This window comes from Meiothermus hypogaeus (genome assembly GCF_003574035.1).
GTDB classification, from domain to species: domain Bacteria; phylum Deinococcota; class Deinococci; order Deinococcales; family Thermaceae; genus Meiothermus; species Meiothermus hypogaeus.
The window spans coordinates 1-42,324 of the sequence record NZ_QWKY01000025.1 but is presented as its reverse complement, the minus strand read 5'-3'; the positions used below and the strand labels follow the sequence as shown (position 1 = coordinate 42,324).

The window sequence follows — 42,324 nt, the reverse complement described above, 5'->3', positions numbered from 1 at the left end:
GGGGGACAACATCACCTTCACGGTGGAGCTGATCAAGCCCATCGCCATGGAGGAAGGTCTGCGCTTCGCCATCCGTGAAGGCGGTCGCACCGTGGGCGCTGGTGTGGTGGCGAAGATTATCGAGTAAGGGAGGCCCTGAATGCCAAAGATTCGTATCAAACTTCGGGGCTTTGACCACAAGAGCTTGGATGCTTCGGCCGCCAAGATTGTGGAAACGGCCCGCCGTAGCGGTGCACAGGTGGCGGGCCCGGTGCCCCTGCCCACCCGCATCCGCCGCTTTACCGTGCTGCGGGGCCCCTTCAAACACAAGGACAGCCGCGAGCACTTCGAGCTGCGTACCCATAACCGCCTGGTAGACATCACCGACCCTACCCCCAAGACCATCGAGGGGTTGCGTAACCTCGACCTGCCCACCGGGGTCGAGATCGAACTCAAGATGGTAGGAGGCCGCTAATGAAGGGCATCCTTGGAACCAAAGTGGGCATGACCCAGGTCTGGAAGGGCGATAAAGCTGTTCCTGTGACGGTGATTCTGGCAGGCCCCTGTCCCGTAGTGCAGCGCAAAACCGTCGATAAGGATGGCTACGAGGCAGTTCAGCTGGGTTTCCAGAGTCAGAAGGCCCAGCGGGTCAACAAACCAGCCAAGGGGCATTTTGCCAGGGCGGGGGTTGAGCCGGTGAAGTTCCTGCGGGAGCTGCGGGGCTTCAATCCAGACGGTGATACCGTTACGGTGAGCATCTTCAACCCGGGGGAAGTGGTGGATGTGACCGGCACCTCTAAAGGCCACGGCTTTACCGGCGTAATGAAGAAGTGGAACTTTGCGGGGGGTAACGACTCGCACGGAGCCCACAAGATTCACCGCCACGGCGGCTCGATCGGTAACCGCAAGACGCCAGGCCGGGTTTTCAAGGGTAAGAAGATGGCCGGGCGCTGGGGTAACGAAAAAGTGACCATCCAGGGCCTCGAGGTCGTGGACGTGCTCGAGGGCGAGAACCTGATTCTGGTCAAGGGCTCGGTCCCGGGGGCCAACGGTAGCCTGGTGGTGGTGCGCCAGACCAGCAAAGTACCCGCCCTCAAGGCCGGAAAGGGAGGTAAGTGATGTATAACCTTCCGGTGCTCGGAAGCAACAAAACCGTGGAGGCAACGCTTCCTGAAAAGGTGAACAGCCACGTGCTCTACGAGGTGGTGCGCTGGCAACTGGCCTCGCGTCGCCGGGGTACCGCTGCTACCAAGACCCGTGGCATGGTGAACTTCACCACCAAAAAGATGTACGGCCAAAAGCACACCGGGCGGGCCCGCCACGGCGACTATGGTGCGCCCATCTTCGTGGGGGGTGGTACGGTTTTCGGCCCGCAACCCCGCGACTACAGCTACACCCTGCCCAAAAAAGTACGCAAGCTGGGGCTGGGTATGGCCCTGGCCGACCGCGCCAGGGAAGGCAAGCTCTTCCTGGCCGAAGACTTCAAGGGCGTCAACGGCAAAACCAAGGAGTTCGTGGCCTGGCTCAAAGCCCACAACCTCGAGGGCCACACCATCCTGCTGGTTACCAGCGACGAAAAGGTAGCCCGCGCAGCCCGCAACCTGCCCAGGGTACGGGTGCTGGCGCCCGAGGGACTCAACGTCTACGACATCATGCGCCAGGAAGCTCTGGTGATGGAGGCGAGTGCCTGGGAAGGCGTGCAGGCTCGAGTAAGCCGCAGCGAAAGGGGTGAAGCCTGATGAAAACGCCCCACGACGTAATCATTCAACCCGTCTTGTCCGAAAAAGCCTATGGCCGCTTCGCTGAGGGGATTTATACCTTCTGGGTGCACCCCAAAGCCAATAAGACCGAGATTGCCAATGCCGTAGAGGCCGCTTTTAAGGTCAAGGTGGTGCGGGTCAATACCCAGAACACCCTGGGCAAGGATAAGCGCTTGGGCCGTTTTGCCGGCAAGCGCCCCGACCGTAAGAAGGCCATCGTGACGGTGGCTGCTGGACAGAAGATCGAAGCCCTGGAAGGACTGATCTGATCGGTGGGTTCCGATCTTTTGAGGGCTTTAAGAAGGAGGTAGCGGGTAGAGGGTCAGGCGGCAAGAAAGGCTTTTCCTGTACCACTACCTACCACCCCGGATGCCTCGAGACCGAGCCAAACCTGTCTATCTCACAAACAGGGGCGGATGAAGGGGCAAAAAAATCCACTTGGCATCAGGACGACTCGGTTAGTCCGTATCAAGTGAGAGGAAGAGAAAATGGCAGTAAAGAAGTTCAGACCCTACACACCATCGCGCCGCTTCATGACGGTAGCGGACTTCTCCGATTTGACCAAAAAGCGTCCGGAGAAGAGCCTCACCGCCCCAATGAAAAAAACCGGGGGGCGCAACAACCAGGGCCGCACCACCAGCCGGTTTATTTCCGGGGGGCACAAGCAGCTCTACCGTATCATCGACTTCCGCCGCCGCGACAAGGTGGGTATTCCTGCGCGGGTAGCGGCCATCGAGTACGACCCCAACCGTACCGCCCGCATCGCCCTCCTGTTCTACCGCGATGGCGAGAAGCGCTACATCCTGGCACCCGACTCCCTGCGCGTGGACAGCACCGTCATCAGCGGGCCTGAAGCCGCCATCGCGGTAGGGAACGCCTTGCCCCTGCGCTTTATCCCGGTAGGTACGGTGATTCATGCGGTGGAGCTCGAGCCTGGCAAAGGGGCCAAGATGGCCCGCAGCGCGGGTACCAGCGTGCAGGTACAGGGCCGTGAAGGCGATTACGTGATCCTGCGGCTGCCCTCGGGCGAGCTGCGCAAGGTACACGGGGAGTGCTTTGCCACTATTGGGGTGGTTTCCAACAGCGATCACAAAAACATTGTGATAGGTAAGGCAGGTCGCAACCGCCACAAGGGCCGTAAGGGCCACGTGCGCGGTACGGTCATGAACCCGGTGGATCACCCGCACGGTGGTGGGGAAGGCCGGGCACCGCGGGGTCGCCCGCCGGTTTCGCCCTGGGGCCAGCAAGCTAAAGGTCTCAAGACCCGCAAGAAGAAGAAGCCCTCGAGCGCGCTTATCGTGTCTCGTCGCAAGTAGAGGTGCACTATGCCACGCAGTTTGAAAAAAGGAATTTTCGTGGAAAGCCACCTGCTGGAAAAAGTCGAGGCGATGAACGCCAAAGGCGAGAAGCGGGTGATCAAGACCTGGAGCCGTCGGAGCACCATCGTGCCAGAGATGATTGGCCACACCCTGGCGGTCTACAACGGCAAACAGCACGTACCGGTCTATGTGACCGAACAGATGGTCGGGCACAAGCTGGGCGAATTCTCGCCCACCCGCACCTACAGGGGTCATAGCCGTGAGGCCAAGACCGCTGCCAAGAAATAAGGGGTGAGTCATGGAAGCCAAACGTCGTTTGAGAAAGAGTGACCGCAAGGACATTCACAATGACCTCCGTGATGTTCATCACCCCGGCTCGGCGGGTCTAAAGCGCTATGCCAGGATGTCACTACGCCAGAAAAGCGAGGCCCTCAAGGCCGAGACGGCCCATACCTATGCCCTGGCCACTGCCCGGCACGTCCGTATGTCGCCACAAAAGGTGCGCCTGGTGGTAGACCTGATTCGTGGCAAGAAGCTGGAAGAAGCCCGCGCCATCCTCAAATACACCCCGCACCGCGCTTCGGAGATTGTGGCCAAGGTGCTCGAGTCGGCAGCCGCCAACGGCATGAACGATGACCGTAAGAACATGATCGAAGACCAGATCTTCGTCAAGGCGGCCTATGTGGACGAGGGCCCCGCCATCAAGCGGATGCTGCCCCGTGCCCGGGGGAGCGCCAACATGATCAAGAAGCGTACCAGCCACATCACCATCATCGTGGGGGAGAAAAATGGGTAACAAAATCAATCCCGTAGGCTTGCGCCTGGGTATCACCCGCGAGTTTGAGTCGCGCTGGTACGCAGGTAAGAAGACATATGCCAAGATCATTCAAGATGACCGCCTGATCCGCCACACCATCGAGAAAGAGCTGCGTCCTGCGGGCCTGGCGCGTATAGATATCGAACGTGCGGCTGACAACATTGCCATTACCGTTTATGCGGCCAAGCCCGGCGTGGTGATTGGTCGGGGCGGCGAAACCATCAAGCGCTTGCGCGAAACCTTGCAAAACAAGTTTCCCGGCAAAACCGTCGCTCTGAACGTGCAGGAAGTGGGCAACCCCAATCTGTCGGCACCCCTGGTCGCCCAGCGCGTGGCCGAACAGATCGAACGCCGCTTCGCTGTGCGCCGCAGCATAAAGCAAGCCGTGCAGCGGGTGCGCGAATCCGGGGCGCAGGGGGCCAAAATTGTGGTCTCGGGCCGTATTGGCGGCGCCGAACAGGCTCGTGTGGAGTGGGCTGCCGAGGGCCGGGTGCCTCTGCATACCTTGCGGGCTAATATCGACTATGGTACGGCCCGTGCCGAGACCACCTACGGTTCGCTCGGCGTCAAGGCCTATGTCTTCATGGGCGAAGTGATTGGCGGCAAGAAGGTCGTGCCGGGTGCCGCGCCCACGGCGCGTCCCGCAGCTCCCAAGCGTGACCGCGAGGACAGCAAGCCCCGTCGCCGCTCGGCGGTGCGTAAGGCTGGTGCTGGTGCCAAGGAAGGTGAGTAAAGCATGTTGATGCCCAAACGCATGAAATACCGCAAGGCCCACCGGGGCCGGATGCGGGGTACCGCCAAAGGGGGCGACTATGTGGCCTTTGGCGAGTGGGGCCTGGTAGCCATGGAGCCTACCTGGGTTACCAGCCAGCAGATCGAAGCAGCCCGTGTGGCGATGGTGCGCCACTTCCGCCGTGGGGGTAAGATTTTTATCCGTATCTTCCCTGACAAACCCTTTACCAAGAAGCCCCTGGAAGTCCGGATGGGTAAAGGAAAGGGGAACGTGGAGGGGTACGTGGCCGTGGTGAAGCCTGGTCGGGTGATGTTTGAAGTGTCCGGCGTGACTGAAGAGCAGGCCCGTGAAGCCCTTCGTCTGGCCGGACACAAACTGCCCATGCAAACTAAGGTGGTGAGACGCGATGCCTACGACGAAGCCCAGTGAGCTGCGCAAACTGCCGGTGTCGGAGTTGCAAAAGCGAATCCAGGACACCAAGAAAGAGCTGATGGAGCTGCGCTTTCAGTCCAGCATTGGGCAACTGGATAAAAACCATCGGGTAGCTGAAGCCAAGCGCGAGATTGCCCGCATGATGACCGTGCTGGGTGAGAAGGCCAGGGGGGTTGAGGGGGCGAACGAGGTTGAAGCCAAGCCCACCCAGGCCGGGAAGAGGACGGCTGCCAAGGCCAAAGCCCCCGCGCAAAAGCCCCGCGCCAAGAAAGCTTAAAAAAGGAGTCTACGATGCCCAAAAAAGTTCTAACCGGCGTGGTGGTAAGCGATAAGGCGCAGAAGACCGTTACGGTTCTGGTCGAGCGCCAGATGCAACACCCGCTGTACGGCAAGGTTATCAAGCAATCCAAAAAGTACCTCGCCCACGACGAAAACGACCAGTACAAACTCGGCGATATCGTTGAGATCAGGGAAGCTACCCCGATATCGAAAAACAAGAAATTTGTGGTGGTGGGGCGTCTCGAGGAAGGCCGTATGGACTTGGTCGAGCGCTACCTGCTGCGTAAGGAGCGTGGTAAAGCGTGATTCAGCAAGAAACCGTGCTGGAAGTCGCCGACAATACCGGCGCGCGCAAAATTGCCTGTATCCGGGTGATGGGCGGCCACTACCGCAAGTACGCTGGTGTGGGCGACGTGATCGTGGCTTCGGTGAAGGAAGCCATCCCCAGGGGCATGGTCAAGGAAGGGGATGTGGTCAAGGCGGTGGTGGTGCGGACGGCCAAGGAAATCCGTCGTCAGGACGGTTCTTCCATTCGTTTCGACACCAATGCTGCAGTCATCATCAACCCCCAGAACGAGCCCCGTGGAACCCGTGTGTTTGGCCCGGTGGCCCGCGAACTGCGCGAACGCGGGTTCATGAAGATCGTTTCGCTGGCCCCTGAGGTGCTCTGACCCATAGACAGGGTGGCGGGTTCTTGCCGTAGGCAAGTTGTTTCCGATACACGGGAGGCTTCCGGAGTCTCCTGTCCCGCGCCCAGCTTGTCTGGGTCAAAACCGACCCCCGACCCCGACAAGCCTCGAGTGAAGGATGCTTTTCAGGGCGATTTCTGGTAGACTGGCCATTTGGTGTCAAGGACTTGGCTGTCTTGGCCCTGGAGCAAAATCGGAGGAATAATGTCCAAGGTACACGTTAAAAAAGGGGACACTGTAGTGGTTCTTTCCGGCAAGGAAGGACTGCGCGGTGAAACCGGCAAAGTCAAGGCCGTCATGCCCAAGGAGGGTATGGTGGTGGTGGAGGGGCTGAACCTGATCAAGCGTGCGGTACGCCCCAACCCCCGCAACCCCCAGGGGGGCTTTATCGAGAGCGAAGCACCAATCCATGCTTCGAAGGTTATGCCGATTTGCCCGAGCTGCGAGAAGCCGACACGTATCCGCAAGAAGGTGCTACCCGACGGTACCAAGGCACGTGTCTGCGCCAAGTGCGATGGCGTGCTGGATACCAAATAAGGGGGTTGTGAATGCCTTTAGAAGTTGCCCTCAAGAAACGCTACGTCGAAGAGATTCGGCCCGAATTAATGAAGCGCTTTGGCTACGATAACATTATGGCGGTGCCACGCCTGGTCAAGGTTGTAGTTAACCAGGGGTTGGGTGAGGCCAAGGAAGATAGCCGGATTCTGGAAAAGGCGGGCAAAGAACTGGCCGTCATCACAGGTCAGCAGCCGGCCATCACCCGCGCGAAAAAATCCATCTCCAACTTCAAGCTGCGCCAGGGCATGCCCATCGGTCTGCGGGTCACCCTGCGGGGTGATCGGATGTGGATTTTTGTCGAGAAGCTGGTTAATATTGCCCTGCCCCGTATCCGCGATTTCCGTGGGGTCAATCCAGGCGCCTTCGATGGTCGTGGCAACTACAACCTGGGTCTGCGCGAGCAAGCCATCTTCCCCGAAATCACCTTTGATATGGTGGATGCGGTGCGTGGGATGGACATTGCAGTGGTCACCACAGCTAAGAACGATGAGGAAGCTAGGGCCCTGCTGGAACTCCTGGGGTTCCCGTTCCGGAAGTAAGTTTGAGCCCTTTTGCTACCTGCTTTAGAAAGGAGGTGAAACCATGGCCAAGAAATCCCAAGTCGAGAAGATGAAGCGCAAGCAAAAAACCATCGCCAAGTACGCGGCCAAGCGGGCGGCCCTCAAAGCCGCGGGTGATTACGCTGCTCTGGCCGAGCTGCCCCGCGATGCCAGCCCGACCCGCCACAAGAACCGCTGCGCAGTGACAGGCCGTTCCAAGGCTTTTATGCGTTACTTCGGCCTCTCGCGTCTTCAGTTCCGCGAAATGGCCCACAAGGGTCAGTTGCCGGGTGTCAAGAAAGCCAGCTGGTAAAGGTTGCTTTGTAGGTCGGTAAGCTTTTACCGATACCGCAAGGTCAATCCCAAGGGTGCCCTCTGTGGATGTTCTGAACTGGCTGGTTGGCCAACTTAGCCAAGACCGGGTTCCGCAAACCTCCAGACCAAACAGAGCTGCCCATGAAGAAGGAGATTTCGCAATGCTCAGTGATCCAATTGCCGATATGCTGACCCGGATTCGCAACGGAGTCCAGGTGTACAAGGAGAGCGTGGATGTGCCTGCTTCCAAGTTCAAGCAGCAAATCGCCAGCATCCTTGTCAAGGAAGGTTTCCTCAAAGGGGTGGAGCCGGTAGAGGTTGACGGCAAGCCCTACCTCCGCCTGACCCTCAAATACGGTCCCCGCCGTGAACAAGTGATCCAGCACATCCAGCGGGTGAGCCGCCCGGGCCGCCGGGTTTACGTAACTGCCGAGAATGTACCCAGTGTGCGCCGTGGCCTGGGGTTGGCGATTGTCTCGACTTCCAAAGGTCTGTTGCCCGACCGCGAAGCCCGTAAGCTGGGCGTGGGCGGCGAAGTGATTTGCGAGGTGTGGTAATCCCACCCCAATTTGAGCTGTCCCCGAGAGCAGCGTTATGGCCCCTGTTGCTCTGCCCAAAGCAGTAATCGCGCTCAAATCGGGGGCCCCATCAAGGAGAAAGACAACATGTCTCGAATTGGAAAACAACCCATCACCTTGCCCAAAGGCGTGACCGTAGAAGTGGCTACCGGGCTTGTCAAGGTCAAGGGTTCCAAGGGCGAACTGACCGTGCCGGTCCATACTGACCTGACCGTAAAGAACGAAAACGGTGTCATCACCGTGAGCCGTCCCTCAGATAGCCGTACGCACCGGAGCCTGCACGGCCTGACCCGCACCCTTATTGCCAATGCCATCCAGGGGGTTTCGGCAGGCTACGTGAAGGAAATGCTCATTAGTGGTACTGGCTATCGTGCGGCCATGCAGGGCAAGAACCTCGAGCTCACCGTGGGGCACAGCCACAAGGATATCGTCACCCCACCAGCCGGCATTACCTTTGAGGTGCCTGAACCCACCAAAATCCGAGTCGTGGGTATTGATAAGCAACTGGTGGGACAGGTGGCCGCGAATGTGCGGGCGGTTCGCCCCCCCGACGCTTACCACGCCAAGGGTATTCGTTACGCCGATGAGGTAGTCAAGACCAAGCCTGGTAAGACTGCAGGTAAATAGATTGATCCCGCTATCCATCTAGGGTGGGAGCGGGTGTCAGAGGAAGGAGAATCTGTGGCTCGTTTGTCCACTGAAGACCGCCGTAAGTTCCGGGTTCGCAACGCTGTTAAATCCTCGGGCCGCCTGCGCCTCAGCGTTCACCGCAGCTTGCAGCACATCTACGCCCAAATCATTGACGACAGCAAAGGGGTGACCCTGGCAGCCGTCTCGAGCAAATCCCTCAAGCTTTCGGGCAACAAAACCGAGGTCGCTAAGAAAGTGGGTGCTGCCATCGCTGAGGCGGCCAAGGCCAAGGGTATTGCCCAGGTGGTTTTTGACCGGGGCGCCTTCAAGTATCACGGGCGCGTCAAGGCGCTGGCCGATGCTGCACGTGAAGGGGGACTGGAGTTCTAGCTGACAGCCGATAACCTGTAGCTAAGCGGCTATTTGTTATCAGCGTTAGCCTCCAAAGGAGCTGACATGCCTGAAACCGATTTTGAAGAAAAGATGATCTTTGTGCGCCGTACCTCCAAAACCTACCAGGGGGGTCGCCGCTTCCGCTTTGGGGCTTTGGTAGCGGTCGGAGACCGGCAAGGCCGGGTAGGTCTGGGCCTGGGCAAGGCCAAGGAAGTCCCGATGGCGGTGCAAAAAGCCAACAACTACGCCAAGCGCGAGATGGTCGAGGTGCCCTTGCAGAACGGCACCATTCCCCACGAAATCAGCGTGACCTGGGGTTCTTCCACCATCTTGCTGCGCCCTGCAGCGCCCGGCACCGGGGTAATTGCAGGCCAGGTGCCCCGAGCCATCCTCGAGCTGGCCGGCATTACCGACATCCTGACCAAGGAACTGGGCTCCCGTAACTCGGTCAATATCGCCTATGCCACCATGGAAGCTCTGCGCCAACTCCAGACCTGGGACGATGTCAAGCGCCTGCGTAAGGCACCTAACAAGCCCGAGGAGGTGGCCTGATGGCTACCTTCAAGGTTCGGTTGATCAAGAGCCCCATCGGCTATCCCAAAGACCAGAAAGCCGCCCTCAAGGTACTGGGTCTGACCAAGATGAACCGCGTGCGTGAGATACAGGATAACCCCGCCATGCGCGGTCAAATTCGCAAGGTTTCCCACCTGGTGGAGGTAGTGGAATGAAACTCTCCGATATTCGTCCCAACCAGGGGGCCAATAAGCGCCCCAAGCGCGTGGGTCGGGGTCCTGGCTCGGGCAAGGGCAAAACTGCTGGGCGCGGCCACAAGGGCCAGAAATCCCGTTCGGGCGGCCTCAAAAACTCGGCCCGCTTCGAAGGTGGTCGCTCCACCCTGCTGATGCGCCTGCCCAAGCGTGGCATGAAAAGCAACTCCCACGGTGAACTCAAGCGGGTAGAGTACCAGGTGGTCAACCTGGGCGCCATCGCCAAGCACTTTGCTTCCGGCGAAGTAAGCCCCGAAGCCCTGGTCAAGGCGGGCCTGGTGCGTCCGGGCTATCCCGTTAAGGTGCTTGCTCAGGGAGATGCTAGCAGTGTCAAGGTGCATGCCCACAAGTTCTCGCAAGCTGCGGTAGAAAAACTTAAGGCTGTAGGCGGCGAAGCGGTTGTGCTCGAGGGGGCCTAAGATGCTCGCGGCCTTCCGCTCCGCGCTTGTCATCCCCGAGCTGCGTAAACGCATACTGTTTACGCTCCTGGTGCTGGCGCTGTATCGGCTGGGTACTTTTATCCCCACCCCTGGGGTGGACATCAGCAAGATCCGCGACTTCCTGGGCACCCAGGCAGGTAGCGCGCTGGGTCTCATCAACCTGTTTTCCGGTGGCAACTTCGAGCAGTTCTCGATTTTTGCCCTGGGCATCATGCCCTACATCACCGCTGCCATCATCATGCAGCTTCTGGTCACGGTCATTCCGGCGCTGGAAAAGCTGCAAAAAGAAGGGGAAGAAGGCCGTCGCATCATCACCCAGTACACCCGCTATGCCGGTATTGCCCTGGGGGCGGTACAGGGTTTGTTCCTGGCCACGGCCTTTTTGGGTTCTAACAATGGCGCTTTCCTGCTGCCCGGCTGGGAACCTGGCTTCTTCTTTTACTTTGTGGTGGTGATTACCCAGGTAGCCGGTATTGCCCTGTTGCTCTGGATGGCCGAGCGGATCACCGAGTATGGTATTGGCAATGGCACCAGTATGGTGATCTTTGCGGGCATCGTGGCTTCCTGGCTGCCGCAACTGGGCCGAACCTTTGGTCTGGTTCGTACCGGTGAGGTCAACCTGATTGCCCTCTTGATCTTCCTGGCCTTTATCGTGCTGGCCTTTGGTGCGATGGCGGCAGTGCAACAAGCCGAGCGACGTATTCCGGTGCAATACGCCCGCAAGCAGGTAGGCCGCAAGATGTTTGGTGGGCAAGCCACGTACATCCCCATCAAACTCAACGCAGCGGGGGTCATCCCCATTATCTTTGCAGCGGCCCTGCTCCAACTCCCACTCTTTATCACCGGGGTGTTCCCCGAGTCGCCGGTAGCCCAGGGGGTCGCCAACTTTTTCACCCCCTCCCGTTTCCCCGGCTTGCTGATAGAGGTACTCCTGATTGTGGGGTTCACCTACGTCTATACCGCCGTGCAGTTCGACCCGCGCCGAATTTCGGAGAACCTGCGCGAATATGGTGGTTTCATTCCCGGTATTCGTCCCGGTGACCCCACCGTGAAGTTCCTGGAGCACATTGTTTCCCGCCTGACTTTGTGGGGGGCTATCTTCCTGGGCATTGTGGCGGCCCTGCCCACCATCATGCAGAACGTGACGGGCGTCACCACCCTGGCTTTCCACTTCTCGGGCATCAGTCTGTTGATTGTGGTGGGGGTTGCGCTCGATACCTTGCGCCAAATTGAGGCCCAGTTGCAGATGCGAAACTACGAGGGCTTTTTGTCCAAGGGTCGCCTGCGGGGCCGTACTCGCTAGGGTAGGTAATTTCAGACGTCGCGGATCCTCAAATGCCGAGGGACAAGGGTCTAGGGTTAAAGATGCCGCAAATTTCTGCAATCAGCTATTGATTTGTAGATCATCGGCCCTGCCGGACGGAGTGTGGGATCTACGCAGGCAATAAGAAGAGTGGAAACGCGATAAGGAGACGGTTAAAGATATGGCAGAGGCTGTCATCTTCCTAGGCCCCCCCGGCGCAGGCAAGGGTACCCAGGCCAAGCGTCTGGCCTCCGAGATGGGGTTCAAACAGCTTTCGACAGGCGACATCTTGCGCAGCCACGTGGCCCGTGGCACCGAGCTGGGCAAGCTGGCCAAGCCCATCATGGATGCCGGGAAACTGGTTCCGGACGAGATCATTCTGGGGCTTATTGGAGCAGAACTAGCCGCCATGCCCGATCCCAAGGTCATCTTTGATGGTTTTCCCCGCACCCTGGCCCAGGCGGAAGCCCTGGATCGGCTTTTGCAAGAGCAGCATATTCGCTTGCTGGGGGTTTTGCTGGTAACGGCTCCCGAAGACGAACTGGTGCGGCGCTTGCTGGGCCGGGCGCTGGAAGAAGGCCGCTCAGACGATAACGAGGAGACCATCCGGGCCCGCATGACCGAGTACCGCCAGAAAACCCAGCCCCTGGTGGATTACTATAAAAAGACCGGTAGCCTTAAAGAAATCAATGGACTGGGCAAGGTGGACGAGGTCTACCAGGCGATCCAGGAGGCTTTAGGTGTCCGGGCCTAGAGACTGCGGCCTTTGATCCCAAATTTATGGCTATCCACATCAAATCGCCCTGGGAAATCGAGAAGATGACCAAAACCGGTCAGCTTCATACCGCCATTTTTGCCGAAGTGGAGCCGCATATTCGGCCTGGGGTGAGTACCCTCGAGCTCGACCAGATGATCCTGCGGGCCATTCAACGGGTAGGAGGAAAGGCACCCCAGATCGGCTACCGGGCGGGTGGGCAGGTGCCTTATCCCAGTGCAACTTGCATGTCTATCGACGATGTGGTGGTGCACGGCTTTCCCTCCAAGCGCCCTTTGCGCGAAGGCGAGCTTTTGAAGATCGACTTCCTTTTCACCCACGATGGCTATACCACCGACATGGCGCGCACCTATGCCGTGGGCAAGGTTTCGCCCGAAGCTCAGAAGCTGATGCAGGTGACCGAGGAAGCCTTCTGGTTGGGATTGGAGCTTCTACAGCCTGGCAAACGCATTGGCGATGTGGCGGCAGCCGTACAGGATTTTGTAGAGAAGCAGCATGGTCTGTGGTGCATCCGCGAGATGGTGGGACATGGGGTGGGGCGTGAGCTGCACGAAGACCCCCAGGTGCCCAACTACGGTGAACCCGGCAAAGGCCCCAAGTTGCGCCCCGGCATGACCCTGGCCTTCGAGCCGATGGTTGCTTTGTACCCTGCCAAGATGGTAATATTGGCGGATGGTTGGACGGCCACGGTTGGCAAAGGCAACCTGGCGGCCCACTACGAAAACACGGTGCTGATTACCGAGTCTGGCCCTCGCCTCTTGACGGGGAGCCAGAAATCTGTGCCGATCGGACGATAGCCAGGATTTGCGCTAGGAGGAAGTGCTTGGCCAAAGAAAAAGACACAATTCGAGCCGAAGGGGTTATCACCGAAGCGTTGCCCAACACCACCTTCCGGGTCCAACTCGACAACGGCCCCGAGATCCTCTGCTACATTTCTGGCAAGATGCGCATGAACTACATCCGCATTCTGCCCGGAGACCGGGTGGTAGTCGAGATTACCCCCTACGATCCCAGTCGGGGCAGGATTGTTTACAGAAGGTAATCGTTTGAGCTGGAGCGTTTTGTGCGCTTCCTAAGGAGAAACCATGAAAGTGCGTACCTCAGTGAAGAAAATGTGCGATAAATGCAAGGTCATCAAGCGCCACGGTCGCGTGTACGTGATCTGCGAAGACCCGACCCACAAGCAGCGTCAAGGCTGATTGGGAATCTAGAAAGGAGGTGAAGAGATGGCTCGTATTTCTGGTGTGGAAATCCCCCGCAACAAGCGTGTGGACATTGCCCTGACCTACGTGTATGGAGTGGGCCCGGCCCGTGCGAAAGAGGCCCTTGCTGCTACCAACGTCAATCCGGCCACCCGGGTCAAAGACCTGACCGAGGCCGAGGTAGCCAGGCTGCGCGAGTTTGTGGAGAACACCTACAAACTCGAGGGTGAGCTGCGCGCCGAGGTTGCAAGCAATATCAAGCGCCTGATGGATATCGGTTGTTACCGGGGATTGCGCCACCGCCGTGGATTGCCTGTGCGGGGACAGCGTACCCGTACCAACGCCCGCACCCGCAAAGGTCCCCGCAAGACCGTGGCCGGTAAGAAAAAGGCACCCCGCAAATAAAGTGGGGTTTTGGCTGGTGGGTCAAACACTTTTTGCGCTGCCCACCGCCCTCTGATAAAGCTGGAACGTAGATGCTGCAATAGTGCATCGTGTACACGCCAGTTGAGACTCCTGATAGAGCTTCACCCCCATTTTTGTGTGGAGCAAACGCGAGGAGAGTATGGCTGAGAAAAAAGCTGCCACCAGTCGTAAGAAAAAAGTTAAGCGTCAGGTTAGCATGGGAAAGGCGTTTATTCACGCCTCCTACAACAACACCATCGTGACCATTACCGATACCAACGGTCACCCGGTCACCTGGTCGTCGGGTGGGGTGATCGGCTACAAAGGCAGCCGCAAGGGTACGCCCTACGCCGCGCAGTTGGCGGCAATGGACGCGGCCAAGAAAGCCCAAGGCTTTGGGATGAGCAGCGTGGAAGTGGTGGTACGGGGCACGGGGGCAGGCCGCGAGCAAGCCATCCGGGCTTTGCAGGCCAGTGGGCTCCAGGTGCGCTCGATTGTGGACGATACCCCCTTGCCGCACAACGGCTGCCGTCCCCGCAAGAAGTTCCGCAAGACGATTTGAAGGTTGGTTGCTGGGGTGAAACTTTGGTTCCCTGCTTCGCCCCGCATACCCTGGGAACCCGGTCGGAAAAGCAGTATGAATAAGTTGGCTTCCTGACCGATGGAGGAGAAAGAATGGGTCGTTATAGAGGGCCAATCGTAAAAGTGGCACGTCACCTTGGGGTGAACGTGGCCGAGACCGAAAAAGTTCAAAAGTACCTGGATCGCCGCCCCTATGCGCCGGGCCAGCACGGCCAGAAGCGCAGAGGTCGCCCCTCCGATTTTGCAGTGCGTCTGCGTGAGAAGCAAAAACTGCGCTTCATCTACGATGTCTCGGAAACGCAGTTCCGCAACCTCTTCGAAGAGGCCAGCCGTAAGAAGGGCGTGACCGGTACGGTTTTCTTGCAATTGCTTGAGAGCCGTCTGGATAATGTGGTGTTCCGCATGGGTATTGCCTCTACCCGCCGTCAGGCTCGTCAGTTTGTGCGCCATGGCCACATCCTGGTCAATGGCAAGCGGGTGACGGTTCCTGGTTATCGCCTGCGCCAGGGCGACGAACTCAAGGTATCGGAAAAAGCAAAGAAGATGGATTTCATCGTGCAGAATGTCGAACGCTTCAAAAACCGCAAGACCTTCCCCTGGTTGGAGTTCAACGCCGACACCATGACCGGACGCTTCTTGCGCGTGCCTGAGCGGGAAATGCTGTCCTTGCCGGTGAACGAACAACTGGTGATCGAGTTCTACTCCCGATAGTCCATCGCTCATAGCCGTTGGCCGATAGCAAAGCACCATTCGCTATCAGCTATTGACACCTCCGAGGAGGTTCTAGTTTGGAAACCACCAAGACCAAAGCCCCCGTCTTCAACGCCCGCATTGACGGAAACTACGGCGAGTTTGTGCTCGAGCCCCTCGAGCGGGGTTTCGGCGTAACCCTGGGCAACCCCCTGCGCCGAATTTTGCTTTCCTCGATTCCCGGTACGGCTGTTACCAGTGTCTACATCGAAGACGTCCTGCATGAGTTTTCCACCATTCCAGGGGTCAAGGAAGATGCCATTCAGCTTATTTTGAACCTGAAAGAGCTGGTGGTTCGCTTTGCCAACCCCGGCAGCGGCCCCAAGACCCTCACCCTGCGGGCCAGCGGCCCCAAAGTGGTGTATGCCCGCGACCTCGAGTGCCCTCCCGATGCCGAAATCGTTAACCCCGATCAGTACATTGCTACCCTGGAGGACAAGGGCAAGCTGGTGATGGAAGTGCGGGTAGACGAAGGAACCGGATACGTGCCAGCGGAAAAACACGGCATCAAAGACCGTATCTCCTCCATCCCGGTGGATGCCCTCTACTCCCCTGTGCGCCGCGTGGCCTACCAGGTCGAGGATACCCGTCTGGGCCAGCGTACCGACCTGGACAAGCTGACCTTGCGCATCTGGACCAATGGCGCGGTCTCGCCCATGGATGTGCTGCAACAATCGGTAGCCATCCTGCGCGAACAACTGGGTTTCTTCGACCAATCGCCGGTGGTGCGGGTCGAGCACAAGCCCACGCCGGTAGCCGCCCCTGTCACCCCCGTAGCCACTTCTGCCTCTACGGCAGCCCCCGTAACCGCCCCTGTTTCCAAGGGGGTAGGGCTGACCCTGGACGACCTGGGTCTGACCACCCGCGTCCTGCATAACCTCAAGGAAGAGGGCATCGAGAGCGTGGAAAGCCTCCTGGCCCTTTCGGAACGCGAACTTAAGAAGGTGCCGGGCATCGGCGATCGCAGCCTGCAGGAGATCAAGGACTGCCTGGCCCAGCACGGGCTGGTAATGAAAGACTAGCGTCGAGGCTACTGGGTTGGGCGTCCAAAGCGCTAGACCCTGGACTCCTGGCCCTCGACGCTCCGAAGGAGCAAAGATGCGTCACCAGAAAGCTGGAAGAAAACTTAACAGGAACTCCTCGCATCGCGTGGCTCTGTTCCGCAACCTTGCCAAGAGCCTGTTGCTTTCGGAGGAGGGTAGAATCACCACCACCATCCCCAAGGCCAAAGAACTGGCGGGCTATGTGGATAACCTGATTTCCGCTGCCAAGAAAGCCCCCACCCTAACCGTGCCCGACAATGTGCGCTTTACCAAGCGCAAGGATAAGAACGGCAAGGAACTGCCCCTGCAGGAAGGCGAGCGCATGGCTACACCTGAAGAGCTGGCCGCCTATGCCCGGCGTAACCACCTGCGCCGCCAGGTCTTGCGCGACCTGCACGACCCCAAGCTGGTCAAGAAGCTATTCGAAGAAATAGCCCCCAAATACGCCGACCGTCCAGGCGGCTATACCCGCGTCCTCAAGCTGGCGGAGCGCCGCCGGGGGGATGGCACGCAACTGGCCCTGGTGGAGTTGGTAAAGTAAAGCAGCATCGCGTCGAGCAGGGTGGGTACTACCCACCCTGCCCTCGCTTTTATCGGTTGGCTTTGATGCCCAGGGCTTCCAGGGCCTTCTCGAGCGGCAGGTCGCGCCCGTTGTTGGCGAGTTGCTCGAGGGAATTCTCCACCACAAAATCGGGGGTGGCCTTGGCGGGGTAGGGGGAGCCATCGGCAAAGAAAGCCCGGTTGTAGGAGATGCTCAGGGCGCCTCCGTTAATCAGGTTGAGGGGGCGGGTGGTGGTGTTCCCGATGCCCAGGGTAGCGACCCCCACGAGGGGTGCCAGCCTGGCTTTCTGAATGGCGGAGGCCAGGTACTCCCCGCCCGAGGCGGTGTTTTCGTCTATGAGTACCACCAGGGGGCCGCGCCAACGGGCCAGGCTGGGCAGGTTGGCGTTTTCGCTCTGGCCGTTGCGGGTCACGATAAAGCGCCCATCGCGGATGCGGAACTCGGTGCGCTCGGTCTGGTAACGGTCTACCAGAGCCACGAAGGGCTCGTCCAGGAAGGCCGCCGCCGAGTAGATCATCTCGTTGAGCAGGCCTCCGCTGTTGCCACGCAATTCCAGAATGAGCGCCCTGGCGTTTTTCTGCTGGGCCTCGCGTACCAGCTCGTGTACGCGGCGGCCCACCTGGCCCTGGGCATCGAAGTCGGGGATTTTGAGCACCGCCACCCCGTCGGGCCGCATTTTGAGCGAAGGGAAACGGGCCAGGTTGATCTCACGGCCCGTCAGGGTAATCTCGAGGCGCTGGCGCTGGGGCCCACGCAGGATAGTAAGCACCACCGGGCGGCCCGTTTGGACTGATTGCACCAGAAACTGAGCAGCCTGGTTATCGTCGGGTAGCTCGCTTAACGGGCGACCGTTGACCGCGATGATGCGGTCGCCGTAGGCCAGTCCGGCTTCGTCGGCGGGGCCGCCCTCCACCACATCCACTACCAGGCGGTCACGTGAACCGGGAATGGGTAGGTGGGTCACGCCGATGCGCAGGGTGCGGGAGGGTGCGTTGCCCTGGCGGCTCTCACGGGTGCCACGCAGGGCTTCGGGGCTCAGGTAGTAGGTGTGGTTGTCGTTCAATTCGCCGACCATGCGCTGAATGATGGGCACTGCCTGGTCGTAGGAACAGGTGTCTTTTTGGGGTGCGCAGGTGCGATCGAGCTCGCTCTGGTAGCGAGCGGTGAGCTCCTTGAGGTTAAGGGTGGCTGGGCCGTTGTAATAGAACTCCACGTAAAAACTGGCTTGATCGAAGAGGTCTTGGGCGGGCGAGGCCAGCGAGAGCGAGCCAAGCACCAGGGCCAGGGTTGCAAACAGTTTTCGCATAGCATCCACCTACCGCAGCATTTCCAGGGCGCGTTCCAGCACCACATCACGCCCTGCAACGAGGGCATCCAGGTCGTCTACTACCGCTACATCCGGGGTTACCTTGAGGGGGAAGGGCGAACCATCCAGGTTGCGCATTCGCAGCGAAGAGACCGCAATAAACTCGCCATTGAGCAAAGGGCCCTCGGCGCTGCCTGACATGCCCAGGGCACCTGCGGTGGGCTCGCCCACTACCTTGGCCCGGCCTGCAACCTGCAAGAAGTAAGCCAGCATCTCGGCGGAGTTGATGGTGTTGCGGTTGACCAGCACCACCAATGGAATACGTGCCAGGTAAGGCTGTTCTACAGCGCTTTGTTCTTCTTTGTCGCCCCCTTCGGCCTGTACAAACAGCTTGCCGTTTTCGACGGTGTGGGTTTCGTCCTGCCCCTGGAAGCGCCGGTCGTAGATAAAACCCCCCTTGCCCGTGAAGGCAGCGGCCCCCAGCAGGGCTTCGGAGTCGTAACCGGTGAGGGCGTCGCGCAGGTCAATCACCATGCCCCGTACCCCGGCCTGTTCGGCCTGACGAGCGGCATCGTGGATGCGCTGAGCGGTGGAGTATTCGTCGGAGCTATAGAGGTGGTAAATCCGCAGGTAGGCGATGCCGTTGTTGATCTCGAGGCGGGGCCGCATAGTGGCCTCGGCCACCCGGGGGGTGAGGCTTGCATTGCGGGCATTGCCCTGGCGGCTGTAGCTCAGGCTAAAGGCATTGCGAGCGGTTTCGGCAGCGCTCAGCCGGGCCAGGGTGGCGGGTTGCCCGCCGATCTGGGTAATCAGGTCGCCGCGGCGCAACCCCGCCTCGAAGGCGGGTTCGCCGGGGAAGGCTTCGCTTACCACCAGCCCCCTGGGAGTCTCGCGCACCCAGACCCCAATTCTGGGGGCCGCAGGCCCCAAACCGGCCCCATAGCGCTGGTCGTCGATGAGCTGCTCGCGGGTCATCAGCACCGTAAAGGGGTCGGCAATGTCTTGCACGATGCGGGCGATGACCTGCCTGGCCTTATCGAAGCCGCATCGGTCACGCTCGGGGGCGCAGAGCCGGTCAAGCTCTGACTGATACTGCCGCCGGAGTTCTCTGAAGGGGGGCACTTTGGCCGGGCCGTTGTAGTAAAAGCCAATAAGAAAGGTGGCCTGGTCGAACAGATCTTGGGCGGGGGAAGCCAGTGCCGGACTGACCATCCCGATTATCAGCACACTGCTGAGCAACGCATGGCGCAGGGTCATGCTTCAATATAAGCAAGAAAATGTTAAGCGAATGGTAAATTGACTCGGATTGTGGCAAGCTCAAAGCCGAAGGCTTAAGGCAAATGGTTCATGGCTGATAATCCATGGTCCGTGGTTTGATAACGGTGCGAAAAAAAATCGCTTGGTTTTGGTGGATAGCCGATGTCGGAACAGAGAAGGTGCGTCCCTGCTTCAACCACAGTCGAAACTCACCCCCAACTCGTTTTGCAGCCGCGCTCACTGCGGACTACACAGCGAAGGCTGACTTTTGCATTGCACAACGAGCGGCCAAAGTGGGGCCTTGCATATGACTTCGTGGATGGGGTCGAATTGACTTGAAGCAGCCCCTCTGACGCAAACGGTTTTCCTGCTGGAACTCGGTAACTCGTTGGCGATAGCCCCCGAGGGAGGTTGGGGGATTTGCAGTTTGGGTTTATTGGTTGATTTTGGGACACACCCGAACAAAAAAAGCTATGTAGACAAAAAAACCTAAAACCAACCAGGCCCAAAAGTTGTATAGAAGAGTCGGGTTACCAGAGCTGGCGCTGGTTTTGCAGGGGCCAAACCGGCGTGGGCCCAGGATATAGGGTATCCGGCCCGGGGGAGTTTGTCCTGCAAACCGGCCACCACCTCGAAGCTGCTGAGGAAGGTGCCGGGATAATAATAGCCGAGAATCTGCCGAAAATCCCAGCCCTGGAGGGCCAGCCCACGCGCACCCCACTGGCTCATGCCCACCCCATGACCATTGCCCTGGCCGAATACTTGCCAGCCATCGAAGCGCACCCGGGTGGAGGGTAACCCCAGGCCCCGCAACAGGCGGGTGGACTGAGGGCCATCGAGCTCTACGCTGCGGCTGCTGCCCACAACACGAAGGCGTAAAGGGCGGCCACTTTCGCTGACGAGTAAGGGTGCGACGGCTTGCACAGCGCCTACCTGGATACCCTGGCTGGCCAGACTGCGGGCGATGGCTGCGGGTGAGAGGGTGCGGCTCCAGGTGCTACTTGGACTCTGTGCAAAAGGGTCGGGGCGCGAGACCAGGTAGGGCACACTGCTGCCCCACACCTCTGCCGAGGCAGCGGTGTAGCCGCCCGAGTCAGAATGGTAGACAGCGGTGATGGGTTTTTGGTTGAAGCTGACAATCAGGCTGCGGGTCGCGTAGATCGCACTGGTGTGGCGGGGGGTTTCCACTGAGCGTCCCAGGTACACCTGGCAGCGTTCGGTAGCACAGAGATCGTAGAGGCCCTGAGGGTTCAGTCGATAGAGCGCAAAAGTGCGGGCCAGAATGGCTTGTGCCTGCAGCACCGCCTCCGGAAAAGAGGCCGGAACCTCGCTGGGAACAACCCCCAGCAGGTAGTCCTCGAGCCAGACCCGGTTAATGAAGAGTACCCGCCCGGCCTGCCACACCGCCAGCAGGTTGCCGCGGTAGCTGCGTTCTCCCAGGGCGAAACCATCGGTAGTTACGAATTCTACCCATGGTCCGGCGCTTTGGCCGTCTATGAGTACCTCGCCTGCCCCAGCCGCGACACGCAACGTACCAGCGCCAAAATCCTGGCTACCGAAGGCGCTGTTGCGCTGGTGCGGCCCCAGTTGAATGCTGCCCGCCGGAGCTTCGGTGAGCAAGACCCGCAGCAGCAAGTCCTGTTGAGCGTGAGCGGCTCCCAAGAGCAGGAACAGGAGCATCCAGACGCGCCGCATGTCTTTCAGTATACGTTTGGGCTGAGAGCCGCGGTGTTCATCTGGCGTTGAGGTAACGGGTGGTCAGGTGCCTAGGGCTTAGGAGTCTGGGTAATACCAGATTCGGTTAGTTCGTCACCCTTTGGTGACGAACTAACCCGACCGAAGTTATCCGCGTAGCGGAGGGCGATACCGCCCCTTGGAAGTTATCCGCGTAGCGGAGGGCGATACCGCCCCTTGGAAGGGAGACGCTTTCTTCGCCGACCGACAGTGAAGGGCCATCGGCCCCCGGCTAGCGCCGGTACTCAAGGGAGGAGTGTGCTCTAGGATTCAAAAAGACAGCCTCTGGTGTTTTTGGTTTTGTAAACTGTCTTTTTGAATCCGATATAAATCACCATAACGCCGCTGCTGGGAGGACAATACCCTGCCACATGTCCCAGATCGCGCGTCGTAGATCAAGTAGATCAAAGGGCTTTGAGCTTTCAACGCTAACTCAGACTGAGCGTATGGTTGCCCGTTGCGGGTAGTTCCAGGAGCTTATCCAGTACCCGCTCCCCATGTTTGAGCAGGTACATCAGGAAAGGATAGACCCGCTCCTGGGGGCCTGCGGGGGCCAGGTGGCGCTGCAGCCGGGCAAACTGCGCCCCCAGGGTGTTCTCCTGATGCAGGGCGTTGTCCAGTATTTTGCGCTCTAGCCGCTCGAGCTCGTGCTGAACGCGCACCTGGGCGCGGTGGCGAGGGCGGCTGAGGGTGGGGTCGGTGAGGAGGGTTTGTACCTGCTCGAACTCGGCGGCAATGCGCCGCAAATGGGCCTGGATGGCCTGTACCCGCGCGTCTTGTTGGGCCAGGGCGGCCTTGAAGGCGCCTTCGGGGTCGGCCTGGAAAGCCCAGGCCTCGAGGCCATACTTCTGCAGGATGCGCTCAATGGGGGGCTCGAGAACAGTCACCCCCATCCGGCGGATAACAGCGGGGGGTTCCAGCCCGTGCAGCGCATAGACCCCACCCAGCTCGGCCACGTATTTGAGCTCCCCCGGCCCCACCACAAAGCCAGCGGTGGGGAGCACGGCGTCCTGGAGCACTGGCCGCAGGCCCGCTGCCGGGGTCAGGCAGGTGGGGTCTTGGGCCAGCAAAGCCCGCAGATCGGCGGGTGAGTAGCTGCGCTCGCCATCCTCAAAGTGTCCGTCGCGAAAACGCAGCAGGCGGCGGATGCCGTCCGGGCCTTCCAGAAACAAATTGGTGGCGGCCTCACCCCGGCCCAGTACCGGCTCGAGGCCGGCTTTTTTCATGGCCTGCGCGCTTCGGTTGATGGCCTGGGAAGACGCCAGGGGGTCGGCAATTTCCCGCTCCAGGGCCGGTACAAACAAAGGGGCCAGCTCTGGGGCCATGGGGTCGAAGAGCACCAGGCCATACGGCCCCAGAAATTCCAGCATCAGCCGGGCGAAGACCTCGCTATAGCTCCAGTTGCCCCGCATGGCCCGGCAGATGCGCTCGCGCACCTCGGGATAGCCGTCAAAAGGCCGCAGCAGGTTGCAAACCTGGGCAAAGTAGGTTTCGAAAGCAATGCGCCCGGCGGGGTGTGCGGGGGGGAGTGGTAGCTCCAGGCGGTGAACCCGCTCCTCGAAGTCCAGCAGTTCCACACTGCGAATTTCGTCGGTGTCGTGGTCTTGTGAGGCCACCCAAAAGACTGCTACAACCGGTTGCTCCTCGGAGCTGTATTCCTGGGCCAGCTTGAGCGCAGCCTGGGCCTTGTAGAAGGTGTAGGCGGGCCCGGTCAGTAGCCCGGCTTGCTGACCGCTGACCATGGCCCGGCTCCTGGGGTGGGCCAGGCGCTGGGCGGCCTCGAGGCTGGCCGGAGGTGCACCCAGGCGCTTGTGGTAAGCCACCAGCCCGGCGCTCAAGGCCTCCCGTGGAACCTCTCTGGGGGTACGCAGCACGGCGGGCAGGTGCTCGAGGCGATAAGGCAAAAACTGACACAGGGCATCGGGCATGACTACGGGATTCTATAGCTTGTTTAGGGGGTACAGCGTGATGTGCGGTGGTTTTTAGCGCTGTGCGGGTCAGGAAGGCCGGGGCAGGGTGTAAGAAAAACATTCGCCTGGGCCGTCGGTCGCGCTGCCTGGGCGGTTTATTTTCTACGAAGAGACCCGCTTGAGTATATCGGGCTTGAGGATCAGGATGCGCCGGTAGCCCAGCTCGATAGCGTCGTCCATGGCTAGCTCGCCCAGCACCTTGGTAATGGTTTCGCGGGTCGAACCGGCCAGGTGGGCCAGGTCCTGGTGTGAAAGGGTTACTTCCAGGCCCTCCTCGCCCTTGCGCATGGCCGAGAGCAAGGCTTTGGCCAGCCGGGGCAGCACCTCCTTGAAGCGCAAGTCCCGCAGGCGTTCCTCGGCCTTGCGCAGCCTGCGCGAAAGCAGCAGCACAAAAGCGGACTGAGCTTCGGGGAAGCGGCTGGTAAGGCGCAGCAGGTCTTCCCTCGAGGCCGAGAGCAACTCAGAGTCCACCAATGGTTCGGCGAACACCCCGTAGCGCTCGCCGGGCAACAAAGCGCCTTCACCAAATATGTCCCCGGCCCCCACCACCGTCAGGGTGATTTCCTCCTCCTGGGGTCCAAGCTGAAACAAGCGCACCCAACCGTCCATCACAAAGTACAAGGTTTTGGCCTCGTCTTCGGGGTAGCACACGTAGCTGCTCCGCCGGGCCGAAAAGCTACGGAATACCCGCTCAGCTTCGGCTCTGGCTTCAGGGGGCAGGGTGGCGATGAACTCCGGCGTCATGGCTGTTAATTTAGCGGTTCTATCGCGCAGACATTCCTGATTGAGAATACAGATAGCAAGAAATATACCTGCTGGGGGTAGATTTGCAGACGGTGTCACTAAGCAAACGAATATTGAACTAGACACAATTTGTTCGCTATTGGGGCAGCCCTAATCTGCACTGGGTTCAAGCAAAGTTGGGCAGGCGGGATGCAGGAAGTAGCCCGGCTGCCTCGCCGCGCCGGAACAGCTCGGCCACTGCGGCTTCGCCTTCAGGCCCCACGTCCAGCGAGAACTCGTTAACGTAGGTGTGGATATGGGCCCAGATCACTTCGTCTTGTAACTCCTGGGCGTGCTGCTTGATGTAGGCCACGGTCTCTTCTGGGTGGGCGTAGGCGTACTCCAGGCTCTGTCGCACCGCCCGGTCTATGGCCCGAATGGTCTCGGTACCCAGGTCGCGCCGGGCCAGAATGGCCCCCAGGGGCAGGGGCAGGCCGGTCAGCCCTTCCCACCACTCGCCCAGGTCCAGCACCTTTTGCAGGCCGTGCAGGTGATAGGTGAAGCGCGACTCGTGGATGATGAGCCCGGCGTCTACCTCACCCTGCGCTACCGCTGGCATGATCTGGTCGTAGCGCATCTCCACCGGCACAAAGCCCTGGCTATGCAAGGACAGCAGCAGAAACGCAGTGGTGTTCTGGCCCGGAATTGCAATTTTTTTGTCCTGTAGCTCGCCCAGCGGATACTTGGCTACCAGGAGCGGCCCCACCCCCCGCCCCAGCGCGCCTCCGGCCCGCAGCGCCACGTACTGCTCGCGCAAGCGTCCGTAGGCGGCATAGCTGATTTTGGTGAGGGGAAGCTGGCCCTGCAAGGCCCAGCGGTTGAGGGTTTCCACGTCTTCCAGGCGTTCGGTAATGGGGAAGGGGGTGGCCACCTTGCCGTGGGCCAGGGCGTAAAAAATAAAGGTGTCGTTGGGGCAAAAGGAATAGCCAAGTTGCATAGTATTCATGCTAACGGCCTATGTTTACGCTCAAAGTGAGCCTGGCTCCTGGCTGAAGGGGGCTGTGGCTACTTTGCCGAGCTTTTGCTGCGGGGCTTCTTTCGAGGGGGCTTGGGGGCCTCGAGCTTCAAGTCGGTCTTTTTGCCCACTAACCTTAGCAGGTTGCCGAGGGTGGCCTCAAAGCCGACCCAGCCTAAAAGCGTCGCCAACACCAGAAGGCTCTTGGGGGAGAGGGTGAGCCAGTCCGAAACCAGGATGGCCGCCAGGGTGCCCCAGAAGGCGCTGCTGAGTACGCGGAGGGCCTGCTTCCAGAACTTGCTCCGCACGCTCTCAACCAGAACCTTGAGCAATGCCCCTGCGACAGCAAACGCGCCCATCACCCCGAAGAACTGCCAGGGCTCGAGTCGGGAGAGCAGGTCGGTGGTGGACTGGGCTGGTTCCATGTTTCACCTGTGCTTTGAAGGGAAGTTAAGATATGTGTTATGTTATTTACAAAAATACAGACATATATTAGGCTAGCTAAGAAAAACTGATTAGTCAATATGCCTGGAAAGATTGAATCTTAATCAAAATGACTCAAAATAATTTTGGAGAATCCTGCATGTACCCTCATTGGGCCACCGCCATCCGCCAGCAGCGCCAGCGCCTGGGTCTGTCGCAAACCCAGGTAGCGCAGGCCTCGGGATTGCTCAACCAGACTGAGGTCAGCCGCCTCGAGCGCGGCCTGATCCACCCCACCCTCGACCTGGGCGCAGCCAAATTGCGGGCTTTGCTGCGGGTGCTGGGCTGGAACTGGCCCCAGTTTGCCCTGGCTACTGGGCTGGAGTTAGATTTTGCGGAAGGCGAAGCCCTAAAGAGGCTGGAACGCTTGGAAGCGGAGCTGCACTTTGCTACCTTTTCCGTCCAGGCCACCGCTTCGGCGGGCCACCAGAACACCCCAACCAGCGAGGGCCTAGTCTCGATTCCATTGGAAGACTTAAGGGCACTGGGGGTGCGGCCCGAAAACGTGCGGGTCTTTGCTGTCAACGGCGATTGCATGGTCTCGGAGAGCGTGCGGGCCATGGGCCAGAGCATCGCGCCGGGGGATCGGGTGGCAGTGGATACCGGGCGGATGCCCCGGGCCGGGGATGTGGTGGTGGCCTGGGACGGTCTCAACGAAGCGCTGCTCATCAAGCGCTACCAGGAAGAAGGCGAGCACATTGTGTTTTATCCGGCCCGCCGTAGTGTACCGCCGGTGGTGCGCCGCCGCGACGACCCGGTCAAAATCATTGGGCCGGTGGTGTGGCGTGGGGGGCCGTTTAGGGGATAGGGGAGAGGAAGCGAATCCTTGGTCAATGCAAGAGCCAAGAGCCCAAAGCCAAAGGCTGAAAGTATCAGGACTTGCGACCTGAGACCTGAGACATGCGACATTTCTGCTGGCAAAAACCTGTCCAAATTACCTGTAGACCCACTTGATAAACTAACCCATGCGCTACCTGCGGGTGTTGGGCCGCTTCTGGGGGACGGCCCTGGCGGCAGAGCTCGAGTACCGGGGCAATTTTTTGTTGGCCGCGCTCTCGGCCCTAGGCGCTGCTGCCGGCAGCCTGTTTGGGATCTCCCTGCTCTACCAGGGGGGCTATCAGCCAGGGGGGTGGAAGTTCGAGGAAGCCTTGCTGGTGCTGGCTGCCTTCCTGATGATGGATAGTTTTGCCTTCACCCTACTCTCGCCTAACCTTAACCGGGTGGTGGAACAGGTGCAAAAAGGCACCCTCGATTTTGTCCTCCTAAAGCCGCTGGATAGCCAGTTCTGGCTATCTTTTCGCACCCTTGCACCCTGGAGCCTGAGCGATGGGATCATTGGGCTTATGCTCTGGTTCTATGCAGGCTACCGTCTGGGGCTGGGCCCGGCCGATTACGGGGTAGGCTTTGGCCTTTTGGCCGTGGCCTTCGTAATGCTTTATAGCCTTTGGTTTGTCATTAGTGCCAGCAGCATCTGGTTTGTCAAGGTGGCCAACGCCACCGAGGTTTTGCGGGCTTTGCTCGAGGCTGGGCGCTTCCCTGTACAGGCTTTTCCAGTAGCTTACCGCTTCATCTTCACTTTTGTGGTGCCGGTGGCCTTCCTGACTACCGTACCCGCGGAAGCTGCGCTGGGTCGGCTGACCCCAGCAAACCTGGGCCTGGCCCTTCTGATTGCCCTCTTTTTGCTGCTGTTTTCCAGGGTTTTCTGGCGCTTTGCCCTGCGGAGTTATACCTCGGCCTCGAGCTAGGCGTTTCCCTGGGGCTACTGCGCGGTCTCTTTCCACACCGCCCGTAGCTTGCGCCAGACGGTAAAACCCAGCAGCGATGCAGTGCCGATAGCGGTTACCGCAATTACAGCATAATTGACCCCCTGAACCCACATAGCGACCAAGTTCAGGGCCAGTGTAATGATCCACAAGGTTACAGTGGTACGGCGCTGGGAGAAGCCCCGGGCCAAGAGCCGGTGGTGGATGTGGTCTTTACCGGGGGTAGACATGGGGTTTTGCCGCTTGAGAAGGCGGCGGATAAACACCTGCGAAGTGTCCAGAATGGGCAGCAGCAAGAACAGGGCGGTAGGAACCAGTGAAAAAACCGTCGTGACCTTGAGGCTGCCCAACAAAGCGGTAGCAGCCAGCACATAGCCGAAGAAATAGGCGCCGGCATCACCCATGATGATCTTGGAAGGGAAGAAGTTGTGCCGTAAAAAACCCAAAGCCGCTCCTGCCAGTGCGGCCAGTACCAGGGTGGCTGCCGCCCACTGGGGGTTCTGGGCCGAAACGGCGAGCAAGCTCATGGCGGTGATATAAGAAATTCCTCCGGCCAGACCGTCTACGCCATCCATCAGGTTCACCGCATTGGTTATGCCCATTACCCAGAATATGGTTAGCGCCGTACCCCAGAATGGATCGAGGGCTGTTCCGAACGCGGCATTAAAACGAATGCCAACAGCAACCAGCAGCAGGGCACACAAAAACTGCACCAGGAGTCGAAACAACGGTGGCAAGCTAAACTGGTCATCTACAAAACCCACCAGTACCAGAATGGCCCCCCCCAACAAAATGGCCAGTACCTGTACCTGCACTTCCTGAATCAGAATGGGGCGCAGGGCAGTGGCTACCACCAGTGCTGCCACCACGCCAGCAAAAATGGCTAAACCTCCGGCATTGGGCAGGGGTTCCTTATTCAGGCGGCGGGCATTGGGCTGATCGGCCCAGCCCACTTTGAGGGCAAACTGTCGCACCCTGGGCATAAAGCGCCAGGTTACGGTCCAGGCCACCACAAATGTGAAAACCACAATCAACCAGCCCGAACCGGTGGGGTTGGCGATGCCGATAGATTTTAGAAACTCGGTCATTCCAATCGCCTTAGCTTATCGCGTGCAGGTGAGGAATGGGGCTGCATGCGCGCGTTTTTCCAGGCTTTGCCTGAGCCAGAAGCAATAAACGGGGCCAACCCAATATCTTGGCCAGACGAAGGGCCGGGATGTCATTTGGTACCATAAATCCGGTCTCCAGCATCGCCCAGGCCCGGCACAATGTAGCCGTGGTCGTTGAGGTGGCTATCCACAGCCGCTACCACAATTTCTACATCGGGGTGTGCTTCCTGTACCCGCTTGATGCCTTCAGGGGCGGCGATGATGCTCATCAGCTTGATGTGGTGGGCCCCCTTGGCTTTCAGGATTGAGAGCGCGTGTACTGCGCTACCTGCGGTGGCGAGCATGGGGTCGGTGAGGAAGACCCTGCGCTCGGCGATATCGGCGGGGAGTTTGCAATAATACTCCACCGGGTTGAGGGTCTGTGGGTCGCGGTAGAGCCCAATATGGCCCACCTTAGCGGCGGGCACCAGCTTGAGAATGCCATCCACCATAATCAGTCCGGCCCGCAAAATGGCCACTACCGCCAGTTTTTTGCCTGAGAGCATGTGAGCGGTCATGGTGGTGAGGGGGGTTTCGATGGTGACGGGGTCGAGCTCGAGGTCGCGCATGGCCTCGTAGGCCATGAGCATGGTGACTTCTTCCATCAGCTCGCGGAACTCTTTGTTGCCGGTATTTTTATCCCGAATGATAGCCAGCTTGTGCTGAACCAGGGGGTGGTCTACTACCGTCAGTTTCATGGTGGCTGAATCGTAACACCCGGTTGCAAGGGAGAGCAAATGACCAAGGTTATCCTCAGCATTTTGCCTTTGGCCTTAGGCTTTTGGATACACGTTGGGATACTTCAGGCCAACTCAGGACTGAAATTCTGGTAGAAACGCAGAGCCTTGGGCATCTTGTCGGCTACAGCAGCCTCGAAACCAGTGGGTTCTTTGGTGCGGAACCAGTGCATGTCGTGCAGGTAGGTAAGGGGTACCCAGAAGCGCAAGCGGCGCCAGAGCACCTTGGGCTCCGGGTAGCCGCGCACAATGTGTTGCAAGGCAGCCAGGGCTTTTTCCTCGCCCAGCAGAACCAGCGTTCCGGTGGTCAGGATGGCCAGGTCGCGGGCGGGGTCGTCGGGCTGGGCGCGCACCCAGTCCACTACCAGGGCTTCGGGCACGTCCTGGGCCTCGGGGTGCTTCAAGAGAATGTTGGCGGCGTGGGGGTCGCGGTGGCAGAAAGCCTGGGGGGTTCCGGCGACTTCTTCAATATGTTGCCGCAACCAACCCACCAACTGCTGGGCCTCGGGAAGGTCGTGCAGGGTGCCGCCAAACTGGTTGAGGCGGTCTTGCAAGCGGGAGCGGCTGACCACACCGGGCTCCCGGATGGCGTGCAGTCGCACGAAGAATCGGGCCAGCTCCTCCAGGGCGGCCTGGTTAAAACGTTCGGGGGTGAAGTTGGCCCCAGGATAACGCTTGGTGACCAGAATGCCGTGCTGATTGAAAGTGTAGACCTCCACCACCCACTCGCCCAGCCCCGCTTTGGTCATGTTGAGGGCTTCCAGACGGGCGGCGTAGATGCCGCCAGGTTCTGTAGTCTGGGGTGGGTAGATTTTGAACACCAACCCATCGCCCGCAAAGGTGCGGGCTTCGGCCCCACCTACAAGCGGCGTGAGAGCCATCTGGTATCGGGCCTCGAGGGCCGGTAATATCTCCACCTCGCACAGCATACCCAGGCCGGGTCAGTCCGAGGCAACCTGGGGGGTGGGTGGGGGTGGCTCCACTTTGGGGGCCGGCGTGGGGGCCAGCACCTTGGGCCAGGGAAAGCGGATCATGACCAGTGCAGCCATGAGGGTAAGCAAGCCCATCACGGCCACGCCCCAGCGGGCCCCCAGGGCATCGATCAGCAAGCCCGAAAGATAGGCCCCCAGCGGCCCGGAGCCCAGCAAGACCATCGAGTACACCGACATCACCCGCCCCCGGATGCGGTCGGGCGCAATGAGTTGGACGGTGGTGTTGGAATTAAGCATGGTGGTAATCATGCCCAGTCCGCCGATGCCCAGCACCACCGCTACCCAAAGGGTGGGGAGGGGTAGGGCCAGGGTAATCAGCGAGGCGCCCAGAATCATGCTGCCCAACACGGCCCGCATGGGACGGGCCCTGGAAGCGATGGCTTGCACCAGGGCAGCTACGATGGAGCCGAGGCCCACCGCCGACATCAAGAAACCGAATCCCTGCGCATCGAGGCCGAGCTCGAGCCTTGCATACGAAGGCACGATGGTCTGAAAGTTCATGCCCAGCAAGCTGGTCAGCCCTACCAGCACCACCACCTGCCGCACCAGGGGGTGCCCCCAGACAAAGCGCAAGCCCTCGAGGGCATCCTCCACAACCCCGTTGTGTTGGGGCTGTGGTTTGTTGCTGGGTGTGATGAACAAAACCGCAATCAGCGGAATGAAGGAAAGCGCGTTGGCCAGGTAGCTCCAGGAAAGGCCAAAACCCGCAATGAGCAGCCCGGCCAGGGCCGGCCCTACGAGCCTCGAGGTGTTGAAGCCAAAAGAGTTCAGAGCGATGGCGCCAGGGTAGCGCTCTTTGCCCGCCAGCTCCACGGTGAAGGCCTGTCGCACCGGCAAATCCATGGCATTGAACAGCCCGTAAAGAAAGGCAAACACCAGCACCTGTTCATAGCGCACCAGCCCGGTCACGATCAGGGCGAACATGCCAAAAGCCAGCACCGCCATGCCGCCCTGGGTGATGAAGAGCAGGTTGCGTCGGCTGTAACGATCTGAGAGTACCCCGGCTGGAATCGAGAAGAGCAACGAGGGTAGAAACTGCAAGGCCACCACCAGACCCAGCCGCTCGGCGCTGCCGGTCAGTTCCAGCACCAGCCAGCCCTGGGTAGCGGCTTGCATCCAGGTGCCTAGCTGCGAAAGAAATAGCGCAATCCAGTATGTTCTATATCTGGGGTCACGTAATAAGGCCAGCGCTAGCACCCGCCCATCATACCCCTAAACTGACCGGCGGGTCAGTTTATTTTGATGTGGAGGGTTGTGTTTGGTCGGAGGCTAGCCAGCTTTCCAGGCTTTCCCGAATGCGCTTGAAGTGTTTTTGTAATGCCCTGGCGGCTTGTGGGGCGTTGCGGGCCTCGAGGGCTGCCAGTACGGCCTGGTGTTCGAGGTATCCCCGCTCGAGCTGGGCCAGGTCGTGGGCCGCCGATTCCAGCGCCAGGTGCGACTGATCCTTGAGCAGCCCCACCATCCGCTCCAGTACGAGGTTGTGGCTCAGGGTGCCCAGCAGTTTGTGAAACTTAAGGTCGGTGGCCTGATAGCCCTCGAGGTCGGCTTCCTGGATGGTTTTGGCCTGGGCTTGCAAAACATGATTCAGCAGCGCCAGGTCTTTGGCGGTGGCCCTGGTGGCCCCCAGTCGCACCGAGGCCACCTCCAGCGCCTCTCGAGCCTCCAGGATTTGTAGCGCGTCCTCGAGGCCAAAGTGGGCAACCACCGCGCCCTTGCGGGCTTCCTCCTGGGCCAGGCCATCGGCTACCAGTTGCAGCACCGCTTCGCGCACCGGGCTGCGTGAGACTCCGAGTTGGCGGGATAGCTCGGGGACGCTCAAGGCATGGCCGGGCGGCAACTCCCCCTTCAGAATCTGGGTGCGCAATATGGCATAGGCCTTGTCGGCCAGGCGTTCGGATTGCAGTTTGACTCGCGGCTTCATAAACCGTCAGGGTTGGCCAACAGGGTCTTTGGGCTGTCGCTCAGTTTGAGCCGATGGTTGCAGGCCTCGAGTCCCATGCCGCAGACAGAGTGCTTTCGGCCTTTGGCTTTGGCCTCTGGATAGGGATATTTCTGAAAAGTGCAAACTTTGGGTTTACAGGACATAAACGGGCTTCACTCCAACTTTATGTTTTGGGTTGCGCTCTATCTGCGGACATTATGGCGTCTGCCCCTTGACATGTTACATGAAATATGTAGACTGTCCACAGCCGGAAGCATAACCCACAACACATCGGGCTAAAGCGGTGTTTGGGGTGGTCAATTAAGCCTGTCTTGATCCGGTCTTCAGGAGGTCTTTCAATGAAGCTGTGGAAACTGTGGGTAATTTTCTTGGTTCTGGTGCTGGGGACTGCCCTGGCCCAGCAGCGTCCCAGGGTGGTTATTCCTACCGGTAGCACCGGTGGGGTGTTCTTTTTTTATGGGCAAGCCATTGCCAAGCTGCTAAGCGAGGCGGGTGTGGCCGATGCCACTGCCCAACAGACCGGTGGCTCCTACGATAACATTCTGCTTTTGCGAGACCGCACCGACCCTCGCTCCAATACCTACTACTGCGCCCTGGCCACCACCGACTCCGCGCTGGTCACCTACACCGGCGAGGAGCCGCGCTTCACCCAGCGCAAGGCCGACATGCAGCGCATCATGTTCTACATGTATCCGAGCCTGATTCACATTGTGACCACCGAAAAGTCGGGTATCAAGTTTGTGGGTGACCTGCGGGGTAAACGGGTCTCGACTGGCCAGCCCGGTTCCTCCACCGAAAACCTGGCTTTATTGGTGCTCAAGGGTGCAGGTGTGGATGTGCGTGAGTTTGCCAAGCGGGAGCGCCTGCCCGCAGCCGAGTCGGCCAAAGCTCTTTCGGAAGGCACCATAGATGCCTACTTCTGGGTGGGTGGTGTGCCGACCGCCAGTGTGGTTGAACTTGCCCAGAGCCTGGCTCGTAAAGGTGACCAGATCAAGCTGGTAGACTCGCCGCGCACCGGCCCCACCGCGCAACTCCTACAAAAGGAGTTCCCCGGCATCATTACCACGGGTGTACTGCCCAAAACAGCCTATGGCACTAAGGACAATGTGTTTGCGCTCTACACAGGCAACTTATTCCTCTGCCCAGCCTCCATGCCCGACGACCTGGCTGCTGCCATCATGAAAGCCGTCTTCAGTAATCTACAAACTCTGGTTACCGCTACCGCCGCGGCCCGCGATACCACCATCAAGAACACCGTGGATCTGGTCAACCAGAAAGTCGCGATTCCCTTCCACCCGGGCGCTTTGCGCTACCTGCGCGAAACCGGGGCCCTGAAGTAAAGCAAGCGTTATTGCGAAGCTCCCTCGAGCCTTTTGGGGGAGCTTTTTTCTCAAAGCGCCCGCCACCTTCAGTGCGTGCTTTAGGCTTTGTGGTGCTTAGTCCCACCTTGGGCCTTCCAGCGGCTCTCGAGGCCCGCACTGGCCAAAAAGACCGGCCAATGGAGAAAACCTCGAGCCCTTATGTGCAAAAACGCAGACCAAAAAGCGAGATATAATCACGCTCACCAACCCGGCTTTTAGGAGGCTTCATGGAAATACCTCAGGACAGTACGGGCCGAACCACTCGGATGGGGCGGGTCATCTGGGTAATTTTGCTTGTTGCAGCGCTTTTTAGCATGTATCTGGTGGTACATCCCTTTACCCCGCTGAGCCGTCTGGATATCAGCATCCTTGACCAGGTACAGCTGCGCCGGGCTACCCACGTTCTACTGCTCCTGGTAGCAGGGTACCTGATTACCTCTCGCCTTCCTGCTGCTCGGCGCACGGTGGGCTCATGGGTTTTTGCGGCCCTCACCCTGCCTTTTCTCTACACCTTCTGGGTGCCCAATGTGCCGGGGGTGGATATTCCACTGGCTGGCAAGCTGATGGGAACCCTGGCCTGGGCGCTGGCGGTGCTACCGGCTTTGTTGCCGCAGATGCGCCGCTATACCGATATTGCCGCTGCGCTGCTGGCCATCGCGCCCTGGGCCTACCAGGTGCGCTATTACGAAGAGCTGGTCAACCGAGCAGTCATCCCGGCGGGCTGGGATATGGCCATGTCCTTCAGCATTATCATTCTGGTGCTGGGGCTGGTCTCTCGTTTGCTGGGCCCCATTATGCCCTCGTTGGTGCTTATTTTCCTGGCCTACAACATGTACGGCCAGTACGTGCCCGGTACGTTCCGTGGGGCCAAAAACGGTATTGACCTGATCCTGGGCAAGACCTACAACGAAACCGAGGCCGGTATCTATGGTCTCATCACCGGGGTATCGGCCAAATACCTGGTCTACTTCACCATTCTCTCGGGGTTGATAGGTGCGCTCGGGCTAGGGCGGGTGGTGGCCAACATGGCCCTGGCGATGGTGGGCCGCACCCCACAAACGCCCGGGCGGGTGACCGGCATTGCTTCGGTCTTCATGGGCATGTTCAGTGGCTCGGGGGCTGCCGACACTCAGTTTGTGGCTACCCTGACCAAGCCGCTCTACGAAAAAGCCAACTACGACAAGATGATCGCAGCGGGTCTGGTGGCGACCGCAGGCACCATTGCGCTGATCACCCCGCCGGTGCTGGGCAGCATCGCCTTTGTGATGGTGGAAATCTTGCAGATCAGCTACCTGTGGGTGGTCATCATGGCCATTGGGCCCATGCTCTTGTACTTGCTGGGCATCCTGACCTTTAACGAGTTCTACGCCCGCAAGGCCAAGCTGCCTCCTGTGGGAGCAGACGAAACGCTGCGGCGTAGCTATGCTCTTCGTTACAGCACCATCTTTGTGCCCATCGTCCTGATCGTGGTGATGCTCTTTTTGGGTACGGAGGTCTCGACCGCAGTGTACCTGGCCTCCCTGGCTTTTATCCTGGTCTGCTATCTCGACCCCACTCTAAGGCCTGCACCCCTGGCCGAGGCCATGCGGAGCCCGGCCTATAAGGTGGGCTTACCCCTGGGTATTGGGCTGGCCCTGGGGGGTGCTTTTTTGCCCCTGCTGGCAGGCTGGGACCTGGGCAGAATACCCGTTCTGCCTGTAACGCTGGCGGTGCTGGGGCTTTTGCTGGGCACCTTCGTTTACCCGGCTATTGCCACAGGTAAGCTGCGGGGAGCTATCGAACCGATTGCGCTGGGGCTGGCTGAAGGTTTCCGCCAGCTGATTCCCATTGGCTCGGCCATTGTGGCGGCCAACCTAATTTTCGGCATGATGGTGATTACCGGCCTGCCCTCCAAGTTCTCCATCTTTCTGGGCCAGGTCTCGGGGGAAAGCCTGTTGCTGGCCACCCTGGTGACTGCCCTCTTCAGCCTGATTTTGGGGATGGGTGTGCCGCCGACGGCAACCTACGTGCTTACCGCCTCGCTGACCGCTCCGGCCATCATTAAAATTGCCGCTTCTAACTTCCAGGGGTATGGCCTCGAGCCCCAACAAGCCGTGTTGGCCGCAACGCTAGCCACCCACATGTTCCTCTTCTACTACGCGGTGCTGGCCGACGTGACCCCACCGGTGGCGCTTTCTGGCTATGCGGCGGCCTCGGTGTTCAAAACCAACCCCATCCTGACCGGGGTGTATGCGGCGCGGGTGGCGCTGGCCAAGTACATCATCGGCTTTTTCTTCCTGCTCTCCTTTACTGGAACCGGTTTGCTGGTCTTGCCGATTGTGCAGAACGTACCGGGGATCGAGGGCTGGCTGATTATTCTCGAGCGCTTCTTCTTTACCGCTGTGGCCATTGTGTTCCTGGCAGCAGCGACGGTGGGCTACACCCGCCACCCCTTACAACGCTGGGAAAGCTGGGTGATGGGTCTCCTGGCCCTGGCCCTCTTCTACCCGTACCCTAACCTCTGGATGGCCTTCATTCCGTTTGGGCTGGGTCTCTTGTTTTTTCTGCGGGGCGAGCAAAAGGGAACCCCACGGCCCCAGGCTGCAGATTAGGTCTGCACCGCTCCGTTGGCCCCCTACGAGATGGGGGGCTGGTTGCTGGGAATACCAGATTCGGTTAGTTCGTCACCCTTTGGTGACGAACTAACCCGACCGAAGTTATCCGCGTAGCGGAGGGCGATACCGCCCCTTGGAAGTTATCCGCGTAGCGGAGGGCGATACCGCCCCTTGGAAGTTATCCGCGTAGCGGAGGGCGATACCGCCCCTTGGAAGGGAGACGCTTTCTTCGCCGACCGTTCGGGAGGGGTGTGCTCTGGGATTCAAAAAGATAGCCTCTGGGGTCTTCGGTTTTGAAAACTATCTTTTTGAGTCTGGCATAAGGGCAGTTTGGTAGAGCCATAGCCGCTCTGGCCGCACCAGGGGTAGCTGGCTTTTGCTAAAGCCCCAGAAGTTGGGTGTGGCCTCGGTGGGGGATTGCCCGCGCAATAGGGCTTCTAGCTGCCCATTCTGGGCAAGCTGACGCAGTTGAGCACGGTAGCCCAGTAAAGTTTGGGGGCTCAGACTGGGCCTGGACTGGGCCTCGCCGGGCCAAAAACCGAAGAGCAGCTCCAGGTCATTATCAAAACCATCGCCGTCGGAGTCGAGCCCATCCTGGGTGACTTCCTGGATAGCCTGGCGAACCTGTACTGCGTTGAGCTGAAAGATGCTGCGGGCTTCGGGGCTGTCGGCAGCCACAGTTTCATCCAGCATGCGGCGCACGATGACCTGATAGTCCCGGCCAAAAGGATTGAGCTGTTTGGCACTTTCCTGGCCGATGTGGCACAGCGCACAGGTGGCCTGGGCGGGCTCGAGGTGGTAGCGCACCGCCAACTCCTGGAGCGACGGTACCCCAAAGCGCAGGGGAGGGGTGGCGGCGGGGATGAGCCCCAGCGCATCGGTGTAGCGCCCGCGCTCCCGGAATACCTCGCCCAGACCGCGCCAGCTATATAGCGCGAAGCTGCCCAACAGGGCCACGATCAACAGAAGCCGCAGGCGGTTGTCCACCAGGCTTCAATCTATACGAAAACAGCCAGTACGAGGGTGGGCTGGTTTATGCAAGGATTGTGTAACGCCCAGGATGGTCAGAAGCACCGCAAGCCAGACCAGGGGCCGCTAAACTTTAGCCATGTTGACGCTCATGCGCCGGGGTGGTTTTCGCTTCTATGTCAAGTCGGGCAGCGCCCAGGAAAAACCGCACATTTTTGTGACCCGCGACGGCGATACCTGGGCCAAGTTCACCTTGAAGCCCGTGAGCGTGGTCATCAACAGCGGCTTGGCCCGCAACGAGCTAACCCGGCTACAGGGGGTAGTGGCCGACCTCGAGCCCCAGCTTTTACAGCTTTGGTGGGAATACGCCAGCACCCAGGGGGTCAAACCAGAAGCTGAAAAGTCGGACAAGCACGGGCATAAACCCGCAACAGCAGGTGAAACACCGCCAGCGCGGGTGGAGTCTTCTTCTGAAGCGGCGGCGCTCGAGCCTGTGGTTTGAAACAGTAAGAAAGCAAAGGCCGTGCTTTAGTTTCGTTGTGCTAAAGAGCCCAGAAAACCTCGGGTTGGTTCCAACAGGGTGAGGACTTTTTGTCGGAGGCTCTTGACCCCTGACCCCTGGACCCCCTTTTGGTATCCTGCCTCTGGGCATGATTCAGGTTTTTACCGGCGATAGCTTTCTGGCCCGTGAGGCCCTGCTGCAAGAGGCTCGCTTGCAGGGTCTGGCCCCCCGTATGATGCCCCCCGAACCCGCCCTGGTGGCCCAGGAGGCCAGCGGGGGGCTTTTTGGGCCGGGCGGGGCCCTGGTGGATTTGCGCGACCTGAGCGAGACCGAGTGGAAGCCCCTCAGGGAGGTGCTGGAGGCCGTGCCACCCGATGCGGTGGTATTGTTGCTCGACCCCCGGCCTACGGCGGCCCGCAGCAAATGGTATGCCGACAAAGCCCAAAAGCGCGACCACCCCACCCCCGGCCCCAAGGAGATGACCAACTGGGTCATCAACCGCGCCCGCCACTACGACCTCAAGCTGCCGGGGGCCATCGCATCGTATCTGGCAGGCTTGGTGGGGGGTAAGGGCAGCGCCGAAAACCCCGCTATGGGGCTCGAGGCCCTCGAGCAGGAGCTCAAGAAACTCTGCCTGGTGTCGCCCCCCATTACGCTCGAGAAAGTCCAGGCCCTGGCGGCCCTGGATGCCCCCATATCGGGCTTTGACCTGGTGCGCTCGATCACAGAAGGCAAGCCCACCCAGGCCTTCAAGTATGCCCGAGAACTGCTCGAGCGGGGTGAAGATCCCCTGCGCATCCTGGGGGCACTCTCCTGGCAGTATGTGCGGGTGGCCAGAGCCTGGGCGCTATTACAGGACGACCCCATGCTAGGAGAGGGCATGGCTGCCAGCGCCCTGGGTATGCACCCCTACGCGGCCAAGCAAACCCTCCTCCTTGCTAAAAAGATGACGGCTGAGGCCGTTGTCCAGGCCCTGGAAACTCTGATGGGGGCCGAGGAAGCTGCCAAAACCGGCAAGGATATGCGCCTAGCTCTGGAGCGAGCCATGGCCCTATTGGCCCGCATTCACCAGCCAGCGGCGCATTAGGTGGCCGTTCGGATGAGCAGGGCCACATAAATCACGTACAGCCCCAGAAAAACACCCCCTTCCCTGCGGCCCAGCCGGAACCCGGTGACCAGGAAAGGCCACAGGAGCACGCTGGCCCCGAGCATCACCCACAGGTCGCGCTGGATGCTCTCCCAGGGTAGGCCAACGGGCTGTACCAGGGCCGTAATGCCCAGGATGCCCAGGATGTTAAAGACATTGGAGCCTACAATGTTGCCCAGCGCGATGTCCGGCTCGCGACGCAAGGCGGCGGTAATAGAGGCGGCTACCTCCGGGAGGCTGGTGCCCAGGGCCACGATGGTCAGGCCAATGATAAGTTCAGGAACCCCAAAGGCCCGGGCCAGCTCCACCGCGCCGATGGTCAGCAGGCGGGCCCCCACCCCCAGGAGCACCAGCCCCAACACCACCCCTGCGTAGGTTTGCCAGCTCGCCTGAACAGGCCGACCATACTCCTGGTCGAACTCGCCCTGCACTTCGGCGCTTTCCCCCGCGCTGCTGCGGTACAGGAACCCGATGTACAGGCCCAGCAAGACCACCGACAAGAGCCCCTCCAGACGGCTTACTTGCTGGTCGAAGTACAAAAACCAAAACAGCAGCAAAGCCGCCCCGATCATGATGGGCACCTCGCGCTTGATGAACTGGGCCTGGGCCCGGATGGGCGCTACCAGGGCCGTGACCCCCAGGATGAGCAGCACGTTCAGGATATTTGAGCCCACCACGTTGCCGATGGCGATGTCCGGACTGCCCGTGAGCGCAGCAGCCAGACTGGCGGCCAGCTCGGGGCTGCTGGTACCAAAGGCCACCACCGTCAGGCCCACCACGATGGTGCTGATGCCCCAACTGTGGGCCAGCACCACCGCATTTTTTACCAGTGTTTCGCCCCCAAAGTAGAGGAGTACAATCCCCCCCGCAATCAGCAAGAAGTTGAGCGCAAACTCCATGCCGAGTAGGGTAGCAGAAACGGTGCGGGTTTGCCGGGGTGTTGGGAGGTTTTAGCCCACAGCACATGGCTGATTGCCAATCGCCATAGGGGGGGTGCTTCGGCCGCTGGGCTATGATACCAGATTCGGTTGATTCGTTACCATTCGGTAACGAATCAACCCGACCGAAGGGAGTCCTCTAGGATTCAAAAAGACAACCTATGGGTTTTTTGGTTTTGTGAACTGTCTTTTTGAATCCGGTATGAGGTGAAGCGCCTATCTTTCCTGATAGGAAACTACCAGGTAGAAAGTTCCAGCTAAAGCCAGCGCCGATGATATAGCACGATACCGATAGCCCACCTTCTGGATTGTTGGGCTCCCGATCGTGGCTCATAGCCGCGTCTCGACGAACAAAACGACCTTCAGCGGTAAGTGCCCCGGAACTCCTGGCGCATCTGGGCTTCCAGGATGCGGGCTAGCTCGGTACTTCCAGCAGCCAGCAGGTAGCTGTAGGCGGCAGGGGCGTATCCAATCTGGCCGGTGAGCCAGAGGGCCAGGGCGGCCTCGAGGGGGTTTTCCACCGTGACCTCGCTGGCGAAATGCACCCAGCGCACCGGAGCGGCATAGACCACTACCCCTGAGCGATTGACTGCTTCGATGCGGGTAGCCCTCCTGAGCAGAGTGCTGGAAACCGCAAAACCCTCACGACCCACTTCGATTTGGGCCAGTTCTTGCTGGCTGTCGAGCACGCGCAGGGATTGTCCGGCAGCAACCACCAGATAAAGGGTCTCCAGGCTGTAGTCGGTGGGCACGTACAACACCGGTACGCTCCCCTCCGTACCCCGGCTCTTGGCTTCTTTGATAAAAGCTACTTCGGCCTGTTTTTTGCAGACCCCAATGTCCTGGCAACTGGCTACCAGGTTCTGCCAGAACGACTTGGGCCGGGCCACCTCGAAGCAAGCAGCTCCCCTGGCTTCCAGCGCAAAAGCCCGCACCCCGTACAAAAGCCGTCCCTTGCCCGCGGTGATGCACAGGCGGTCGCCGGCTTCCAGGTTCAGCACCAGGGCGGGGCCGCCGCTGCGGGTGTAGGTTTGTACGGTCTGGTCGGGACGCTCGAGCCTGGCCTTGCCCATCAGCTCGAGGCGGGCCTGCTCGGCCAGCCCCAGCGAACCCAAAAAAGCCAGGGCCAGGAAAACCCTAACCATCCCCTGTGCCCTCCACGATTTCCTTGAGTTTATCGGCCACTTCCTGGCCTTTATCGCTGGTTTTGCTTTCATCTTTTTTCCCTCCGGCAAATAGCTTCAAGAGTAAAGCGCCCATCTGGAAGGCCACAATTGGGTAGAGGTAGTCCAGAAAATGGCCGGTGTACTGCAAAATCAGCACGCCGGCCAAAAACAAAAACCAGGCCGCGATAGCGGTCTCGATCAGGGCCTGCACGAAGCCCTGGAAGCGGCTGGACTTGAGCCAGCCATCGGTGATGGAATAGGTCAGCCAGAGGGCCAGAAACACCACCAGCGGCACCAACAGAAGCACTGGCCCCCAGCCCAGGGTTTCGGAAAAACTGCGATAGGTGGCCAGGGTCAGGAGGGCATTCACATGAATATCAATGCCCTGTACCGGCCCGATGGCGCTGAAGTGGACGTCATCGGCCTTGGGGTAGGTGCGCCCTACCAGAAACAAAGCCCCCTGGGTTTCCTCGGACTGCACCAGCCCATCGTTCAAAAAATCCAGCCCTTCTATCACCACCAGGTTGGGCCAGAGCTGGCGGCCTTGGGTATGGGCTCTGAAGCGCCGTATTTCGCGATAAATGATGCGCTTACCGTCGGCTTTTGGGCTGCCCGAGGCCACCGCCTGCTGGCAGCGCTTGCCGTCCTGTAAATCTATACCCAGCCCCAGGCAATATAGCCCCAGCGAAGCCGCTACCGGCTGGCCGGATTGGGGCCGGGGGATTTTTCGGGTTTGCCCGTCGCTATCGTAGAAAACCTGTGCTTGTACGGCGTGGAGGTTGGGGTTGAGGCGGCCCAGCGGTTGACCCAATACCTCGGTGTCGGGCAGCAGTAAGGGGGTTTGGATTTGCTTCAACAACGCCAGCAACTCCCGGTCTCCCGCCGACAGCACCCCCCCTTCGTTGCTGGGGTGGCGCAGGTCGAAGTCCAGGAAGATGCCTTTGGGCGTGTAGGTCAGAATTTTTTGGGTCAGGCGGGCCAGTTGGCCCCGGTTGAACACATAGCTGTCCGGGCTGAGCTGGCCGATACTTTGCTGCTCGAGCTCCACCAACACCACCAGCGGAAAGTCCCGAATGGGAACCGGCGAACCCCAGCGGTGCACCACCCGGGTCAGACGGTCCAGCGAAGCCCCTTGCGGCCCCTTGATAAAGGCGCCAAAAGGTCCCAGCAGGTTGTTGCTCAAGATATACGACGAGACCACCATCACCAGCACCACCAGTCCGGTGCGCCAGAGGGCTTTGCGAACATGGGGTGATAGCCCCCGTCGCCGAGAAGGGGTAGGGCTCGGCTTATCCACCCCACAAACCCCCATCGCGGCGCGGATACAGGAAACTCCAATCTTGCGGCATAGGGCTGGTCATAACTCCAAAACGCAACATCTAGTAGAGATTGGGGCCAATTGCACTAGGCGTTGTGTCCTTCAGGACAATAAAAAGCCGATGAAAAAAGGGTTTGTACCGTGATATACTACAAATCCACCTTTTTCGCTGGGTTAACGCCGTCTCCTGCATTGCTTAGCTTGCTTTCATCTCCATCTAACATTGGAGAATGAAGGGTGGCAACTTACTCTGGCGGTGCTTTGCATGGGGCGCATTGGGGGCTGGCCAATTCCCTGCCTTGTAGGGCTGGGCGTGGGGTGCTGGATGGGTTTAGCCCAACCCATGCCCAAACCCGAAACCTATGCCCTGGTGATTGGCATCAACAACTACCGCCCCTACCCCGAAACC

The 42,324-nt window shown here is 59.7% G+C and carries 53 protein-coding genes and 1 pseudogene; 38 read left to right on the top strand and 16 right to left on the bottom strand.

From position 1 onward, the window contains the following. The 32 genes and pseudogenes from Mhypo_RS08415 to Mhypo_RS08260 form a co-directional block, all read left to right on the top strand. On the top strand, positions 1-127 hold a 127-nt coding region (locus Mhypo_RS08415), incomplete at its 5' end, for an EF-Tu C-terminal domain-related protein (protein ID WP_476738584.1). A 12-nt stretch (positions 128-139) separates the two neighbouring features. Further along, entirely contained in the window at positions 140-454 is a 315-nt protein-coding gene (rpsJ, locus tag Mhypo_RS08410; RefSeq protein WP_119340854.1) for a 30S ribosomal protein S10, read from the top strand. Continuing rightward, a complete protein-coding gene (rplC, locus tag Mhypo_RS08405) occupies positions 454-1,098 on the top strand; it encodes a 50S ribosomal protein L3 (protein ID WP_119340853.1) in 645 nt (214 codons plus the stop codon). The genes rpsJ and rplC overlap by 1 nt, the downstream gene beginning before the upstream one ends. Next, a complete protein-coding gene (gene rplD, locus Mhypo_RS08400) occupies positions 1,098-1,718 on the top strand; it encodes a 50S ribosomal protein L4 (protein ID WP_119340852.1) in 621 nt (206 codons plus the stop codon). The genes rplC and rplD overlap by 1 nt, the downstream gene beginning before the upstream one ends. Continuing rightward, on the top strand, positions 1,718-2,008 hold the full coding sequence (locus Mhypo_RS08395; RefSeq protein WP_119340851.1) for a 50S ribosomal protein L23: 291 nt from the start codon (positions 1,718-1,720) through the stop codon (positions 2,006-2,008). The genes rplD and Mhypo_RS08395 overlap by 1 nt, the downstream gene beginning before the upstream one ends. A gap of 219 nt (positions 2,009-2,227) precedes the next feature. Next, positions 2,228-3,055, top strand: a complete 828-nt coding sequence (rplB, locus tag Mhypo_RS08390) for a 50S ribosomal protein L2 (protein ID WP_119340850.1) — start codon at positions 2,228-2,230, stop codon at positions 3,053-3,055. A 9-nt stretch (positions 3,056-3,064) separates the two neighbouring features. Continuing rightward, positions 3,065-3,346, top strand: coding sequence for a 30S ribosomal protein S19 (gene rpsS / locus Mhypo_RS08385; protein WP_119340849.1), 282 nt, complete (start codon positions 3,065-3,067; stop codon positions 3,344-3,346). 115 nt (positions 3,347-3,461) lie between these two features. Continuing rightward, complete coding sequence (gene rplV, locus Mhypo_RS08380) at positions 3,462-3,854, top strand: 50S ribosomal protein L22 (protein WP_222592825.1); 393 nt, start codon at positions 3,462-3,464, stop codon at positions 3,852-3,854. Beyond that, on the top strand, positions 3,847-4,608 hold the full coding sequence (gene rpsC / locus Mhypo_RS08375) for a 30S ribosomal protein S3 (protein WP_119340847.1): 762 nt from the start codon (positions 3,847-3,849) through the stop codon (positions 4,606-4,608). Before rplV ends, rpsC begins: the two co-directional genes overlap by 8 nt. A gap of 3 nt (positions 4,609-4,611) precedes the next feature. Then, a complete protein-coding gene (gene rplP / locus Mhypo_RS08370) occupies positions 4,612-5,037 on the top strand; it encodes a 50S ribosomal protein L16 (protein ID WP_119340846.1) in 426 nt (141 codons plus the stop codon). After that, positions 5,015-5,209 (top strand): annotated as a pseudogene (gene rpmC, locus Mhypo_RS08365) (50S ribosomal protein L29); the annotation flags it as partial. The gene rplP and the pseudogene rpmC, both read left to right, overlap by 23 nt. 122 nt (positions 5,210-5,331) lie before the next feature. Then, positions 5,332-5,625, top strand: a complete 294-nt coding sequence (rpsQ, locus tag Mhypo_RS08360) for a 30S ribosomal protein S17 (protein WP_119340845.1) — start codon at positions 5,332-5,334, stop codon at positions 5,623-5,625. Continuing rightward, positions 5,622-5,990 carry a 50S ribosomal protein L14 gene (gene rplN / locus Mhypo_RS08355; protein WP_119340844.1) on the top strand — a complete coding sequence of 123 codons (369 nt, stop codon included), beginning with the start codon at positions 5,622-5,624 and terminating at the stop codon, positions 5,988-5,990. The genes rpsQ and rplN overlap by 4 nt, the downstream gene beginning before the upstream one ends. Before the next feature lie 219 nt (positions 5,991-6,209). Further along, a complete protein-coding gene (rplX, locus tag Mhypo_RS08350; protein ID WP_119340856.1) occupies positions 6,210-6,545 on the top strand; it encodes a 50S ribosomal protein L24 in 336 nt (111 codons plus the stop codon). Between the two features lie 11 nt (positions 6,546-6,556). Then, positions 6,557-7,105: a 50S ribosomal protein L5 gene (gene rplE / locus Mhypo_RS08345; protein ID WP_119340843.1), complete on the top strand. Its 549-nt coding sequence runs from the start codon at positions 6,557-6,559 to the stop codon at positions 7,103-7,105. A gap of 43 nt (positions 7,106-7,148) precedes the next feature. Beyond that, positions 7,149-7,418 (top strand): 30S ribosomal protein S14, encoded by a 270-nt coding sequence (gene rpsN, locus Mhypo_RS08340; RefSeq protein WP_119340842.1) that lies wholly within the window; start codon positions 7,149-7,151, stop codon positions 7,416-7,418. Between the two features lie 163 nt (positions 7,419-7,581). Then, positions 7,582-7,977, top strand: coding sequence for a 30S ribosomal protein S8 (rpsH, locus tag Mhypo_RS08335; protein ID WP_119340841.1), 396 nt, complete (start codon positions 7,582-7,584; stop codon positions 7,975-7,977). A 108-nt stretch (positions 7,978-8,085) separates the two neighbouring features. Beyond that, positions 8,086-8,625 (top strand): 50S ribosomal protein L6, encoded by a 540-nt coding sequence (gene rplF / locus Mhypo_RS08330; RefSeq protein WP_119340840.1) that lies wholly within the window; start codon positions 8,086-8,088, stop codon positions 8,623-8,625. 54 nt (positions 8,626-8,679) lie between these two features. After that, positions 8,680-9,018, top strand: a complete 339-nt coding sequence (gene rplR, locus Mhypo_RS08325) for a 50S ribosomal protein L18 (RefSeq protein ID WP_119340839.1) — start codon at positions 8,680-8,682, stop codon at positions 9,016-9,018. 66 nt (positions 9,019-9,084) lie between these two features. Continuing rightward, a complete protein-coding gene (gene rpsE, locus Mhypo_RS08320; protein ID WP_119340838.1) occupies positions 9,085-9,573 on the top strand; it encodes a 30S ribosomal protein S5 in 489 nt (162 codons plus the stop codon). Beyond that, positions 9,573-9,749 (top strand): 50S ribosomal protein L30, encoded by a 177-nt coding sequence (gene rpmD, locus Mhypo_RS08315; RefSeq protein WP_119340837.1) that lies wholly within the window; start codon positions 9,573-9,575, stop codon positions 9,747-9,749. The genes rpsE and rpmD overlap by 1 nt, the downstream gene beginning before the upstream one ends. Then, positions 9,746-10,207: a 50S ribosomal protein L15 gene (gene rplO / locus Mhypo_RS08310; RefSeq protein ID WP_119340836.1), complete on the top strand. Its 462-nt coding sequence runs from the start codon at positions 9,746-9,748 to the stop codon at positions 10,205-10,207. Before rpmD ends, rplO begins: the two co-directional genes overlap by 4 nt. Position 10,208: 1 nt before the next feature. Continuing rightward, on the top strand, positions 10,209-11,531 hold the full coding sequence (gene secY / locus Mhypo_RS08305; protein WP_119340835.1) for a preprotein translocase subunit SecY: 1,323 nt from the start codon (positions 10,209-10,211) through the stop codon (positions 11,529-11,531). Positions 11,532-11,712: 181 nt separating this feature from the next. Beyond that, complete coding sequence (locus Mhypo_RS08300; protein WP_119340834.1) at positions 11,713-12,285, top strand: adenylate kinase; 573 nt, start codon at positions 11,713-11,715, stop codon at positions 12,283-12,285. 26 nt (positions 12,286-12,311) lie between these two features. Further along, a complete protein-coding gene (gene map / locus Mhypo_RS08295; RefSeq protein WP_119340833.1) occupies positions 12,312-13,103 on the top strand; it encodes a type I methionyl aminopeptidase in 792 nt (263 codons plus the stop codon). 26 nt (positions 13,104-13,129) lie between these two features. After that, positions 13,130-13,348 (top strand): translation initiation factor IF-1, encoded by a 219-nt coding sequence (gene infA / locus Mhypo_RS08290; RefSeq protein WP_027882090.1) that lies wholly within the window; start codon positions 13,130-13,132, stop codon positions 13,346-13,348. A gap of 43 nt (positions 13,349-13,391) precedes the next feature. After that, complete coding sequence (gene rpmJ / locus Mhypo_RS08285; protein ID WP_013014843.1) at positions 13,392-13,505, top strand: 50S ribosomal protein L36; 114 nt, start codon at positions 13,392-13,394, stop codon at positions 13,503-13,505. Positions 13,506-13,532: 27 nt separating this feature from the next. Next, entirely contained in the window at positions 13,533-13,913 is a 381-nt protein-coding gene (gene rpsM / locus Mhypo_RS08280; protein WP_027876089.1) for a 30S ribosomal protein S13, read from the top strand. A 160-nt stretch (positions 13,914-14,073) separates the two neighbouring features. After that, positions 14,074-14,475 carry a 30S ribosomal protein S11 gene (gene rpsK / locus Mhypo_RS08275; protein ID WP_119340832.1) on the top strand — a complete coding sequence of 134 codons (402 nt, stop codon included), beginning with the start codon at positions 14,074-14,076 and terminating at the stop codon, positions 14,473-14,475. Between the two features lie 113 nt (positions 14,476-14,588). Beyond that, on the top strand, positions 14,589-15,206 hold the full coding sequence (gene rpsD, locus Mhypo_RS08270) for a 30S ribosomal protein S4 (RefSeq protein ID WP_119340831.1): 618 nt from the start codon (positions 14,589-14,591) through the stop codon (positions 15,204-15,206). A gap of 77 nt (positions 15,207-15,283) precedes the next feature. Next, positions 15,284-16,267, top strand: coding sequence for a DNA-directed RNA polymerase subunit alpha (locus Mhypo_RS08265; protein WP_119340830.1), 984 nt, complete (start codon positions 15,284-15,286; stop codon positions 16,265-16,267). 76 nt (positions 16,268-16,343) lie between these two features. Beyond that, the gene (locus tag Mhypo_RS08260; RefSeq protein ID WP_119340829.1) at positions 16,344-16,829 is read left to right on the top strand and encodes a bL17 family ribosomal protein; all 486 of its coding nucleotides are present in this window, start codon (positions 16,344-16,346) and stop codon (positions 16,827-16,829) included. A gap of 49 nt (positions 16,830-16,878) precedes the next feature. On the opposite strand, the gene Mhypo_RS08255 is transcribed toward Mhypo_RS08260, so the two are convergent. The 7 genes from Mhypo_RS08255 to Mhypo_RS08225 all read right to left on the bottom strand — a co-directional run bounded on the left by Mhypo_RS08255 (position 16,879) and on the right by Mhypo_RS08225 (position 25,280). Beyond that, the gene (locus tag Mhypo_RS08255; RefSeq protein WP_119340828.1) at positions 16,879-18,156 is read right to left on the bottom strand and encodes a S41 family peptidase; all 1,278 of its coding nucleotides are present in this window, start codon (positions 18,154-18,156) and stop codon (positions 16,879-16,881) included. 9 nt (positions 18,157-18,165) lie between these two features. Further along, positions 18,166-19,413 carry a S41 family peptidase gene (locus Mhypo_RS08250; protein ID WP_186814642.1) on the bottom strand — a complete coding sequence of 416 codons (1,248 nt, stop codon included), beginning with the start codon at positions 19,411-19,413 and terminating at the stop codon, positions 18,166-18,168. A 489-nt stretch (positions 19,414-19,902) separates the two neighbouring features. Further along, entirely contained in the window at positions 19,903-21,108 is a 1,206-nt protein-coding gene (locus Mhypo_RS08245; RefSeq protein ID WP_119340827.1) for a SpoIID/LytB domain-containing protein, read from the bottom strand. 467 nt (positions 21,109-21,575) lie between these two features. Beyond that, a complete protein-coding gene (gene bshC / locus Mhypo_RS08240; protein WP_119340826.1) occupies positions 21,576-23,075 on the bottom strand; it encodes a bacillithiol biosynthesis cysteine-adding enzyme BshC in 1,500 nt (499 codons plus the stop codon). Between the two features lie 144 nt (positions 23,076-23,219). After that, on the bottom strand, positions 23,220-23,861 hold the full coding sequence (locus Mhypo_RS08235) for a Crp/Fnr family transcriptional regulator (protein WP_119340825.1): 642 nt from the start codon (positions 23,859-23,861) through the stop codon (positions 23,220-23,222). 166 nt (positions 23,862-24,027) lie between these two features. After that, entirely contained in the window at positions 24,028-24,846 is an 819-nt protein-coding gene (locus tag Mhypo_RS08230) for a menaquinone biosynthesis family protein (protein WP_170148254.1), read from the bottom strand. A gap of 59 nt (positions 24,847-24,905) precedes the next feature. Continuing rightward, positions 24,906-25,280, bottom strand: coding sequence for a hypothetical protein (locus Mhypo_RS08225; RefSeq protein WP_119340823.1), 375 nt, complete (start codon positions 25,278-25,280; stop codon positions 24,906-24,908). Between the two features lie 158 nt (positions 25,281-25,438). On the opposite strand from Mhypo_RS08225, the gene Mhypo_RS08220 reads away from it, so the two are divergent. Both Mhypo_RS08220 and Mhypo_RS08215 read left to right on the top strand, forming a co-directional pair. Continuing rightward, positions 25,439-26,146 (top strand): helix-turn-helix domain-containing protein, encoded by a 708-nt coding sequence (locus Mhypo_RS08220; protein ID WP_170148253.1) that lies wholly within the window; start codon positions 25,439-25,441, stop codon positions 26,144-26,146. Positions 26,147-26,303: 157 nt separating this feature from the next. Further along, a complete protein-coding gene (locus tag Mhypo_RS08215; protein ID WP_119340821.1) occupies positions 26,304-27,083 on the top strand; it encodes an ABC transporter permease in 780 nt (259 codons plus the stop codon). Between the two features lie 14 nt (positions 27,084-27,097). Here Mhypo_RS08215 and Mhypo_RS08210 read toward each other — a convergent pair whose 3' ends face one another. The 5 genes from Mhypo_RS08210 to Mhypo_RS08190 form a co-directional block, all read right to left on the bottom strand. Further along, positions 27,098-28,189: an MraY family glycosyltransferase gene (locus Mhypo_RS08210; RefSeq protein ID WP_119340820.1), complete on the bottom strand. Its 1,092-nt coding sequence runs from the start codon at positions 28,187-28,189 to the stop codon at positions 27,098-27,100. A 131-nt stretch (positions 28,190-28,320) separates the two neighbouring features. Continuing rightward, entirely contained in the window at positions 28,321-28,947 is a 627-nt protein-coding gene (upp, locus tag Mhypo_RS08205; RefSeq protein WP_119340819.1) for a uracil phosphoribosyltransferase, read from the bottom strand. Positions 28,948-29,051: 104 nt separating this feature from the next. Then, on the bottom strand, positions 29,052-29,915 hold the full coding sequence (locus tag Mhypo_RS08200; protein WP_119340818.1) for a phosphotransferase family protein: 864 nt from the start codon (positions 29,913-29,915) through the stop codon (positions 29,052-29,054). Positions 29,916-29,927: 12 nt separating this feature from the next. Next, complete coding sequence (locus Mhypo_RS08195) at positions 29,928-31,175, bottom strand: MFS transporter (RefSeq protein ID WP_119340817.1); 1,248 nt, start codon at positions 31,173-31,175, stop codon at positions 29,928-29,930. Between the two features lie 37 nt (positions 31,176-31,212). Beyond that, positions 31,213-31,899, bottom strand: a complete 687-nt coding sequence (locus Mhypo_RS08190; RefSeq protein ID WP_119340816.1) for a GntR family transcriptional regulator — start codon at positions 31,897-31,899, stop codon at positions 31,213-31,215. Positions 31,900-32,258: 359 nt separating this feature from the next. Here Mhypo_RS08190 and Mhypo_RS08185 point away from each other — a divergent pair, with 359 nt between their 5' ends. Further along, positions 32,259-33,260, top strand: coding sequence for a TAXI family TRAP transporter solute-binding subunit (locus Mhypo_RS08185; RefSeq protein ID WP_119340815.1), 1,002 nt, complete (start codon positions 32,259-32,261; stop codon positions 33,258-33,260). A 248-nt stretch (positions 33,261-33,508) separates the two neighbouring features. Beyond that, positions 33,509-35,872, top strand: a complete 2,364-nt coding sequence (locus Mhypo_RS08180) for a TRAP transporter permease (RefSeq protein ID WP_119340814.1) — start codon at positions 33,509-33,511, stop codon at positions 35,870-35,872. Between the two features lie 303 nt (positions 35,873-36,175). Here the strand turns inward: Mhypo_RS08180 and Mhypo_RS08175 are convergent, their stop codons facing one another. Beyond that, positions 36,176-36,862 carry a hypothetical protein gene (locus Mhypo_RS08175; protein WP_119340813.1) on the bottom strand — a complete coding sequence of 229 codons (687 nt, stop codon included), beginning with the start codon at positions 36,860-36,862 and terminating at the stop codon, positions 36,176-36,178. Between the two features lie 121 nt (positions 36,863-36,983). Here Mhypo_RS08175 and Mhypo_RS08170 point away from each other — a divergent pair, with 121 nt between their 5' ends. Beyond that, positions 36,984-37,346, top strand: coding sequence for a DUF4160 domain-containing protein (locus tag Mhypo_RS08170; RefSeq protein WP_119340812.1), 363 nt, complete (start codon positions 36,984-36,986; stop codon positions 37,344-37,346). A gap of 148 nt (positions 37,347-37,494) precedes the next feature. Beyond that, positions 37,495-38,433 (top strand): DNA polymerase III subunit delta, encoded by a 939-nt coding sequence (gene holA, locus Mhypo_RS08165; protein ID WP_119340811.1) that lies wholly within the window; start codon positions 37,495-37,497, stop codon positions 38,431-38,433. Here the strand turns inward: holA and Mhypo_RS08160 are convergent. The 3 genes from Mhypo_RS08160 to Mhypo_RS08150 form a co-directional block, all read right to left on the bottom strand. Further along, positions 38,430-39,392, bottom strand: coding sequence for a calcium/sodium antiporter (locus tag Mhypo_RS08160; RefSeq protein ID WP_119340810.1), 963 nt, complete (start codon positions 39,390-39,392; stop codon positions 38,430-38,432). The two genes, holA and Mhypo_RS08160, sit on opposite strands and share 4 nt — an antisense overlap. A 401-nt stretch (positions 39,393-39,793) precedes the next feature. Continuing rightward, positions 39,794-40,576 carry a hypothetical protein gene (locus Mhypo_RS08155; protein WP_119340809.1) on the bottom strand — a complete coding sequence of 261 codons (783 nt, stop codon included), beginning with the start codon at positions 40,574-40,576 and terminating at the stop codon, positions 39,794-39,796. Then, on the bottom strand, positions 40,569-41,894 hold the full coding sequence (locus Mhypo_RS08150; RefSeq protein ID WP_170148252.1) for a CHASE2 domain-containing protein: 1,326 nt from the start codon (positions 41,892-41,894) through the stop codon (positions 40,569-40,571). Before Mhypo_RS08150 ends, Mhypo_RS08155 begins: the two co-directional genes overlap by 8 nt. Positions 41,895-42,324 lie beyond the last annotated feature (430 nt).

Coding starts and splice junctions, on each gene's coding strand:
- rpsJ (WP_119340854.1), top strand. CDS start 140: ATGCCAAAGATTCGTATCAAACTTCGGGGCTTTGACCACAAGAGCTTG.
- rplC (WP_119340853.1), top strand. CDS start 454: ATGAAGGGCATCCTTGGAACCAAAGTGGGCATGACCCAGGTCTGGAAG.
- rplD (WP_119340852.1), top strand. CDS start 1,098: ATGTATAACCTTCCGGTGCTCGGAAGCAACAAAACCGTGGAGGCAACG.
- Mhypo_RS08395 (WP_119340851.1), top strand. CDS start 1,718: ATGAAAACGCCCCACGACGTAATCATTCAACCCGTCTTGTCCGAAAAA.
- rplB (WP_119340850.1), top strand. CDS start 2,228: ATGGCAGTAAAGAAGTTCAGACCCTACACACCATCGCGCCGCTTCATG.
- rpsS (WP_119340849.1), top strand. CDS start 3,065: ATGCCACGCAGTTTGAAAAAAGGAATTTTCGTGGAAAGCCACCTGCTG.
- rplV (WP_222592825.1), top strand. CDS start 3,462: ATGTCACTACGCCAGAAAAGCGAGGCCCTCAAGGCCGAGACGGCCCAT.
- rpsC (WP_119340847.1), top strand. CDS start 3,847: ATGGGTAACAAAATCAATCCCGTAGGCTTGCGCCTGGGTATCACCCGC.
- rplP (WP_119340846.1), top strand. CDS start 4,612: ATGTTGATGCCCAAACGCATGAAATACCGCAAGGCCCACCGGGGCCGG.
- rpsQ (WP_119340845.1), top strand. CDS start 5,332: ATGCCCAAAAAAGTTCTAACCGGCGTGGTGGTAAGCGATAAGGCGCAG.
- rplE (WP_119340843.1), top strand. CDS start 6,557: ATGCCTTTAGAAGTTGCCCTCAAGAAACGCTACGTCGAAGAGATTCGG.
- rpsN (WP_119340842.1), top strand. CDS start 7,149: ATGGCCAAGAAATCCCAAGTCGAGAAGATGAAGCGCAAGCAAAAAACC.
- rpsH (WP_119340841.1), top strand. CDS start 7,582: ATGCTCAGTGATCCAATTGCCGATATGCTGACCCGGATTCGCAACGGA.
- rplF (WP_119340840.1), top strand. CDS start 8,086: ATGTCTCGAATTGGAAAACAACCCATCACCTTGCCCAAAGGCGTGACC.
- rpsE (WP_119340838.1), top strand. CDS start 9,085: ATGCCTGAAACCGATTTTGAAGAAAAGATGATCTTTGTGCGCCGTACC.
- rpmD (WP_119340837.1), top strand. CDS start 9,573: ATGGCTACCTTCAAGGTTCGGTTGATCAAGAGCCCCATCGGCTATCCC.
- rplO (WP_119340836.1), top strand. CDS start 9,746: ATGAAACTCTCCGATATTCGTCCCAACCAGGGGGCCAATAAGCGCCCC.
- secY (WP_119340835.1), top strand. CDS start 10,209: ATGCTCGCGGCCTTCCGCTCCGCGCTTGTCATCCCCGAGCTGCGTAAA.
- Mhypo_RS08300 (WP_119340834.1), top strand. CDS start 11,713: ATGGCAGAGGCTGTCATCTTCCTAGGCCCCCCCGGCGCAGGCAAGGGT.
- map (WP_119340833.1), top strand. CDS start 12,312: ATGGCTATCCACATCAAATCGCCCTGGGAAATCGAGAAGATGACCAAA.
- rpmJ (WP_013014843.1), top strand. CDS start 13,392: ATGAAAGTGCGTACCTCAGTGAAGAAAATGTGCGATAAATGCAAGGTC.
- rpsM (WP_027876089.1), top strand. CDS start 13,533: ATGGCTCGTATTTCTGGTGTGGAAATCCCCCGCAACAAGCGTGTGGAC.
- rpsK (WP_119340832.1), top strand. CDS start 14,074: ATGGCTGAGAAAAAAGCTGCCACCAGTCGTAAGAAAAAAGTTAAGCGT.
- rpsD (WP_119340831.1), top strand. CDS start 14,589: ATGGGTCGTTATAGAGGGCCAATCGTAAAAGTGGCACGTCACCTTGGG.
- Mhypo_RS08260 (WP_119340829.1), top strand. CDS start 16,344: ATGCGTCACCAGAAAGCTGGAAGAAAACTTAACAGGAACTCCTCGCAT.
- Mhypo_RS08255 (WP_119340828.1), bottom strand. CDS start 18,156: ATGCGAAAACTGTTTGCAACCCTGGCCCTGGTGCTTGGCTCGCTCTCG.
- Mhypo_RS08250 (WP_186814642.1), bottom strand. CDS start 19,413: ATGACCCTGCGCCATGCGTTGCTCAGCAGTGTGCTGATAATCGGGATG.
- Mhypo_RS08245 (WP_119340827.1), bottom strand. CDS start 21,108: ATGCGGCGCGTCTGGATGCTCCTGTTCCTGCTCTTGGGAGCCGCTCAC.
- bshC (WP_119340826.1), bottom strand. CDS start 23,075: ATGCCCGATGCCCTGTGTCAGTTTTTGCCTTATCGCCTCGAGCACCTG.
- Mhypo_RS08235 (WP_119340825.1), bottom strand. CDS start 23,861: ATGACGCCGGAGTTCATCGCCACCCTGCCCCCTGAAGCCAGAGCCGAA.
- Mhypo_RS08230 (WP_170148254.1), bottom strand. CDS start 24,846: ATGAATACTATGCAACTTGGCTATTCCTTTTGCCCCAACGACACCTTT.
- Mhypo_RS08225 (WP_119340823.1), bottom strand. CDS start 25,280: ATGGAACCAGCCCAGTCCACCACCGACCTGCTCTCCCGACTCGAGCCC.
- Mhypo_RS08220 (WP_170148253.1), top strand. CDS start 25,439: ATGTACCCTCATTGGGCCACCGCCATCCGCCAGCAGCGCCAGCGCCTG.
- Mhypo_RS08215 (WP_119340821.1), top strand. CDS start 26,304: ATGCGCTACCTGCGGGTGTTGGGCCGCTTCTGGGGGACGGCCCTGGCG.
- Mhypo_RS08210 (WP_119340820.1), bottom strand. CDS start 28,189: ATGACCGAGTTTCTAAAATCTATCGGCATCGCCAACCCCACCGGTTCG.
- upp (WP_119340819.1), bottom strand. CDS start 28,947: ATGAAACTGACGGTAGTAGACCACCCCCTGGTTCAGCACAAGCTGGCT.
- Mhypo_RS08200 (WP_119340818.1), bottom strand. CDS start 29,915: ATGCTGTGCGAGGTGGAGATATTACCGGCCCTCGAGGCCCGATACCAG.
- Mhypo_RS08190 (WP_119340816.1), bottom strand. CDS start 31,899: ATGAAGCCGCGAGTCAAACTGCAATCCGAACGCCTGGCCGACAAGGCC.
- Mhypo_RS08185 (WP_119340815.1), top strand. CDS start 32,259: ATGAAGCTGTGGAAACTGTGGGTAATTTTCTTGGTTCTGGTGCTGGGG.
- Mhypo_RS08180 (WP_119340814.1), top strand. CDS start 33,509: ATGGAAATACCTCAGGACAGTACGGGCCGAACCACTCGGATGGGGCGG.
- Mhypo_RS08170 (WP_119340812.1), top strand. CDS start 36,984: ATGTTGACGCTCATGCGCCGGGGTGGTTTTCGCTTCTATGTCAAGTCG.
- holA (WP_119340811.1), top strand. CDS start 37,495: ATGATTCAGGTTTTTACCGGCGATAGCTTTCTGGCCCGTGAGGCCCTG.
- Mhypo_RS08160 (WP_119340810.1), bottom strand. CDS start 39,392: ATGGAGTTTGCGCTCAACTTCTTGCTGATTGCGGGGGGGATTGTACTC.
- Mhypo_RS08155 (WP_119340809.1), bottom strand. CDS start 40,576: ATGGTTAGGGTTTTCCTGGCCCTGGCTTTTTTGGGTTCGCTGGGGCTG.